Source organism: Gilliamella sp. A7, from assembly GCF_002142015.1.
GTDB lineage: Bacteria > Pseudomonadota > Gammaproteobacteria > Enterobacterales > Orbaceae > Gilliamella > Gilliamella apis_A.
On sequence record NZ_NASN01000017.1, the window covers coordinates 1 to 47,965 of the forward strand.

General features: G+C 32.7%; 47 protein-coding genes, 1 tRNA gene and 1 pseudogene. 12 read left to right on the forward strand and 37 right to left on the reverse strand.

Annotated elements, in window-relative coordinates; genetic code table 11:
- From B6D18_RS06115 to B6D18_RS06135, 5 genes are all read right to left on the reverse strand, one after another.
- Window positions 1–346 (reverse strand): IS3 family transposase (locus B6D18_RS06115; protein WP_144063957.1); only part of this gene is annotated, 346 nt, incomplete at its 3' end.
- A gap of 98 nt (window positions 347–444) precedes the next feature.
- A complete protein-coding gene (locus B6D18_RS06120) occupies window positions 445–951 on the reverse strand; it encodes a helix-turn-helix domain-containing protein (protein WP_086363674.1) in 507 nt (168 codons plus the stop codon).
- Window positions 952–1,041: 90 nt separating this feature from the next.
- A complete protein-coding gene (locus B6D18_RS06125) occupies window positions 1,042–2,502 on the reverse strand; it encodes a DASS family sodium-coupled anion symporter (RefSeq protein WP_086363634.1) in 1,461 nt (486 codons plus the stop codon).
- A gap of 87 nt (window positions 2,503–2,589) precedes the next feature.
- Window positions 2,590–3,552 carry an FAD:protein FMN transferase gene (locus B6D18_RS06130; protein WP_086363635.1) on the reverse strand — a complete coding sequence of 321 codons (963 nt, stop codon included), beginning with the start codon at window positions 3,550–3,552 and terminating at the stop codon, window positions 2,590–2,592.
- 19 nt (window positions 3,553–3,571) lie between these two features.
- Window positions 3,572–6,340: a flavocytochrome c gene (locus tag B6D18_RS06135; RefSeq protein WP_086363636.1), complete on the reverse strand. Its 2,769-nt coding sequence runs from the start codon at window positions 6,338–6,340 to the stop codon at window positions 3,572–3,574.
- A gap of 524 nt (window positions 6,341–6,864) precedes the next feature.
- Between B6D18_RS06135 and B6D18_RS06140 the strand changes: the two genes are divergently transcribed.
- Window positions 6,865–7,917, forward strand: coding sequence for a dihydroorotate oxidase (locus B6D18_RS06140; RefSeq protein WP_086363637.1), 1,053 nt, complete (start codon window positions 6,865–6,867; stop codon window positions 7,915–7,917).
- 84 nt (window positions 7,918–8,001) lie between these two features.
- Here the strand turns inward: B6D18_RS06140 and B6D18_RS06145 are convergent, their stop codons facing one another.
- The 4 genes from B6D18_RS06145 to dnaQ all read right to left on the reverse strand — a co-directional run bounded on the left by B6D18_RS06145 (window position 8,002) and on the right by dnaQ (window position 10,848).
- Entirely contained in the window at window positions 8,002–8,367 is a 366-nt protein-coding gene (locus tag B6D18_RS06145) for a YbaN family protein (RefSeq protein WP_086363638.1), read from the reverse strand.
- A gap of 806 nt (window positions 8,368–9,173) precedes the next feature.
- Window positions 9,174–9,692, reverse strand: a complete 519-nt coding sequence (locus B6D18_RS06150) for a hypothetical protein (protein ID WP_086363639.1) — start codon at window positions 9,690–9,692, stop codon at window positions 9,174–9,176.
- 230 nt (window positions 9,693–9,922) lie between these two features.
- Window positions 9,923–9,999 (reverse strand) — tRNA-Asp (locus B6D18_RS06155).
- Window positions 10,000–10,113: 114 nt separating this feature from the next.
- Window positions 10,114–10,848 (reverse strand): DNA polymerase III subunit epsilon, encoded by a 735-nt coding sequence (gene dnaQ / locus B6D18_RS06160; protein ID WP_086363640.1) that lies wholly within the window; start codon window positions 10,846–10,848, stop codon window positions 10,114–10,116.
- Between the two features lie 196 nt (window positions 10,849–11,044).
- Here dnaQ and rnhA point away from each other — a divergent pair, with 196 nt between their 5' ends.
- Genes rnhA through B6D18_RS06175 form a run of 3 tightly spaced genes read left to right on the forward strand, consistent with a single transcriptional unit; the run spans window position 11,045 to window position 13,566 of the window.
- Entirely contained in the window at window positions 11,045–11,518 is a 474-nt protein-coding gene (gene rnhA / locus B6D18_RS06165; protein WP_086363641.1) for a ribonuclease HI, read from the forward strand.
- A gap of 26 nt (window positions 11,519–11,544) precedes the next feature.
- Window positions 11,545–12,273, forward strand: coding sequence for a hydroxyacylglutathione hydrolase (gloB, locus tag B6D18_RS06170; RefSeq protein ID WP_086363642.1), 729 nt, complete (start codon window positions 11,545–11,547; stop codon window positions 12,271–12,273).
- 42 nt (window positions 12,274–12,315) lie between these two features.
- A complete protein-coding gene (locus B6D18_RS06175; RefSeq protein ID WP_086363643.1) occupies window positions 12,316–13,566 on the forward strand; it encodes a transglycosylase SLT domain-containing protein in 1,251 nt (416 codons plus the stop codon).
- On the opposite strand, the gene B6D18_RS06180 is transcribed toward B6D18_RS06175, so the two are convergent.
- The 5 genes from B6D18_RS06180 to rlmC all read right to left on the reverse strand — a co-directional run bounded on the left by B6D18_RS06180 (window position 13,553) and on the right by rlmC (window position 18,368).
- Complete coding sequence (locus tag B6D18_RS06180; RefSeq protein ID WP_086363644.1) at window positions 13,553–14,326, reverse strand: endonuclease/exonuclease/phosphatase family protein; 774 nt, start codon at window positions 14,324–14,326, stop codon at window positions 13,553–13,555. The two genes, B6D18_RS06175 and B6D18_RS06180, sit on opposite strands and share 14 nt — an antisense overlap.
- A 1-nt stretch (window position 14,327) precedes the next feature.
- Window positions 14,328–15,890 (reverse strand): glutamate--cysteine ligase, encoded by a 1,563-nt coding sequence (gshA, locus tag B6D18_RS06185; RefSeq protein WP_086363645.1) that lies wholly within the window; start codon window positions 15,888–15,890, stop codon window positions 14,328–14,330.
- Window positions 15,891–16,119: 229 nt separating this feature from the next.
- Window positions 16,120–16,644 carry a HugZ family protein gene (locus tag B6D18_RS06190; RefSeq protein WP_086363646.1) on the reverse strand — a complete coding sequence of 175 codons (525 nt, stop codon included), beginning with the start codon at window positions 16,642–16,644 and terminating at the stop codon, window positions 16,120–16,122.
- Window positions 16,645–16,695: 51 nt separating this feature from the next.
- Window positions 16,696–17,265 carry an ATP-binding cassette domain-containing protein gene (locus B6D18_RS06195; protein WP_086363647.1) on the reverse strand — a complete coding sequence of 190 codons (570 nt, stop codon included), beginning with the start codon at window positions 17,263–17,265 and terminating at the stop codon, window positions 16,696–16,698.
- Entirely contained in the window at window positions 17,211–18,368 is a 1,158-nt protein-coding gene (gene rlmC / locus B6D18_RS06200; RefSeq protein WP_086363648.1) for a 23S rRNA (uracil(747)-C(5))-methyltransferase RlmC, read from the reverse strand. The genes B6D18_RS06195 and rlmC overlap by 55 nt, the downstream gene beginning before the upstream one ends.
- Before the next feature lie 214 nt (window positions 18,369–18,582).
- Here rlmC and map point away from each other — a divergent pair, with 214 nt between their 5' ends.
- Entirely contained in the window at window positions 18,583–19,371 is a 789-nt protein-coding gene (map, locus tag B6D18_RS06205) for a type I methionyl aminopeptidase (protein WP_065578734.1), read from the forward strand.
- A 199-nt stretch (window positions 19,372–19,570) separates the two neighbouring features.
- Here the strand turns inward: map and B6D18_RS06210 are convergent, their stop codons facing one another.
- Complete coding sequence (locus tag B6D18_RS06210) at window positions 19,571–20,440, reverse strand: co-chaperone YbbN (protein ID WP_086363649.1); 870 nt, start codon at window positions 20,438–20,440, stop codon at window positions 19,571–19,573.
- A 28-nt stretch (window positions 20,441–20,468) separates the two neighbouring features.
- Window positions 20,469–21,239: an SDR family oxidoreductase gene (locus B6D18_RS06215; protein ID WP_086363650.1), complete on the reverse strand. Its 771-nt coding sequence runs from the start codon at window positions 21,237–21,239 to the stop codon at window positions 20,469–20,471.
- Window positions 21,240–21,338: 99 nt separating this feature from the next.
- On the opposite strand from B6D18_RS06215, the gene B6D18_RS06220 reads away from it, so the two are divergent.
- Window positions 21,339–22,031, forward strand: coding sequence for a 5'-methylthioadenosine/adenosylhomocysteine nucleosidase (locus B6D18_RS06220; RefSeq protein WP_086363651.1), 693 nt, complete (start codon window positions 21,339–21,341; stop codon window positions 22,029–22,031).
- A 71-nt stretch (window positions 22,032–22,102) separates the two neighbouring features.
- Here B6D18_RS06220 and rnd read toward each other — a convergent pair whose 3' ends face one another.
- Together rnd and B6D18_RS06230 are read right to left on the reverse strand one after the other, a co-directional pair.
- Complete coding sequence (rnd, locus tag B6D18_RS06225) at window positions 22,103–23,191, reverse strand: ribonuclease D (RefSeq protein ID WP_086363652.1); 1,089 nt, start codon at window positions 23,189–23,191, stop codon at window positions 22,103–22,105.
- Between the two features lie 24 nt (window positions 23,192–23,215).
- Entirely contained in the window at window positions 23,216–24,370 is a 1,155-nt protein-coding gene (locus tag B6D18_RS06230) for a metallophosphoesterase (RefSeq protein WP_086363653.1), read from the reverse strand.
- Between the two features lie 32 nt (window positions 24,371–24,402).
- On the opposite strand from B6D18_RS06230, the gene cmoA reads away from it, so the two are divergent.
- Both cmoA and cmoB read left to right on the forward strand, forming a co-directional pair.
- Window positions 24,403–25,173, forward strand: coding sequence for a carboxy-S-adenosyl-L-methionine synthase CmoA (cmoA, locus tag B6D18_RS06235; RefSeq protein WP_086363654.1), 771 nt, complete (start codon window positions 24,403–24,405; stop codon window positions 25,171–25,173).
- 35 nt (window positions 25,174–25,208) lie between these two features.
- Window positions 25,209–26,177 carry a tRNA 5-methoxyuridine(34)/uridine 5-oxyacetic acid(34) synthase CmoB gene (cmoB, locus tag B6D18_RS06240; RefSeq protein WP_086363655.1) on the forward strand — a complete coding sequence of 323 codons (969 nt, stop codon included), beginning with the start codon at window positions 25,209–25,211 and terminating at the stop codon, window positions 26,175–26,177.
- A 131-nt stretch (window positions 26,178–26,308) separates the two neighbouring features.
- On the opposite strand, the gene B6D18_RS06245 is transcribed toward cmoB, so the two are convergent.
- The 5 genes from B6D18_RS06245 to dsdC all read right to left on the reverse strand — a co-directional run bounded on the left by B6D18_RS06245 (window position 26,309) and on the right by dsdC (window position 31,669).
- A complete protein-coding gene (locus B6D18_RS06245) occupies window positions 26,309–27,208 on the reverse strand; it encodes an endonuclease/exonuclease/phosphatase family protein (protein ID WP_086363656.1) in 900 nt (299 codons plus the stop codon).
- 241 nt (window positions 27,209–27,449) lie between these two features.
- A complete protein-coding gene (locus B6D18_RS06250; RefSeq protein ID WP_086363657.1) occupies window positions 27,450–28,376 on the reverse strand; it encodes a hypothetical protein in 927 nt (308 codons plus the stop codon).
- A 160-nt stretch (window positions 28,377–28,536) separates the two neighbouring features.
- On the reverse strand, window positions 28,537–29,472 hold the full coding sequence (locus B6D18_RS06255; protein ID WP_086363658.1) for a hypothetical protein: 936 nt from the start codon (window positions 29,470–29,472) through the stop codon (window positions 28,537–28,539).
- A 247-nt stretch (window positions 29,473–29,719) separates the two neighbouring features.
- Window positions 29,720–30,544 carry a MetQ/NlpA family ABC transporter substrate-binding protein gene (locus B6D18_RS06260; RefSeq protein ID WP_086363659.1) on the reverse strand — a complete coding sequence of 275 codons (825 nt, stop codon included), beginning with the start codon at window positions 30,542–30,544 and terminating at the stop codon, window positions 29,720–29,722.
- A gap of 162 nt (window positions 30,545–30,706) precedes the next feature.
- Window positions 30,707–31,669 (reverse strand): DNA-binding transcriptional regulator DsdC, encoded by a 963-nt coding sequence (gene dsdC / locus B6D18_RS06265; RefSeq protein WP_086363660.1) that lies wholly within the window; start codon window positions 31,667–31,669, stop codon window positions 30,707–30,709.
- Between the two features lie 214 nt (window positions 31,670–31,883).
- Here dsdC and dsdX point away from each other — a divergent pair, with 214 nt between their 5' ends.
- Both dsdX and B6D18_RS06275 read left to right on the forward strand, forming a co-directional pair.
- A complete protein-coding gene (dsdX, locus tag B6D18_RS06270; protein WP_086363661.1) occupies window positions 31,884–33,221 on the forward strand; it encodes a D-serine transporter DsdX in 1,338 nt (445 codons plus the stop codon).
- 19 nt (window positions 33,222–33,240) lie between these two features.
- Window positions 33,241–34,572, forward strand: coding sequence for a D-serine ammonia-lyase (locus B6D18_RS06275; protein ID WP_086363662.1), 1,332 nt, complete (start codon window positions 33,241–33,243; stop codon window positions 34,570–34,572).
- Between the two features lie 66 nt (window positions 34,573–34,638).
- Here B6D18_RS06275 and B6D18_RS06280 read toward each other — a convergent pair whose 3' ends face one another.
- Window positions 34,639–35,601 carry an aldo/keto reductase gene (locus B6D18_RS06280; RefSeq protein WP_086363663.1) on the reverse strand — a complete coding sequence of 321 codons (963 nt, stop codon included), beginning with the start codon at window positions 35,599–35,601 and terminating at the stop codon, window positions 34,639–34,641.
- A 161-nt stretch (window positions 35,602–35,762) separates the two neighbouring features.
- Between B6D18_RS06280 and B6D18_RS06285 the strand changes: the two genes are divergently transcribed.
- Window positions 35,763–36,644 (forward strand): LysR family transcriptional regulator, encoded by an 882-nt coding sequence (locus tag B6D18_RS06285; protein WP_086363664.1) that lies wholly within the window; start codon window positions 35,763–35,765, stop codon window positions 36,642–36,644.
- A gap of 365 nt (window positions 36,645–37,009) precedes the next feature.
- Here B6D18_RS06285 and B6D18_RS06290 read toward each other — a convergent pair whose 3' ends face one another.
- The 6 genes and pseudogenes from B6D18_RS06290 to B6D18_RS12490 all read right to left on the reverse strand — a co-directional run bounded on the left by B6D18_RS06290 (window position 37,010) and on the right by B6D18_RS12490 (window position 43,181).
- A complete protein-coding gene (locus tag B6D18_RS06290) occupies window positions 37,010–37,801 on the reverse strand; it encodes a phosphatase PAP2 family protein (RefSeq protein WP_086363665.1) in 792 nt (263 codons plus the stop codon).
- Between the two features lie 590 nt (window positions 37,802–38,391).
- Window positions 38,392–39,627, reverse strand: a complete 1,236-nt coding sequence (locus B6D18_RS06295) for a M20 family metallo-hydrolase (protein ID WP_086363666.1) — start codon at window positions 39,625–39,627, stop codon at window positions 38,392–38,394.
- Complete coding sequence (locus tag B6D18_RS06300) at window positions 39,620–40,105, reverse strand: L-2-amino-thiazoline-4-carboxylic acid hydrolase (protein ID WP_086363667.1); 486 nt, start codon at window positions 40,103–40,105, stop codon at window positions 39,620–39,622. Before B6D18_RS06300 ends, B6D18_RS06295 begins: the two co-directional genes overlap by 8 nt.
- A 53-nt stretch (window positions 40,106–40,158) precedes the next feature.
- Window positions 40,159–41,673, reverse strand: a complete 1,515-nt coding sequence (locus B6D18_RS12990; protein WP_371328876.1) for an amino acid ABC transporter permease/ATP-binding protein — start codon at window positions 41,671–41,673, stop codon at window positions 40,159–40,161.
- A gap of 90 nt (window positions 41,674–41,763) precedes the next feature.
- Window positions 41,764–42,540: pseudogene (locus B6D18_RS12995) on the reverse strand (transporter substrate-binding domain-containing protein); the annotation flags it as partial.
- A 440-nt stretch (window positions 42,541–42,980) separates the two neighbouring features.
- Window positions 42,981–43,181 carry a hypothetical protein gene (locus B6D18_RS12490; RefSeq protein WP_144063958.1) on the reverse strand — a complete coding sequence of 67 codons (201 nt, stop codon included), beginning with the start codon at window positions 43,179–43,181 and terminating at the stop codon, window positions 42,981–42,983.
- Window positions 43,182–43,580: 399 nt separating this feature from the next.
- Here B6D18_RS12490 and B6D18_RS06310 point away from each other — a divergent pair, with 399 nt between their 5' ends.
- Window positions 43,581–43,745, forward strand: coding sequence for a SymE family type I addiction module toxin (locus tag B6D18_RS06310; RefSeq protein ID WP_086363669.1), 165 nt, complete (start codon window positions 43,581–43,583; stop codon window positions 43,743–43,745).
- A gap of 94 nt (window positions 43,746–43,839) precedes the next feature.
- On the opposite strand, the gene B6D18_RS06315 is transcribed toward B6D18_RS06310, so the two are convergent.
- The 7 genes from B6D18_RS06315 to B6D18_RS06335 all read right to left on the reverse strand — a co-directional run bounded on the left by B6D18_RS06315 (window position 43,840) and on the right by B6D18_RS06335 (window position 46,983).
- Complete coding sequence (locus B6D18_RS06315; protein WP_086363670.1) at window positions 43,840–44,250, reverse strand: barstar family protein; 411 nt, start codon at window positions 44,248–44,250, stop codon at window positions 43,840–43,842.
- A 12-nt stretch (window positions 44,251–44,262) separates the two neighbouring features.
- On the reverse strand, window positions 44,263–44,454 hold the full coding sequence (locus tag B6D18_RS13000; RefSeq protein WP_086363675.1) for a ribonuclease domain-containing protein: 192 nt from the start codon (window positions 44,452–44,454) through the stop codon (window positions 44,263–44,265).
- Window positions 44,455–44,744: 290 nt separating this feature from the next.
- Entirely contained in the window at window positions 44,745–45,002 is a 258-nt protein-coding gene (locus B6D18_RS12585) for a VENN motif pre-toxin domain-containing protein (protein ID WP_158092531.1), read from the reverse strand.
- Window positions 45,003–45,553: 551 nt separating this feature from the next.
- Window positions 45,554–45,700, reverse strand: coding sequence for a hypothetical protein (locus B6D18_RS12590; protein ID WP_158092532.1), 147 nt, complete (start codon window positions 45,698–45,700; stop codon window positions 45,554–45,556).
- Between the two features lie 61 nt (window positions 45,701–45,761).
- Window positions 45,762–46,259, reverse strand: a complete 498-nt coding sequence (locus B6D18_RS06330; RefSeq protein ID WP_086363672.1) for a contact-dependent growth inhibition system immunity protein — start codon at window positions 46,257–46,259, stop codon at window positions 45,762–45,764.
- Window positions 46,259–46,360 carry a hypothetical protein gene (locus B6D18_RS13005; RefSeq protein WP_371328877.1) on the reverse strand — a complete coding sequence of 34 codons (102 nt, stop codon included), beginning with the start codon at window positions 46,358–46,360 and terminating at the stop codon, window positions 46,259–46,261. The genes B6D18_RS06330 and B6D18_RS13005 overlap by 1 nt, the downstream gene beginning before the upstream one ends.
- A gap of 275 nt (window positions 46,361–46,635) precedes the next feature.
- A complete protein-coding gene (locus tag B6D18_RS06335) occupies window positions 46,636–46,983 on the reverse strand; it encodes a hypothetical protein (RefSeq protein WP_086363673.1) in 348 nt (115 codons plus the stop codon).
- Window positions 46,984–47,965: the final 982 nt, after the last annotated feature.

Below are 47,965 nucleotides of genomic sequence, written 5' to 3' on the forward strand. Positions count from 1 at the left end.
CTTGATTATATAAATCGATAATGGGCGATAGGTAAATTTTCTCTTCATTTACCTTAAATTCTGTGACATCCGTTACCCATTTTTCATTCGGTCTCGATGATTCAAAATCTCTTTTAAGATAATTAGCGGCTGTTTTACCGGTCTCTCCACGATAAGAACGATATTTTTTAGGTCTTACTGTCGATTTGAGATTAAGCTGACCCATTAAGCGTTGTACCGTTTTATGATTGAGTTTAATGCCTTCATTTATCAACGCTAAATGAATTCGGCGATAACCATAACGCCCTTTATGTTCATGGTAAATCGATTCTATACGTTTTAACTCATTTTCATAAACAGACGGCATTTTCAACCTATTAACATGATAATAAAAAACACTTTTTGCCAGTTTTGTTGCTGATAACAAATGTTTTAAAGAATACTGATATTTAAGAGCTAAAACAACTAACGTTTTTTCTTTGTTTGTTGTCGTTTTGCTTGCTTCAGCTCTTCTAACTTTTTTAGAACAGCATTTTCTGCTCGTAAATAAGCAATTTCCTCTTTTAATTCTTCAATTGTTTTTTCGTCATCACTGTGAGTGGGTTCAATACGGGGGGGCTTCATACAGGGTCTTCCTCTGGAACGATATTCAAGCCCTCGGAAACCTTTTTTATGATATCTATCAAGCCAAACAAATAGAAGCCCGGGGGAACTTAAATTAAGCATAGCACTAGTGTGCCCGAGAGACCAATTATTTGTCCACATTAATTTTAGTGCTTGTAATCTTGCTTCGGCATGACGTAAATGAGGTGTTGGTTGAAAGGCGTTACCCCCATGAATCGCAACCACTTGGGACCAATATCGAATCTGACGAGAAGATATCGCATATTTTTTTGAAAGAATTTCCGATGATTCTCCTGATAAGAATTCATTAGCTATGATAATTTTTAAATCTCGACTATATTTTGACATAAAAAGACCCCCAGTAATTGGTTGTCCAACTATTGGGGGCACTTCAAAATGGCGGTTTTTATTTGTCAATAACTATAGATTATAGATGTTTTAACCTAATCCAATAATTTTCCACCATAAAATACCGATGGTGAAAACAATAATTAGATTAACTACACTACAAATAAAGCCTACTTTCCACCAAGTTTTTACCGGTACGAAGCCTTCAGCAAATAATAATGGATTTCGAGCATTAGCAAATTGGGTAAGAGAACCAAAGAAATTGGTACAAATGACTAAGGCAAAAATAGCAATTAATTGCGGTACCCCTAAGGCAATAGCAACGGATAAGAACACTGGGAACAGAGCCGCAATATGTGCATTACCACTAGCAAAGAAATAGTGTAAATAAACATAAGCAACGCATAAAATAATGATAACAAAAATCCAACTGCTATCCCCTAAATGACCTTTCACTGCAGAGCCAATGGTATCACCTAACCATTTAGTAACACCAAGTTTGTTGACTTGACCTGCCATCATTAATAAAGCAGCAAACCAAATTAATGTATCCCAAGCAGCTTTTTCGCCTTTGATATCATCCCAACTTAATACACCAGTTAAAATTAAAATAGTTAAACCAATAAATGCGGTTGTAGTTGAATCGATACCTATATTTTTACCAAAAATCCAAAGCGCTAATAATAAAATAACTGTAGAACCCATAATGATTTCTTTTAAGGTAATTGAACCCATTTTCTTAAGCTCTTCAGCAGCTAATTTTGGTGCTTCAGGTGTTTTTTTCAATTCTGGATTAGTTAAGAAATAAATAACTAAAGGAATCACAATAAATGACACTAAACAAGGAACAATTGCCGCAATAAACCATTGTCCCCACCCCAAAGTGATACCAAGAGATGAAGTCACTAATTTTGCTGCTAATAAATTACCAGTAAAAGCTGTTAAAAACATTGCCGAAGTAATGTCGTTAACGTGACTTATGGTTAGCATTAAAAAAGTACCAATACGATTTCTTGACTCATCTTTAGGATTTGAATTAAAGTTGATTGCTAATGCTTCAGCAATTGGATAAATTACACCACCTGCTCGAGCCGTAGTACTTGGAATAGCTGGTGCTAAAGCAACATCGGTTACTGATAATCCATAGGCTAAACCTAAGGTATTTTTACCTAAAATTTTAACTAAAAAATAAGCAATACGTTTACTTAAACCGGTTTTTATAAACCCACGAGCTATCATAAACGCGATAACAATCAACCAAATTAAGCTACTGTTTAATTCACTTAATGATATTTTGACTGACTCGGCTGCGGTTGTTGCTCCTGATGGTCTTAGAACAGCAAATACCGTAATAGCTAATAATCCAATTGCGCCTATAGGCATGATTTCTGCCACGATACAGGCGATGGTTGCTACAAATATAATACTTGTTCGCCAACCTTCTACACTAATACCTTCTGGTGGAGATATAAAAAGCCATAATATTGCCGATATCCCTGCAATAATAATAAGAGGAAGCCATTTAACTGGCGGTTTTTTTACTGTACTCATAATATTTCCTTTTAAATTAAATATCAATTTAATCAAATTGATAATGAAATGATATAATTTGTAAAATCTTTATTTTATTCGTAATATTTAGATTACTTCATATTCTTTATTGAGCAGTTCAAAAACAAAATTATCTGGATTGACTATCTTTATTGTTTTATCCTTCAATAAAAATATAGCAGATAAATTTTGCTGATTTTTCAATAATTGTTTAGTCTTTTCAGTACCAAATCCATATAAGATTGTTGAATAAATATCACCCTCAAGGGATGTATCCGAAATAACGGTAATACTATCTAACTCATTATTTAAGGGATAACCCGTTTTAGAATCCAGAATGTGATGATAAACATGTTGGTTTTCAATAAAGTAACGTTCGTAAATTCCCGATGTAACAACAGATTTATTTTTTACTTTAATAAGACCGAATAACTCATTTTCGACTGAGGAAAAGGGTTTTTTTAACCCTATATGCCAATAACCTTCAGCGTCAATGGGTGAGTCGCCTATAGTTAGCACATTACCTCCTAAGTTTATTATTGCCTGATAAACTTGATGCTGTTGCAAAACAAGTTTAATCACATCGGCAATATAACCTTTGGCTATTGCACCTAAATCAATCTCCATATCTGCTTTTTTTAAAAATACCGAACAAGATTTAGGATCTAATTCAATATCATTAGGATCAATCAAAGATCTTTTTTCAACAATTTGCTCGGGATCGGGGACCTGATGTCCAGAAAAACCAATCTTCCAAAGTTTAACTAATGGGCCAATTGCAACATTAAAGCAACTATCTGGCATTAAACTGACTTTCCAAGCTTGCTCAATAAGCGAATAAACGGCATGACTAACTCTTATCGGATGCTTTCCTGCCGCATTGTTTATTGACATAACTTCCGATACGGGTCTATTAACCGTTAATTTATTTTCAAGCTGATTAATGGTATTAAAAACATGTTGTACAACGGTTTCATTAGGCTCAAAAAGCATTAATGATACCGTTGTTCCCATCATAGCTTGAGTATATTCATAGCGTGAATGATACATTCAAAAAATTGCTATTCAGTTATTGATGAATATAATCTGTAGCTTGTTTACCTGCTTGCATACCAAAAATGATAATATCAGCTACGGCGTTACCACCGATACGATTGGCGCCATGTACACCACCAACAACTTCACCAGCCGCAAATACCCCACTGATAACATTTTTCTCGGTATCAAGAACTTGGGTTTCAGTATTAATCGTTACCCCACCCATAGTATGATGAATACCTGGAGCAATTTTGATCGCATAAAAAGGTGCTTTATCAATTGGATGACGTAAACCAGTAGTTCGGCCAAAATCTTCATCTTGTTTGTTATTAACAAAATGATTATATCGTTCAATGGTTTTATGTAAGATATTCGCATCAATTGACAGTTTTTGTGCTAACTCATTAATTGAATCAGCTTGTACAGTTAGATCTTGCGATACATATTCCTCAACAGATTTATTTTCATCGCGAATTTGTTGATCAAATAAAATATACGAATAATGTTCAGGCAACTTAATGATTTCGGCAGAAACTTTATCACGTGTATTTAATTCATTAACAAAACGTTCACCTTTTTGTGATACTAAAATCGCACCACCACCACGAATTGATTCAGAAATTAAGTAAGATGTAGTCTGCTCAACAGTCGGATGAATTTGAATTTCTTTCATATCCACTGTTCCGGCACCTAATTTTTCTAAAATCATAATACCAGAGCCAGTTGCTCCTTTGTGATTGGTGGTGACAAATCCTTTAAGATCTGGACGATATTTTTCAACCATTTCATGATTGGCACTAAAACCACCGGTAGCAATTATAACTGCTTTAGCTTTTATGGTTTGTATTGAACCATCTTCCTCAGTCACTTTAACACCAACAACTTTATGATTTTCAGTAATAATTTCAGTAACATTACAATCAAGCATTACTTCAATGCCACGTCGGTTAATGTTTTTAACTAAACCACTAATTAAAAAACCGCCGACAGCAGCACCACTCGCTGGACGATGAGTACGATCAATACTCATACCACCAGTAGTTGTAATACCGCTGAGTTCAATACCGTTATTATCTAACCAATCAATAGCATCAGGGGCATTTTCAACAAAATAGCGTAATAGTTCTGGATTATTTTTATTTTTACCACCAATCATGGTTTCTTGATAAAACAGATCTTTACTATCGACAATACCTTTAAGTTTTTGGAATTTGGTTTCCGCAGCATTCATACCTGCTGAAGCTTTATTGGTATTACCGCCAATAACTGACATTTTTTCAATCACAGCTACACTAGCACCAAGATCATGGGCTTGAATCGCTGCAGCAAGACCGGCACCACCACTACCGACAACAACGACATCATAGGCTTTAGCATTTGGATCACCACCTTCAGCAATAATCGCTTCTTTGTTTGATTGAGCCATCGCCTTAGTAACTGCTTTTTTGAAGGCTTCACTTTGTGATGTAGCACCAGAAATCGCATCTACATGAGGACTATTTGACTCAATAATGCGATGCTTAATTTCTGAAAAATTATTTAATACCTCATTATCAAAATTATTGGCATTAACTAATTGCATATCTTTGATAAAATCTTTACCAAGCTCAACATTAATCACAAATTCATAAGACTCATCATTAACTTTTTCTTGATAATTACCAGGTTTAAACTTTTTAACATTTAAATTCACATCACGAATTAAACTTTCGACAAGTGAAAAATGCCACAAAGGTTCGGGAATATTAAGTTCTTCTCGTTTATCACTATTGATGAATAGTTCTAATTTTTCACCTTTCATGATGCGATCAGTCCAATCTGGATAAGCAATACACGCTCGACCAACGGCAACAAAGTCAAATCCATTATCTAATGCAGCTCTAACATCGCTTTCATTAACAACGTTGCCCACCCCAACAACTGGGATTTTAGCTAAAGTTTCTGAACGCATTGCTATATATTTATTAATTAATGGTGTTGGATCTTGAGTATCAACTATAGAAGGTCTTAAAATTGCCCCCATTGAAAAGTGAATGTAATCTAAGCCCTTCTCAGCAAGCTTTTCAAGTAAATACATTGAATCATCAAAACGAATTCCCGGCTCTTCTATTTCTTCTGGTGAAAAACGATAACCAACAATAAAGTCTGAGTTTGCATGCTGTTTGACCATATTATAGGTAATATCTAAAACCGCTAATGGAAATTGAGCTCGATTGTCACGACTGCCACCCCATTTATCATTTCGTTGATTGGAATTTGGTGAATAAAATTGTTGAATCAAATAAGTATTCGCACCATGAATTTCCACGCCATCAAAACCAGCTTGGATAGCTCGACGTACTGCTTGACCAAACTTATCAACCATTTGATCAACTTCATCTGCAGTTAATTCAATCGGTGTAGCTGCTCCCGGTCTTGGGGCGGCAATAGCACTTGGACCAACAGGTGTTTGACCACCAATGAGTTTTGGTTCAACCATTCTACCGCCATGATAAACTTGAATAACTGCTTTTGAACCTTTTTCTTTAATAGCTTGAGCTATTTTAGCAAGACCTTCAATTTTATCATCGCTATCTAGACCGATTGCACCAGGGAAGGCTAATCCTTTATTGTCAACAAAGCCACATTCAACGATAATTGTGCCTATTTCTCCGGCTCTTGCTCGATAATATTCGATTAAATCATTGGTGACTGATCCTTCATAAAACCCTGAGCAAGTGGTCATAGGTGCCATCATAATGCGATTTTTTAGTGCCACTCCATTGGGTAAAGTTACTGATTTGAAAATATCTTTTTTCATCTTTAATACCTAATCATTAATATTCAAATTAAAATTTTGGCGAGCATAATACCATTTCAAGTTACTATTCTCCACTTACATAAGTTTCATTAGTCAAAAAATATCATTTTTTCGACAGAAAAATATCAAATATTTTTAGAGAGTTAATGGCAAAAATTGTCAAATCTCAAAAAATGAATGTTCATTTTTTGCGGTATTTGTTGACTTATAAAACGATTTCAAGCCTAACAGTCTAAAAAAAAACACTGTAACTATTTCATTTACTTATATATTTTTATCAATATAGCACTTGAACTTTATTTATATTCGGCTAGAATGCTTAGCAATTTTAGAAAAGAGAATTTGATTATGATTGGGGTTCAAACACACAGACCAATAGCAAAAATAAAATTGAATTATCTTTTTCTTTTGAATATTGATCCTCCTTTATGGAGGATTTTTTATGTCTGCAACTTTAACTTTTCGAATTTATATCAAATTTTAAACCAAAATCACATCAAAAATAGCCATAGACAGGAGATAGCATGAAACCTTTGATCCCTTTTTATAATCCAAGCATAAGTTACGAAGATAATTATGCTCAAGGCCCTTTTGGACTTTTTGCTGAATTAGATAAGGCTGAGCAGGTCGCAACTAAACCAACAAAATTTTTAAATGTCGATGTTAATCTTCCATTTGGTCAACCTGCAGGTCCGTTACTAAATGCTAATTATATCAAAGCTGCTTTTGCTTATGGATTTGACTTATGTGTTTATAAAACGGTTAGAACCAAGTTTCACAAATGTCATCCATTACCGAATGTTTTATCTGTTCATCCTAACGGTAAGTTATCACCTAACCTAGATACTGTGTTAGCAGATAGAAACTATGATCAACCTTTATCAATTACTAACTCCTTTGGTGTGCCATCGTTTGCACCTGATATTTGGCAACCTGATATGGCTGATGCGGTAAATGCGGCTGGCGTTGGACAATGTGTGATTGGTAGTTTTCAAGGTACTCAAGGTAATGGTGAGATAGAAAAAGATTATGCTTTAGCGGCTAAATTAGTAAGAGAAACTAATGCACCTATATTAGAAGCTAATTTGAGTTGTCCAAATGAAGGGGCAAGTAAACTACTGTGTTTTGATGTCGATAAAGTAGAACGAATTGTGAATGAAATTAAGAATGCGGTACCAGATCGCCCTCTTATTTTAAAATTAGCCTATTTTCCTGATGATGAACGCATTATATCTCTATTAACTCGTGTCGGAAAAATTATTGACGGATTGAGTACTATTAATACCCTTTCGGCGAAACCGGTAGATGCAAGTGGACATCCAGCACTAGGCGAAAACCGCAAAGAAGGTGGTATATGTGGTGATGCAATCCGTTGGGCTGGACTTGATATGGTGAGTCGTTTGGCAAAATATCGTCAACAACTAGATTTAAATTTTGCCATTATTGGCGTTGGTGGTGTCAGCAATAGTGAACATTATCATCAGTTTATTCAAAATGGCGCTGATGCGGTAATGAGTGCTACAGGTGCAATGTGGAACCCATTATTAGCTATTGAGATTAAAAAAAGTCTTAAATAGTTATCAGTTATCTCACTATATTACTAAGTAATTGTTACAGGGTAACTTATTTGCCCTGTAATTTTATTCCTACCAACAACTATATTATCTCTTCTTGAGAAAATAATACCCACCAAAAATAACATGTGCAAAGAAGACTATTGCTAAAATAATTCTGACATGCAAAGAATCAAATAAAATAAATGGAATAAATAAAATGATGAAAACCATGGTTAACATTTTTATCAATCCTTTTTTTGATACTTTTTTCTCGATAAGCATTTTCTGCACATAGGTCTGATAATAACGAGTTTGGGTAAAATAGTTATATAGGCGATCAGAACTGTTTAACCATAGATATGCAGTAAGCAAATAAAAAGGTACAGTAGGTAAAATAGGAACAAAAATGCCTACTGTTCCTAATACAAAGGAAAGCCCTCCTAGAAAAATAAATAGCGATTTCTTTAACATATTTAAATCAATTCGAATAACTTTAATTTGCGTAAATAATTGTTGAAGATAACATAAATAGATAGAGAAAGTTACCACTAAATATCAAATGACAGAACTATTAAGCTCTAACCATATTCTTTAGAGAAAGACTAGATATAAGTAGCTATAGAAAATTTAAATCGAAATATTATGGCTAAGCTAGTTTCTTAACGTGATATTGCCCTTATTTAGAATCTAAATCACCTTTGCAGAACATTTTTTGTGCTTTGATAATCTTTACTTGGTCTTTAGTTATTAATGCTTGTTCTAGTTTATGTGGAATTATGTGGTCTAACGACTGTGGCTAGTTCATATTTGAGCTGAGTTCTACACATGACTCAGAATGGATTACGTTTTAGCTAAGTGTGCAAGCTTTAAGCTCGCTAGGCTTGTTGTATATGCTCATAAAGTGCTTGATGACTTTTCAAAAGACAGTGAAATAATCTCCTAATTTTAGTATCAGGGATTAGGTGGAATGGTTTATTGCTAATGATGTTTGTTTTGGGTTAAAGCATAGTAATCCAATCAAAGTAATTAAATCAACTAATGACCCTAACTTTAAGTTATAATCATTAAAGCAAAAGATGAGGAACAAGAAGACTATTAACTGTATCTAAAAAAGTCAAAGCCATTTTACGAGCTTAGACAGAATTCCGCCTTCGGTCAAGAAATAACCTCTATCATAGATAGTATCAATTAAGACACTAAATCAATACATTAGCAATAATGCAAATTTGAGTTATCTTAAAAACTAATATATTAGCTGAATAGTCACTTATTTCCATCTATTTGTTTATTTGTGGCAAATTCAAATTTCTTTGATAAGTATTAATTATTCCCCTGATATCAGAATATATACATTTAAAATGATTAAGATCCGTTATATCTATCATCATGTTACAGTTTTTGTCTTCGCGATATTTATTTCTTGAATTAAAAATTCTATTTCTTATTTCGCTTACAATTTTTTCTTTATCAGAAATTAGTTTTTTATAATCTTTATGGAGCTTAAGATTTGCCAATACGGCGTGCTCTTTTTTATAAATAAAATATGATAAATAGCTATCCAGTAATCTTGTTTTAAGCATAAACTTGTTATAATTATCTGTTCCAATACCGGCTTCACATATTTTGATTGAATCACTAATAAACTCTACATACTTTTTCATATCCTCATTAAGGATTTTTATGTAATCATATGCTAAAATTACTCTATCTTGATTTGCTTTAAGAAAAGTAAGATAAGACAATATAACTCCAATAATACTTACAATTCCTCCAATAACGCTTGCTACAACAGACATAGAATAAAACCTTATAGTTAAATAGATTTGTATAATTAATTGGTATCATTTTCATAAATTGACATCAATTTTTTATGTAACTTCACGACACAACTGTTCACTATCATCTTTAGACATAATAACCGTCAGTTCAATTATTACTTTATAAATATCGAAAGGTTGACGAAAGACTATCGAAATAAAAAATTAACACTTATGAGGTGTTTGATTGCTTGAAATTCTTTAGAAATTGGCGGAACGGACGGGGCTCGAACCCGCGACCCCCTGCGTGACAGGCAGGTATTCTAACCAACTGAACTACCGCTCCGCTTTTTAGACTCTTTAATGCAGAAGATTAAAGTAGGCGTGATATTAAAGATTATTATTATTTTCGTCAATATAAATTTTAAAAATTATGTTCAATTGAATAGAAAACAATCATTTAATGCACTTTCCAAAGCGCTCCACCACTTTTTTTATCAATTTTTTCTAAAATTGAATCATGCGCAGCTAATTCTGCTTCATTAGCTTTAATTACTGTTAGCGGTATTCCACTACGTTCAATTTTTTTCACGGCATTATTCGTCATTGATGAAGATAAATTATCGTCCGAACTAAATGCCAAAGTGGTTTGTCCTCCGGTCATTGCTAAATAAACTTCAGCAAGTATTTCAGCATCCAGTAAGGCTCCATGTAAGGTACGATGTGAATTATCAATTTGATAACGCTCGCACAATGCATCCAAATTATTACGTTTACCAGGGAAAAGACGGCGAGCCATAGCTAATGTATCGGTAACAATACAGTGATCAGCTGTTTTATAGTCTAACCCACAAAGACGAAACTCATAGTCCATAAAGCCAACGTCAAACGAGGCGTTATGAATAACTAATTCAGCACCATCTATAAATTTAATAAAATCATGTGCAATATTTTTAAAAATCGGTTTGTCTTTAACAAATTCATCACTGATACCATGAACTTTAAAGGCTTCTTCATCAATTAAGCGTTCTGGATTGATGTAAACATGGAAATGATTTCCTGTTAATCGTCGATTTAATACCTCAACTGCACCAATCTCAATAATCTTATGACCTTCATAATGATTATTACCGTCTTGATTCATACCTGTAGTTTCTGTATCTAATACAATTTGGCGGGTTGAATGTGTTATCACAATATACTCTTCTTTATCTATAATTGGGAATTTAACAAATTAGTGGTATAGTCTAACACCAAAACGCTCTGATGTTGATACCTACACTGTTTTAGTCAATGATTGATAAAATTATTAATAATGTTTTCTTAATATTTATATTAAGTCAAAATTTCTTGAAAAGAATCACGATAAATGTTTATAAATTAGGTCAAATATGCAAAAAAATATTGAAATATTCACTGATGGATCTTGTTTGGGTAATCCAGGACCCGGTGGATATGCAGCTATTTTAAAATACAAACAAAATGAAAAAATACTTGCTCAAGGTTATTTTAACACCACTAATAATCGTATGGAACTACTTGCTGCAATTGTAGCGTTAGAATTGGTCAAAGAACCCTGTCAAATTAAGCTTTATTCTGACAGCCAATATTTACGCAATGGTATTTCGAATTGGATTCATGGGTGGAAAAAAAACGGCTGGAGAACCGCCAAAAAACAACCCGTGAAAAACGTTGATTTATGGCAACGTTTAGATGAACTAGCCAAGCTACATACTATCGAATGGATTTGGGTAAAAGGTCATGCAGGCCATATTGAGAACGAACGCTGTGATGTTATTGCTAAAACGCAAGCTGAATCACCAACCTTACACGATACTATTTTTGAAGCATCATTAACTGATTAACCCGATAAAATAAAGGTATAATAACAATGTATCAGCTACATACTATTCCTGCTTTAAAAGATAACTATATTTGGTTACTTGAAAATGCTAATAAACAGGTAGTTATTATAGATCCGGGTGAAGCTGCTCCAGTACTAAGTTTTCTAAAAAAATCTCACTTATCCCCCCTTGCGATTTTACTCACTCATCACCATATCGATCACACAGGTGGGGTAACTGAACTAAAAGTGTCTTATCCCGATATTGAAGCTTATGGGCCAAGTGAAATTAATTTGCAGATTAACCATCTTGAAAAGATCAATAAATTATTGATTGGTGATTTTCAATTTGAGATTATTTCAGTGCCGGGACATACATTAGGACATTTAGCTTATTATTGTCAGCCATACTTATTTTGTGGTGATACTTTATTTTCTGCTGGTTGTGGTAGGATTTTTGAAGGTGATTATAAACAAATGCTAAATTCGCTGAATAAATTAAAGCAGTTACCTGATGATACCCTTATTTGTGCAGGACATGAATATACCTTAACTAATTTAGATTTTGCTCAAATGCTGGTTCCAGAGGATCAAGTAATCCATGAGTATCATGATTTTATTTGCAAAAAGAAAATAACTTTGCCTTCTATGTTAACCAAAGAAAAACAGATTAACTTATTTTTACGTTGTGAGGAAAAACCCTTACAAAATAAATTTAATTGTAACAGTGAGTTAGAGCTGTTTGCTTTTTTTAGGAGCCAAAAGGTCATTTTTTAGGTATAATAGCCAGCTTAAATTAATGTCCTAACTTATAATCTAATGAAAAAATTATTAATATTTATAGTGTTATGTGCTTTTTTAGCGGCGTGTCAAAATCATGATTCACGATACAACGCTAGCTCAAAAAAATATAATACTAAATCAATAGTTAATTCTAGCGTTAAAAGTGGTGGTGTTAATTACGCTTCAGTTACGCAAAATCCTTGGCATTATATGTTAACGCAAATTAATGTTAACGTTCCGAATAATAGCCGAGTTGTTGCCGAACGCGAACGTTTATTACGTAATCCGAAAGGATTTGAAAATATTGCGTTACGATCTGAGCCTTATGTATATTACATCATTAATCAGTTACGAAAAAACAAATTACCGGTTGAACTAGCTTTAATTCCATTAATAGAAAGTGCTTACGACCCTTTAGCTACCTCGCCTGCTAAAGCTGCTGGTCTATGGCAATTTGTACCTATTACTGCTAAAGAATATGGCTTAAAAAACAACAGTAATTTTGATGGCCGTCGAGATCTAATTGCATCAACTGGTTCAGCAATCTCTTTATTACAAAATCTTAATAATCGATTTAAAGGCGATTGGTTATTAGCACTAGCTGCATATAATGCAGGTGAAGGTCGAATTCAAAGAGCTATTGATAAAAATAAAGCTAAAGGATTATCAACTGATTATTGGTCGTTAGAACTACCAGTAGAAACAATGCATTATGTACCGAAAATATTAGCTATTATTGATATTGTTAAAAACAATAAACAGTATGGTATTAAATTACCTGATTGTAATTATGAAAATTCATTAGTTAGAATCGATATGTCCAAAAACGTTTCGTTGGCTAAAATAGCGCAATATTCAGAATTATCACTTAATGATTTAATGACTTACAATGCCGGTTATGTACAACAAACAGTGAATGGTCCTTTCCATCTACTGGTACCTTATTCCCATGCAGATAAACTATTTAAAAAGTTAAAACGTGAAAATTTAGTTGTTAATCAAGTAACTGAACTTTTAGAAGACGTTCCGCATAACAATATGCCGTTTGAGATTAAATCTACCACTATTCAATATACAGGTACCAATGCCAAAGATACTAAATCAATGTTGAACGGTGGCAAAAAGCAGATTACTTATCAAGTTAAAGCGGGCGATAACCTTTATACTATCGCTAAAAATTACCGAGTTAAAATCACCGATCTTTTACAATGGAACAAATTAAAAAATATGCGAGTTAAAGAAGGTGATATATTAACGATCAATTTGGTCAATTCTAATCCAATTTAAATTTCACAAATAATGGATTATGATCTGATGTGGCTGTACTGAGTATATTAGCCGCATCAAGCTTCAAACCCCGATAAAAAACAAAATCCAGTGGCCTACCTAAAAACGTTTTTCTTATATCAATTGGGAAATTAACTGGTTTAAGATTTATAGAACGAATCAAATGATAAAGTAAGCTCAATCGTTGCCGACTCCAGGCATTAAAGTCGCCCGCCAAAATTACTGGCCCATGATGTTGCTTGATGTAATTCAATAATATATAAATTTGTTGGCGGTAAACTTTCACGCCTAAACTAAAATTAATAGCATGAATATTAGCAACCAATAGTTGTTGCGTTGAATTTTTAATTGGATAAAGAGTAATTAGTGCTGATTTTGATACACGAATGAATGGTTCTCTTTCTCTAAAAGATAAAATTTGCGTTGGTGTTGTATCGGTTATGGTCATTACTCCAGCATGAATATCATTTAAACTATAGGCTGGAACATGATCAGCAATTTTATTATATTGAGCAATAAAGTTTAATAATTGTGGCGTGGTTTGAGCTTCTTGTAATAATATTAACTTAGTTTGATCAGCATATTGCTCAAGGATATTAATACAATCCGCTCTTTTTTGTTTAAAAATATTCCAAACCAAAACCGAAAAAGATTTTTGGTCGATTAACGGTTTGTCATGCATAATTTTATGGTTTGGTAATATTAATTCAACATCACTTTTTCCTTGATATCGTAATGTATAATCGCGATGCTTAAACATTTTAGCTGTTCATTTTTTCTTTTAGATATTCATCAAATGACATAGTGTCATTTTGTTCTATTTTCTGTTGTTTTTCAATCGATAACATTCGTTGCTGATTAAAATCATGGTCTGTCAGAACAGATAAAGGCTCTGAGCTAAGTTGTTTTTTATATTGAGTAGCTAATGCTAAGCCAAATTTGGCTGTTCCCAAATCACTAATCGCGGCTAACGTTCTCGCCGATAGTGTCAATTCAGGTTGATCAAACATAAGATCAAGCCGTTCACAAACTTTTCGATATTGTTGTTTGTTGTCTTGATGATCGAGTACATCGGCGACTCGAAGTAAATCTTTGAAAAGTTCATGTCCAACTTTAGCTAACGGTTGTCGATAGGTATCACAACCTAATCCTATTTCTAATCCTGGTTTACGGCCTTCAATAATCACTCTATTCCAATTTAATTTTGCACATTCTAGCTCTGCACTACTCATTTCAGGAGCAGGCGCTAAAGCACACCAGATTAAAAATAGGTCGATAAATCGAATTTGTTCCTCAGTAATACCAATTGGTGAAAATGGATTAACATCCAGAGCTCGAACTTCTATATATTCTATGCCACCACGTAGTAAAGCATCGGATGGCGATTCACCAGATCTTGGAACTCGTTTCGGTCGAATTGGCGCATAAAACTCATTCTCAATTTGTAATACATTATCATTCAATTGTCGATAATGGCCATCAACCTTAATGCCTAATTTGCCAAAATCGGCTGATTTTGTCTTGGTAGCCCGCTTTAAACCTTCAACATAAGTATCTAGATGATTAAAGGTGATCCCTAATTGTTTCTGGGCATTATTGGTATAACCAATATCACTCAATCGTAATGATGTGGCATAAGGTAAATAGCAGTTACCATTAGTTTGTTCGATGAAAGCTTTTGCTTTTTCTGGATCTTGAATAAATGACGAGCACATTGATGGCGATGCACCAAATAGATAAGGGATAACCCAACCAAAACGGTAGTAATTGCGAATTAGAGTGAAATAACCTTCCGAAATAACCGCTTTACCCTCTTCACTGTTTTTAACACCATCTCTTGCTTGCCAAAATGCCATCGGTAATGAAAAGTTATAGTGAACCCCTGAAATAGTTTGCATCATAGCGCCATAACGATTTTTTAAACCTTCACGATAGACCGTTTTAAGACGTCCTTCATTAGATTTTCCATATTGAGCTAAGATAATGTCATCTTCTTTGGCAACGAAACAAGGCATGCTCAGTGGCCACATTAACTCATCACCAATATTTACACTAGCATAACGGTGTAAATCTTGTAAAAAAGTTAACATATAATCGATATTGGTGTTAACTGGAGTAATAAACTCTAATAAAGATTCAGCAAAGTCAGTCGTTATCCATGGATGAGTTAATGCTGCGCCAATTTTTTCAGGAAACGGCGTTTTTGATAAAGATCCATCAGGCAAAATCCGTAATGTCTCACGTTCAAGGCCTCTTTGAATGCCTTGTAAAATAGTATAATGTTTTTCTAACCAACTAAGTGCTTTCGAAACATCAGGAACCATAATATTAACTATCCTAAATTTAGTTTGTGTTGGCTTAATTTTAACATAGTTTACTGCTTTATATAGGCTGTTTTCTTGATTGAGTGAAGCTATTTTAAGAATATGAATCCTCAATCGAAAATAAAAAAACTATTATTTAAAACATTCAAGCAAAAAGTGGCGTGATGAAAAAGCCATTACTGAGTTAATAAATAATGGCAATAAAATAAACTATACTTAGATAATGATCTTAATTAGTAGATTGTTGTTTTTGCTTAGCGACATAATCTTCATCTACTGGTGTTACCGTTTTATTTTGTGGATCGATAATATAGGTTTTACCAAAACCAACTACTAATCTACCCTCTTTCGGGGTTAATTTGAATAAATTAAAATCATTCATTTCAGCTAACATATAAACCATTTTGCTCACTTTTTTAGCTAGCAGATCGACAACAGAATCAAACTGTTCAGATCCTCTTTCGACAATAGTTGCCGAAGCATGGAAAGACAATCTTCTACGAGCATAAATATTCTTAGTATTAGATTCATCATCGATAATTAAAAAAGATATGTTTGAATTAGCTTTGATATTTTTACTATGTGGTGCTAAGTCTGAAATTAAGATGTAATAGTCATTACCGTCAAAGAAATAAGGTGAATAACTTGTATCAACCTCTCCTATTTCGGTGATTGTTGACAGTATGATAGTTTGCATTGTTTCATGTAAATCATCTATGGTTTTTTGCACCACATCATTTTTAGACTCAGCCATGATTACTCCTTGATTTGTTTTAATTTTTAGTTAAATAATCTGTTTTTAACATCACGATAAATTTAATTGATAACACTTATTAAAGTAGTCCGATATATCACTATGAGAAATTATAATAAAACTACTTCTCGGTAAGTTAGTTTGTAACAATTTTAACAATTGCTTTTCGGCTACTTTATCTAAAGCATTGGTGGTTTCATCCATAAAAATCCAATCCGGTTTATGCATTAAAATTCTCGCAATAACTAAACGTTGTTTTTCGCCACCAGAAAGTGTATTTAAATTATCATTAAGTAAATTTTTATCAATATTTTCAGAAGAAAAACCCACATCAAACAGTAGTTGTTTAATAACAGTAAGATCCTTCTCAAACAATGGTTCTGGATAACTTACTGCATGAGCCAATCCTCCCATAGGAAAGTAAGCATTTTGTGATAAAAAAAGTTTCTTAAATTTAGGAACCTTGACCACTCCATCATAATATGGATAAAGACCAGATATTATTTTAAAAAGTGTTGATTTACCTATACCCGATTTGCCTGATAAAACAACTGATTCTCCTTTTATTAGTAATGATTTATCTGATTTTTTTCTAATAAAACTAATACTTCCATATGAGATGTATGAGGGAACATATCAAACAATTGTACTTTGGTCATTTGGTAATTAGTCAACAATTGTAGATCTTGTGCTAATGATGACAAATTACAACTTGAATATAAAATATAGTTAGGTTGTATATTTTCCAAGTATTCGACCAGTTCTCTACCTGCCCCTCGTCTTGGTGGATTAAGTAAAACTAAATCAGGTGTCTGGTCTTGATGCGTTGCATATTTAGTGGCATCTAATGATTGAAAATTAAGTTTGTCATAACCTAGTTGTTTAGCAGATTTCGATGCGCATTCAATAGCATCAGAACTAATTTCAATTCCTGTTAATTGAATATTATCCTTATTGGCATGACGAACACAATGCAAACCAAATCCACCCACACCACAAAAGAGATCCCATATAGAATTTACATCTAAATTAGCCAGCCAATCACTTGCCGTTTTATATAGTTTTTCAGCAATATAGCTATTTGTTTGAAAGAAGCTTTTTGATTTTATATAAAGTGGTATGCTATTTAACCTAAATTCTAGAAAAGGATTATCTGTTAAAATTAACTCTTCATTACCTTCTAATATAGCGGCATGATTAGGTTGAATATTAATCGATACGACTTGTAGATTATTTATCTTATCAAGTAAATTTTGCAAACTATTGCTTATCTTGTCGACAAATTTATGAGATTTTAACACAAATCGCAGCATAAAGTGGCTTTTATCATCGATAACACTTTCGGTAATAATGACAAATTTTAGCTCCCCTTTCCGCTTATTAATATTATAAGGAACCAATCCTTGTTTACGGATATAGGTGCGAACCATTTTTAGAATACTTTGCATATTTACGCTATAAAGCGGACAATCACACAGATCAATGATCTGGTTATCATTTTGAATACCTAATATAGGTTTTTCAACCGTACCTAACACCGCCATTTTAGCTTTATTGCGAAAACCTAGCTCAGGACTAGCAGAAGGATCTTTAACTTCTTTAGGATTAAACTTTGCTAAAGTTTTAATTAATTGGTTTTGCTTTTCATTTAGTTGAGACTTATATGGTTGATTTATTTTGTGACAAGACAAACATTTATTTTCTTGATAATAGCTACATTGCATTTTATGAAAACCTTTTTTTATAATGCATTATTATATAATTAAATGGTTTTAAGCTGTATTAGTTTTCTTTTTTTATGTCCAAAAACCCCTTTCCTCAAAATTTTTTAACAAAAATTTAAAATTTAATCGTTATACTTGATTTATCAATAGCTATGATTTGACGAAATAGCGGTATATGATAGGATATTGCCATGCAAATTATAGGAACCCATTAATGTCTATTAAGTTAAAAACCCCCGCTGAAATCGAAAAAATGCGTATTGCTGGTAAATTAGCAGCAGAAGTTTTAGAAATGATTGAACCTTATGTAAAACCTGGTATTAGCACTGGTGAACTAGATCAGATCTGTTATGAACACATTGTTAATGTGCAAAAGGCTATTCCTGCCAACATTGGTTATCATGGTTTTCAGCATACCAGCTGCATTTCAATTAACGATGTCGTATGTCATGGTATTCCAAGTTTTGATAAAAAGTTAAAAGATGGTGATATTCTTAATATTGATGTGACGGTAATTAAAGATGGTTTTCATGGTGATACCTCAAAAATGTACATTGCAGGAAAACCAACTGTTGCCGGAGAAAAACTATGTCAAGTCACACAAGAGAGTTTATACGAAGCCATTAAAATCATTAAACCGGGGATCAGATTAAAAGAAATCGGTAAAGCGATTCAAAAATATGTTGATAAATTTGGATTTTCTTCTGTTCGTGAATATTGCGGTCATGGTATAGGTGAAGTATATCATGATGAGCCACAAGTTTTACATTATGATGCTGATGATGGCGGTGTGATCCTGAAACCAGGTATGACCTTTACTATTGAACCAATGGTAAATACTGGGGATTGGCGTACTCGTACTATGAAAGATGGTTGGACAGTTAAAACCAAAGATCATGGATTGTCAGCCCAATATGAGCACACGATCTTAGTTACAGATAATGGTGTGGAAGTTCTAACCCTTCGTAGTAATGAAAACTTTCCTCGCGTTATCGAACATTAAATAAAAAAGATTCAACAATGCTCTATTGTTGAATCTCTTAATTCAATATAGCTTAACCTAACTATCTAGAATTCAATTTTGTCGCGATTTTTTTAATTCATTAACTTTACTGCGAAATATGTTTTTAGGTTGTTATACCCGTTCATCCAGTGAATCATAAAAAGCGTCCAAAATTCTTCAAGTTTTGGTTTTAGCAATTTTAATATAATAACGTATAAAGCTTACGGCGATAGCTACCCGCAAGTGCATTATTGGTTCCTAAAGCTGCTAACAGATCTAGTAAAGTTTTCTTCACCTGCCCTTCGCCAGCATTCAGATCTTTTGTTAAAGGTTTAAACAACAGTTCTAATGCTTCTTCGTGCCGACCAACCTGCATTAATTGCGATGAAAGTTGAATCATTAACTCAACATTATCTGGCTGTTTAGCTAATTCAGCTTGTAATTGTTGTAATTCAGGTGAATTCGCTGCTTGTTCGAGTAACTCAATTTCGGCTTGTAAACCGTGATAGGCTGAATCCTGATCTTGTAATGGAATAGTTGCCAAAACCTCTTTGGCTTCAGCTAGTTGTTTTTGTTCAATTTGGCTTTTCGCTAACATTAACGCAATATCTGATCTTGGTTTACCTAAATGATCTTTAAGTACAGTCCAAGTTTGTTTTAATAAAGGTAATGCTTGCGCATATTGGCCTTCATTAAATAATTGCTCCGCTTCAATAAGTTTCAATTCGTCTTCATTGGGTAAAATTTTATCTAAAAAAGTTTTGATAGTTTCTTCATTTTGTGGACCTTGAAAACCATCAACAGGTTGACCATTTTGAAACATATAAACGGTGGGAATTGCTCTAAGCCCAAATTGAGCAGCTAACATTTGTTGTTCATCACAATTTACGCTAGCAAGAATGAATTGTCCGTGATGTTGTGTTGCTAATTTGGTTAACGTATCTGTCATTTCTTGATAATTAGGACTTCTTGGTGACCAAAAATAGAATAACACTGGATTACTAGTTGATTTTTCAATAATTTCTTGAATATTCTGTTCATTAACATCAAAAATAAATTGATTTGACATAATCTATCCTATAAATATGTTTAACTGATTATTTATTTTGTAAAATTTTATCCATTAATCTATCTGGAAGCAAACGTTTAGCTATTGCCGCCAATTTAGTTACTTTTGTTACCCTGTAACGTATTTTCGGTTTGTTATGCTCTAATGCATGATACAGATAGGGTAATATCGCTTCAGGAGCTAACGTAAAGCGCTTGGCAATAGGTGGATTTTTTACTATGTTTTCTTTTTCGGTCTGATTTACATTATTTGAAAAATAGGTTTTCAATGGACCTGGTTCGATTAAACAAACTTTAATATTGGTGTTAGCTAACTCTAAACGCAGTACATCAGACCATGCTTCTAAAGCGTATTTGCTGGCAGAATATGCACCTCTACCTGGTGTTGCGACTATGCCAACAATCGAGCTAGTTTGTATTATTCGACCTTCATTTTGTTCAATCATTGCCGGTAATAATAATTGGGTCAATTGATGAACACCAAAAAAGTTAGTAGAAAACTGTGATTCTAATTGTGATCGACTAATAGTATTTAAACGGCCATAAACGCCAAATCCAGCATTGTTAAATAATGCATATAATTTACCTTCACACAAGGTTAATACTTGTTGTGCAGCTTGATTAATTGAATTGGCATCGTCTAAGTCTAACAAAACGGTTTCAAAACCTTGCTCAATTAATTTTTGTTGGTCTGCTATTTTGCGACATGAAGCAATGACACGATAACCTCGTTTTTTCAACGCGATAGCTGAAATCAATCCAATACCGCTTGAACAACCTGTTATAAAAATTGTACGCAAATTTTATCTCCGTTATATTCATTTATTGTCAAGTTAACTTACAGCAATTATGATAGCACATTTAAAATAAATATACGGTTAATAAGCCAAGAGGACCATATGAAAATTGCTATTATCGCTGCTATGGAAGAAGAAGTAGCCATACTAAAGAGTAAAATTACCGATTATCAATTAGAGCGTCATTTAGGATGTGATTTTCATATTGGTAAAATAGCCAATTGTGAAATTGTATTATTACAATCAGGCATAGGTAAAGTTGCTGCTGCTTCAGGAACAACATTATTATTAAATAATTATCAAGTTGATGCAGTTATTAATACCGGTTCAGCGGGTGGGCTGTCTACGAAACTGAATATCGGTGATATTATTGTATCAAAAGATGTATTTTATCATGATGTTGATTTAACCGCCTTTGGATATAAACCAGGTCAAATGTCAGGTTGCCCTGTTTCGTTTGCTGCTGATGTTAATTATCAATCATTAGCTAAACAATGTATAAAAAAACATGGGGTCAATGCTGTTGATGGCTCAATTGGCAGTGGTGATGCCTTTATCAATGGTAAAAACAATTTAGAACGGATTAAAGAAACTTTTCCTAATGCTATCGCCGTTGAAATGGAAGCTGCCGCTATTGGCCATGTTTGTTGGTTATTTAAAGTACCTTTTGTGGTGGTGAGAGCAATTTCTGATAATGGAGATAATGAATCGGCAGTTGATTTCCAATCATTTTTAAAACTTGCTGCAGCCCAATCATCAAAAATTGTTGAATCGATGCTAAGTGAACTAGCTTAATATAGAGATTGGTGTCAGTGTAATTTGACACCATTTAACTAAAATTTTGTCATTCTTCCATTATGATTTAATCAATTAGGTAAGTCATATTGTTCAAATAATGGTTTACGCCATCCTGACAGAATTTCTGGAATTTCACCTTTTCTATCATTATGCCATTTTACATACTGATTGATTAATCGTCTTGAAAGTATTAATTCGCTGTTAAGTCCTGTTTGTGATGCTATTTTTTCAGCGATTTGTTTCAATAAATCAACAATGTTTTTATAATTTGGATAACTATTAATACGTTGAATTGTCGGAATAATAGGTATAGGTTGAAGCAATATATCCAAAATTGTTTGACCATATGAACGGATATCTTTACCTTTCATACCCAATTTATCAAGTTCTGCTAAGGAGGTTGGTTGATAACGGGCAATTTTCCATAAAATCTCTTCGTGCACCACAAAATTCAACGCGATATCGTGAGTTTTGGCAAATTGATAGCGCCAGCAAGCAAGTTTAGCTAATTGCCCTAAACTATCCCCTTTCAATTGCCAGCTATTTTTAATATTTAAGTACGCCTTTTGAGGATCAAATGCTCCACCTTTACGTGCAATTGCACTTTGACACTCTTGATAAGCAGCCGCTAAATAATCAATCGATATAAGCTGGGATTTTAAACTATCCATTAATGGAAACAGATATAAAACATCATTAATAGCATAATCACACTGTTTTTCTGTCAAAGGACGTTTCAACCAATCAGTTCGTGTTTCGCTTTTATCTAACTCAACGCCAAGATATTTATTAACTAAACTGGCATAACCACTGCTAATGGGATTATCCAAAAAAGAAGCTAAAATTTGGCTATCTATTACTGGAGAAGGAACGCAATTAAATGCATGAAGAAACACTTCAATATCTTCGCTGCAGGAGTGAAAATATTTTTCAATATTCGGATTGGTTAAAATCGCTAAGAATTCCTGCCAATCGTTAATATTAAGGGGATCAATTAAGGCGGCATGTTTACCATCAAAAACCTGTAATAGCCCTAAATGAGGATAAAATGTTCTAGTTCGTACAAATTCAGTATCCAATGCTATAGCACTACTATTCTTAATCTTTTGACAGTAATTGGATAATTCTTCATTACTAATAATAAATTGATAATTCAAAATACGCTTCCTATTTAAGATAATTTATTGAATGGTAGTTTTGTTGACAAAAGATACATCGATTACAACAATTTCAGAGCGAGTCATCAATCGAATTGGCGGGCCACCAAATCCGTAACCACTATTGACTATACTAGTGAAATGATGATCAGCATCGTGATAAATACCATTGGCATTTTTGTACATCATCGCCACCAATATATTGATAGGAAAGATTTGACCACCATGAGTATGTCCAGATAACATTAAATCTACTTGTTGTTCTGCAACGTCTTTAATATCTCGTGGTTGGTGATCTAGTAAAATTATTGGTTTATCAGTATCAGAAAACATAATTAAATCGGATAGTGAGGCACGCTTAACATCATATTTATATGATGAAAAGTCATCACGTCCTATCAATGTTATACCAACCTCATCAAGATAAACAATATCATCTCTTAATACTTTTAAATGCGCCTGTTTGAATGCATTAATGATATCTTCTTCACGATTATCATCATCATGGGTACCTAAATATTCATGATTGCCAAAAATAATATAATTACCGTATTTCGACTTTAATTGCTGAAACTGCTCAATAAATCCTTTTTCGACGAAAGGTTTTAGTCGTTTATCTAGTGTATCACCAGTTATCACAATAAAATCAGGCTTTAAGCTATTCACCTTGTCAATCATGTTTTGAATCATTCTTGCAGAGGTATGTTCATTAATATGAATATCAGAAAGTTGCACGATTCTTAGATGATTAACGTTGGCTGATTTATTAATTACAACCTGATAATCAACTATTTTAGGATTTATCGCCATTTCATGGCCAAAACAAAACAAAGCCACAACCGCAATAATAAAACTGATTTTATGCCAATGATTGGGTTTAATTTGCTTTTTGCAAAACCGATAAACAATTTCAAAAATGAGTGTTATAAAAACACTACAGATCATCAAACCAGCAATCGTTAACAGGAACAGATGTAATCCCGAGGTTAAAATATCATTTAATACTCTAGCAAGAATTAACGATGCACTGGTCAAGCTGACAATCAGCCAATAAATAATTCGACCATAACCGCTTAACTCAAGGTTTAACCAAAACTGCCAGCGTTTTCCTAATAAAAATGTGACCGAAATAGTGATAATAATCGTTGCAAAAATGGCTATAAAATCGACAAAAGTCATAATTACTCGAACAATCGAACGCAAAAAATGGTATGATAACAGAATTAGATTCTATAGTACCAATAACTTTTATGGATACCAAAAAAGACCAGCTATTTGCAACCCCGATCGATAAATTAGGTGATTGGACGTTTGATGAAAAAGTTGCCGAAGTTTTCCCAGATATGGTGCAACGCTCAGTACCCGGTTATTCGAATATAATATCAATGATTGGTATGCTAGCTGACCGATTTGTACAACCTAACTCTATGATTTATGATTTAGGCTGCTCGTTAGGTGCTGCCACTCTCGCCATTCGTCGTAATATCAAACACGAAAACTGTCACATTATCGCTATTGATAACTCATTACCTATGGTAGAACGATGCAAAAAACATATTGATGCCTATAAATCAAATACGCCTGTCGATGTTATATGTGAAGATATTTGTAATGTAAATATGCAAAATGCATCAATGGTAGTTCTTAATTTTACCTTGCAATTTTTAACCCCCGAAAATCGACAACGGGTTTTAAATAATATTTATCAAGCTTTGCGACCAAATGGCATATTAGTCTTATCGGAAAAGTTTAGTTTTAGTGATGTAACTGTCGACGAATTATTATTTAACATGCATCATGATTTCAAAAGAGCCAATGGCTATAGTGAACTGGAAATAAGCCAAAAACGTAATATGCTAGAAAATGTTATGCTTACAGACACCGTTGCAACCCATAAACAACGACTGATAACAGCAGGATTTGAGCATGTTGACACCTGGTTTCAATGCTTTAATTTTGGCTCAATTATTGCTATCAAATAACCTCTAGATTTTATTCAATTATAAAGGAAAAAAGAATGATTGATTTTGGTGATTTTTACCAAATTATCGCAAAAAATAAGCTTAAAAATTGGCTTGAAGTATTACCTGCGCAATTGTCTAATTGGCAAAAACAAAATTTAGATAACCGTTTTAGTCAATGGATAAATAGTATTAAACACTTGCCAGCAATCACCCCTTTTCAAGTTGATCTATTACGTAGCGTAACCGCAAAAACAGCGCAACCATTATCTTGTGGCGAACAGCAACGTATCACACAATTATTAAAAACTATGATGCCATGGCGTAAAGGCCCTTTTCATCTTTATGGCGTTGATATTGATACTGAATGGCGTTCCGATTGGAAATGGCAAAGATTGATTAATCACATCGATAATTTAGAAGGTAAAACAGTTCTCGATGTTGGTTGTAATAGTGGTTATCATTTATGGCGAATGATTGGTGCAGGAGCCAAACTTGCTGTTGGTATTGACCCAATGGCTCTTTATCTATGTCAATTTGAAGCAATAAGAAAACTATTAGGCAATGATCAGCGAGCTCACTTACTTCCATTAGGCATTGAGGAATTACCAAAATTAAACGCATTTGATACGGTTTTTTCAATGGGAGTATTATATCATCGTCGCTCACCGCTTGATCATCTTTATCAATTGAAAGATCAATTAGTTGATGGTGGCGAATTAGTACTCGAAACATTGGTTATTGAGGGAACCGAACATCAAGCATTAATGCCTGGTGAACGTTATGCTCAAATGCGAAATGTCTATTTTATTCCATCAGTACCAACCATGATAAATTGGTTACATAAATGTGGTTTTAAAGATATAAAAATGGTTGATATATCCAAAACCAGTTTGGATGAACAACGCAAAACACAATGGATGGAATCAGATTCATTAGCGGAATTTTTAGATCCGAACGATTTATCCAAAACAGTAGAAGGTTACCCTGCGCCAATGCGAGCAGTGTTTGTTGCAAGAAAATAATTTTTTAATATTGTTTTGATTGAAAATAACGGTTATTTTCTAGTCTTTTAAAATAGATAAACACAATAAAAAAACGGGCTTTTGCCCGTTTAATCTATCAATATATTTTATATAAATAAGTTCGATTAATATTAATTATTTTTTATGATCATCTGAACAGGATAATGATCGGAGTATTTATCCGTAAAATCATCTTTTATAACTTGAACATCAATGACATTATTTTTAAGTGGTGGTGAAACATAGATATAATCATAACGTAATGGAACTGATGCTTGATCATAAAATACTTTAGTTGGTGCAGTTGCAATAAATTCTTTATGTTTAATTTTTAATGCATCAATAAAACCAGCATTCAGAAGATTTTGTTGTACAGTATAACTTAGTTTACCATCAACCAGATTTTCTAAAATTGGTCTTTTCTTTTGCTTTTCTTTAATATCCTCTAAAAGGGTACTTTTATCATAGTCAGATTTATCTGCTGGTGAAAACGAGTTCAAATCCCCGGCAATTATCCATTTCCCTTTAGGATCACGACTATATTTGATTGAATCGATAATTAAATTAATCTCATCAATTCGTTTAGCCGTCCAAAATGGATTCATATGCGTAACGACAAAATGATAATTTCCAATGTCTGCATAAAGTGCCCCATGCCACAAATTATCAACTACTTTATTAACATTAATTATTGGATACTTCGAAGTAATAGCTACAGGGAAAAAAGCAGCATCTTCTGGCGATTCTTTTAGAAGAATCGCATATTTATGGCCATAACTAGCTGCAAATTTTTCAAGTTTTTCACGAGTAAAAAAATTCATTTCTTGCCAAGCAATGATATCGGCATCTTGTGCTTTCGCCCACTCAATATATTTCTGTTTACCTTCACTCTCATCTAACTTCATACCATTATAAACATTATAACTAATGATTTTTAATTGTTTAGCATCCTCAAGTGAGGCAAAGGCGCTAGAGGTACTAAGGATAATCCCACTAATCAATGCGACAATTTTTAACTTAGTTTTATTCATAAGATATTCCTTTCTATTATTAATATCACATTAATACTATATCGATTTAAACTTAACCAAAGTTTTTTTTCTAATTTATGTGAGATATATCAATAAAATCATTTGAAAACTATACTAATTAGTCTCTGTCAACTCGGAAAATTTTTATCTAAGAATTTTTTTTACTCATCAAAAAAAAGCACCTAATTGTTCAATTAGGTGCCTCATATAATATATTATTTACCAATTAATATATGGTCAATTATTCAGTAATAAAAAAGTTTATTTGATCTGTATCTGTTAATGCTGACTCTATCTCTCTTGTAGCATACATATATGTGTGTTTTGGATCTATGTCTCCAACACATCTTTTCATAATATCGTGTTTTGTTCTGAAAGTTTTATCGGATTTTATTTGAGTATATAATTTAGTCAAATCATCTCCCTTCAAGACTGAAAGGTTGTTCCAATCAGCTAAATGTTGTTTTACAAATTCTCGTCCCTCATCACATTTAATTTTATCTAAATTAATATTGGGAACAATATATTTAGTTAAATCAGCATATTTCTTCGGTTGGTTTGGAAATTGCATTGTCTTAAGATCTTCTTCAGATTCAGCTAGATAATCAATAAAATCAGCTTCACGATACAATTTATCCTTCTTAGTAATACCTTTACTTCTTATTTCATCTGGTAACTTATCATTTATTCCATAATCCCATGCACTATCATATTTACGATCATTTCTTTCAATAAATACATCATTAATAATTTTAATTGGAAGTTCTATCTCATGAGGTTCACCATTGATAGTCACTTCGAATGTTTTAAGATGCGCTTTGATTCTACTTTCGTAATTTTCTTGGCTATTGGTATAATATGTTCGATACAGATAATAGTTAGATTGGGTTGGATTGATAAATCCAGTATTATTAACTATTGCGGGTTTAGCTAAAAAATTTAATGATTGACCATTATAGGTTAATTGATGTTTACCATATTCAAATTCATATTTAACGCTTGATTTGGCAGGAATAACTAATTCATTACCATCAATTGCTATTTTAATTTCTTTGTCTGTTGGATTATCTATCAAACGATTTATAGAGTTTCCTGTAGTGCTTGATTCAAAGCAACCAACCAAAGAGATACTACATACTAATAGCAGAGAATATTTAAATCTTTTCATAACATCCATTCATTTATTTATTTAATTTATATCGAAAGAGTTCAAATTTTAACATAAAAAAAATGATGTTGTTAATAGAAAAATTAAAAGGCACTAAACCTAATTATAAGATTTAGTGCCTTTTATTTTTTATAATTTGATCTTTAAAAGATTTTCAGATTTATTTGATTACAAAAAAGTATATATCACGTCCTTTAGTTAATGCTTCATCTAAAGGCCTAATAGCTTTGGAATAAGTTTGTTCAGGATCTTTTTCGTTAGGACAAAGTTTTTTAGAATCAAGTAAGGCATGCATGCCATCATATCCCCCTAATCCTTCATACTTACTTGCAAAATCACTTCCTGTTAAATTAAAAAGTTGTTGCCATTTATCTAATGTATCCTGCAAATATTTTTTACCTTCATTACATGTAATACTTTCTAAATCAAGTTTCGGGAATACATACTGATTAATTTCAGACAATTTTTTAGGTTTATTAGGAAAACTAACTTCATCTTCCTCTTCTAACCAATCTTCTTTTAAAAACTTCAAATATTCACTTTCACGATACATTTTAATTTTACGAGATTGATAGGATTGATTTTTATTAAGTTTTTCAGTGATTTCGTCTGGAATATTTTCATCGATAGAGTAATCCCATCTATTATCTCGATCTTCAATAAAAAAATCGTTAACCACTTTCACAGGAAGAGCAATCTCTACTTGCTCACCATCTAAGATAACATCAACTTTATTAAGTGATTTCTGAAATAATTTGTTATACGTTTCATCATTTGTGTTGTCAGTTGCATAGATAAAAGTATGTAACATATAGTTGCTTTGGGTTGGATTAATAATGCCTGTACCATCAAATTTTACAGGTTTTACCACAATGTCAAACGACTCATTATTATAAGCTAAATTATGTTTACCATATTCAAAAGTATAGTTAATATTTGAGTTAGCGGGAATGACAACATCTTTACCGTCAATTACTAACTTAATTTCATTGGCAGTAGGATTATCAATTAAACGAACTTGAGAGGTTGGACCATTAAAACAGCTACAAAGCGTTATGCTACAAGCTAATATAAGAGAATATTTTATTTTTTTCATCACATTTAACTACTTTTTTATATAAATTTCACATCAAAGTGCATAAATATTAACACAACGAATTTTAGAGTAAATCATCAAAATCTAAAACTCTTTATTAAGAAATACTAAAATCAAATCAAACCTTTGATGCTATAATAACCTACACAATAAATTTATTTTAATTATTTATAAATATGCAATGTTATGTACAACAACATAAACTATCCTAATTTATTACTAGAATAGTTTATAGATAATTGTTTGCTTATTGTTGTGGCCAGATAAAACGACCTTTCGCATCAGAATCTTCACTAATAAATTTTTTAAGTGCATCTGATTGGTAAAGTTGTTTTATCTCTTGAGCCCATTTACTGTTCAAATTTTCTTTTTTTACAACCACCATTAATTCTAGATTAGGTGTTAACTTTTCTTGCACTAAAACATTATCAGCTGGAACTTTACTTAACCAAGCAACCCCTCCTGGCATGATTGCATAATCAACCTCATTAAGAATTCTTGGAATTAATTCCGATAATACTGATTTGAATTTCAAATTATATCTATTGTCAGCAATATCATTTAAATCTAATGTTCCTGATTTACTCTCAGGTTTTAAAGTAATCCAATTTAAGCTTTGCAAGAATAATAATGATCTTGCCTTATTTGAAGGGTCATTAGGAATGACAATTGTTTGGCCATTAGCAATTTCATCTATAGAATCATGCAATTGAGAAAAAAGCGCAGCAGAAATAGAAGGAATATGGACTAAAGAAACAAGATCACTTTTAGTTTCTTTATTATATACATCAAGATAAGCTTGATGCTGGGCTGCATTTAGATCAATACTGCCTTCAACTATAGCGGTATTTGAGTCTCTTAGCGAACTAAAATTGACCAGTTTGACTTTATACCCCTTTTGCTCTAAAGCTGGCTTAATGACTTTTTCCATCATTATATTGTGCATACTTGGCGGTAAACCAACAACGATCTCTTTTTTGTCTTGCTGACTTTCTTTGGCTGATTCTGACTTATTGTCACAGCCAATCAGAGTCAAACCCAACAGCAGAATTAAGTAAATATATTTTTTCATTATCACTCCCTATTTCAATCAGTAAGTTAATCTAATTGAACAACTAATTCTATTATTTAGAGATAACATTATAGATAGTGATTAACTATTGGGATAATACGAAAAAATTATATCTATATTCATAATAGATATATACAATTACTCTTTATTTTTCACTAATTTTTAGATAACATTTTCAACCGGCTGCTCAACCAGATTTTCTTTTAACCATCTAACAAAAGCCTTCACTTTTGGATTGCGATGCCTAGTAGCAGAGACTACATAGTAACGCTGTTTGCATGTTAAAGCCATATTTGGAAATGGTGTGATTAACTCACCTGACGCAATATATTTGTTAATTATGTTTTTTCTTCCCATTGCGATACCCGAATGATTAATTGCCGCGACGATAGCTAAATCGGATCGATCAAATAACATCGTCGGCAAATCTTCAAAATCAATATCTAGATTAAAGTGCTTGCCCCAAGATTGCCATTCATCGAAGTTAGAATCATATCGCCACGCTTGATTGTCGTGTAATATTAGACAATGTTTTAGATTTTCAACACATTCATTAAGTTGATACTGTTCAGCATATGAGGGACTACATATCGGCACAATTGTTTCACTCATTATATGAGAAACATCCAAATCTTCATGTTGCAAATCATCATAATAAATTGCTAAATCAACACAGTGCCGATTAAAATTAACTACCCCATTGCCGGTTAAAATATTCAAGGTAATATAAGGATGTTTTTTGTTAAATTCAGATATTCTCGGTACAAGCCATTCTTTTGCAAAGGAAGGACGCGAATAAATGGTTAGTTGTCCCATCAATTCTTGACTCTTTATTTCAAATATTTCTCTATTTAGTATCGCCAAAGATTTTTTTAAAATATTAAATAAATTCTTACCATTTTGAGTTAACTCAATCCGGCGATGAAACCGGTTAAATAACTTAAAATTTAATTCTTCTTCAAGTTTATTAATTTGATGACTAACGGCACTTGGGGTAATACATAACTCTTCGGCTGCACGCATAAAAGAACAATAACGTGCAGCAGCTTCAAAAGTGTGAAATTTTGCTAATTGATATCCTGATACCAATCGATTAGTGGTAATAAAACGATCATCATCCAACATTGCACATCCTTACTTACCTAATTTTTTTAACATTTAACTAAAAATGACAACTCAAATACAATTAATTAAATTAATAACTACTACTTTCTTACAGCATAATGCTTATTCAACCGAGTATTACTCATGTGAAGATGATTAATTATCATTTGTCAGTTATCTCCCCATAAAATCTAATACGCGCTCATTTTTACTTTCATTGAAATAGGAAAACATTATGGATTCACAGATTTGGGAGTTAGGTGTTTTAATTTCAAGTATTTTATTAATTGTAATAAGTATAATCAAATTTAAACTTCATCCATTTTTAGCTTTATTATTATCCAGCTTTTATGTTGGTGTATTGATGAAAATGAAGCCATTAAATATGATTGCTTCTATTGAAGATGGTATTGGTGGTACACTCGGTTTTTTAGCTGCAGTAATTGGTTTAGGTACTATTCTAGGAAAAATGATAGAAATATCAGGTGCAGCTGAACGCATCGGTATTACTTTACAAAAATGCCGCTGGTTATCACCTGATGTTATTATGGTATTGATTGGCATGATTTGCGGTATAACGTTATTTGTTGAGGTCGGTGTTGTACTCTTGATACCATTAGTCTTTTCAATTGCTAAAAAAACCAAAATGTCATTGTTAATGTTAGCGATTCCATTGTGTACTGCACTTATGACGGTTCATTGTATTGTTCCACCTCACCCAGCTGCACTGTATGTGACTAATGCTTTAGGCGTTGATATTGGTAGTGTAATTTTATATGGATTAATTATTGGAATAATTGCATCAATAGCTGGAGGTCCTATTTTTTTAAGAATGATTAAAAAAAGAATTCCATTTAAAGCAGTACCGGACCAATTTTTCGATTTAAAAATAAGAACTGAAGAAGAATTGCCTTCATTAGCTGCGACATTGTTTACCGTATTATTACCCGTTTTTCTCATGTTGATAAAAACAACTGCTGAGTTAAACATGGATAAAAACACGTCAATTTATACTGTTTTAGAATTTATCGGCAATCCTATTACTGCTATGTTTATAGCGGCATTTGTTGCCTATTATATGCTAGGTCTAAGACGTGACATGAAAATAAATGACCTACTCAATAAAACTGAAGATTGCTTTTCATCAATTGGCAATATTTTATTAATTATCGGCGCTGGCGGTGCATTTAATGGTATTTTAAAAGCAAGTGGCTTGAGCAATAGTTTAGCAAGTATTTTATCTCATTTAGATATGCATCCAATTTTATTGGCATGGCTAATAGCAATAATTTTGCATGCAGCCATAGGTTCAGCAACAGTTGCAATGATGGGTGCCACAGCAATCGTATCACCGATGCTGGTCCTTTATCCTGATATCAGTCCGGAAATCATTACATTAGCTATAGGTTCAGGAGCTATTGGTTGTACCATAGTTACTGATTCATTATTTTGGCTTGTTAAGCAATATTGTGGTGCAACTATGAGCGAAATTTTAAAATACTACACCACTGCAACATTCATTGCCTCAGTAGTGGCATTAATGGTTACTTTTTTATTATCTAATTTTATTTAGATATCTTTCAAGGAGCGATATGAATCAAACAGAGATACAAACACTTATAGCCGATAAACCATTAATAGAAAAATTAATTCAGCTTCAACCATGCAGTTGGTTTAATCCTAATATAACTACTTTAGCAATAGGTCTTCCTTACGTTGGGCTTGATCAAACGGATATAAAAAAAGCAAGCGAACGTTTAAAACGTTTTGCACCTTATTTAGCATTAGCTTTCCCTGAAACTGCGACAACCAAGGGCATTATTGAATCACAGTTAGTTGAAATTACTAATATGAAAACAGCTCTTGAAGCTAGATATAATGTTGATATCGCAGGTCAGCTTTATTTAAAAAAAGATAGTCATTTACCAATTTCTGGTTCAATTAAAGCTCGAGGCGGTATTTATGAAGTCTTAACTCACGCTGAAAAACTAGCCATTGAAAATGAACTATTATCAGAACAAGATGATTACGGCAAATTATATTCTGATAAATTTAAACAGTTTTTTAGTCAATATCGTATTGTGGTAGGATCAACTGGTAACCTTGGTTTATCAATTGGCATAATGAGCGCTAAACTCGGGTTTCAAGTTAGCGTACATATGTCGGCAGATGCCCGAGAATGGAAAAAAAAGAAATTACGAGATCATGGTGTTAATGTTATTGAATATGAACAAGACTATGGTGTTGCCGTTGAACAAGGCCGTAAAGCAGCAGAATCTGATCCAAAATGTTTCTTCATCGACGATGAAAATTCTACTACCCTATTTTTAGGCTATTCAGTCGCAGGTGAACGCACGAAACAACAACTCAATGAGTTGGGAATTAAAGTTGATAAAGATCATCCTCTTTTTGTCTATTTACCATGTGGTGTAGGTGGTGGCCCTGGCGGTGTTGCTTTTGGTTTAAAAATGGCATTCGGTGATAATGTACATTGTATTTTTGCTGAACCGACCCATTCACCGTGTATGTTACTAGGGGTTTATACTGGTTTACATGACAAAATTTCGGTACAAGAGATCGGCATTGATAATATTACCGCCGCAGATGGTTTAGCTGTTGGTCGGCCTTCTGGATTTGTTGGACGAGCGATGCAACGTCTGTTAGATGGATATTATACCTTGTCGGATCAGGATATGTATGATTTGTTAGCGTTACTGGATAAAACCGAAAACATGCAACTTGAACCTTCTGCCCTAGCTGGTATGCAAGGTCCCGTCATTGTTACTAATAATTCTAAATATTTAGAACGTATGCAATTTACGCCTCAGCAATTACAAAATGCGACTCATTTAGTCTGGGCAACTGGCGGCGGAATGGTACCGAAAGAAGAGATGCAAAAATATTTAAATTTAGGAAAAATTTAGTGACTGTTACTGACAAATATGCCAAGGATATTTGTCAGTAAATTTAATCTTGTTGATTGCAACAAATCAAAGTGCACCGACAATACGATGAGGCAAGTAAAGTTCTTCAAGATAAGCAATATCATCCTTATTTAATGAAACCTTTAATGCCCCTACCGAATCATCCAAATATTGAATTTTAGTTGCCCCAATGATTGGTGAAGCAACGCCTTTAGCAAATTGCCATGCAAGAGCAACTTGAGTCATGGTTACAGCATATTTTTGCGCAATTTCATTAACTCTTTTTACTATATTCATGTCGATTTGTTGGGTACTATCGTATTTAGCAACAGCAGTCTTATCAGTCTTACTACGTAGTGTATTGGTTTGCCATTCTAATCGAGAGAGTCTACCTGCTGCTAAAGGACTATAAGGGGTTAATGAAACATTGAATTGCTTACAAACGGGAATTAATTCTCTTTCATCTTCACGATATAATAAATTATAGTGATTCTGCATCGAAACAAACGGCGTCCAACCATTTTGTTTAGCGGCTAATTGCATATTATAAAATTGGTAACCATACATCGCAGAAGCACCTAATGCTCGTACTTTGCCACTCTGTACTAAACGATGTAAAGCAGCCATAGTTTCCTCAATTGGTGTACTGTAATCAAAACGATGGATAATATATAAATCAACATAATCGGTACCTAATCGTCTCAGGGACCCGTCAATTTCTCGTTCAATTGCTGTTTTAGATAAATGCCCTTCATTAAAATAGACTTTAGTAGCCAATATTACTTTGTCTCGAGCTATATTTCGTTTAATCGCTCTTCCTACATATTCTTCGCTGGTACCACTAGAGTATGTATTTGCTGTATCAATAAAATTAATTCCTAGATCTAAGGCATGTTTAATAATTGTTTCGCTTTGTTCTGGATTAAGTGTCCAATCATGCATTTTACTAGCTGGATCGCCAAAACTCATACATCCTAAACAAAATCGTGAGACTTCAATATCTGAATTACCTAATTTTATATAATCCATACTCTCTCTCCTAAATAGCTAATAATAGATTGAATAATTTAATAAATTGTTAAAAATTCAATTTTAATTATGATTATTTTATCGTTAACTTTTATTGAGATAAACGTATTATTCATTTATAGTATCATGAATTAAATTCATTAATTTTCTATTTATATCCGATGTATAACTATAATGAACTAAACTATTTTATTACTATAGCTAAAGCAAAAAGCTTTGTTGGTGCAGCTAAATCTTTAGGTGTTTCGTCATCAGCACTCAGTCATAGCATGCGAAACTTAGAAACACGTTTGAGTTTACGGCTATTTAATCGCACGACTCGAAGCCTATCATTGACAGAGGCTGGTGAACAACTTTATAAACAAATAGCTCCTTTATATCGACAAATCAATGAAGAAGTAGCCGCTCTTGGGGATTACCTTGATACTCCATCGGGTACCATTAGAATTAATGCATCGAATATTGCTATTGAAAATTTTATATACCCTAAATTAAGTCAATTCTCACTACGCTATCCACAAATTAAAATTGAAATTCAATGTGACAATAACTTAGTCGATATTGTCAAACAAGGTTTCGATATGGGCTGCCGAATCGGCAATGATTTGGCAAAAGAGATGATAGCCCTAAAAATATCAGATCCTTTGCGAATGACTTTAGTAGCTAGTCCTGATTATTTGCGTCAGAGAACAAAACCAAAACAGATAAATGATTTAGATCAACATTTATTAATTGGCAAAAAAGTTTCAACCCAATATGGAATGGAATCGATATGGGAGTTTTTCGATAAAGGTAATATTATTCAATATCACCCTATTTCTCACTTCACAATCAATAATCATTTAAGAAAACAAGCTACTCTTGATGGTTTAGGTATTAGTTGGATTGGTTATCCGGATGTAAAAAATGAATTAGCATCAGGACAACTTATAGAATTATTACCTGAATATTCAATCACATATGAACCTTTTTATATTTATTATCCAAGTCGCAAGGGGCACTCAAATGTATTTAGATTAGTATTAGAAGCACTAAAAAACTAATTTATTATCAATTAATTGGTAAACGAAGATGACACAAAATATTAATATTAAAATCTGCAAACAATTTTATACTTAGTATTCGTAGAGTAATATTCTAAGATAAACCCCGGTTATACTATAAAACTAAAATCTTTTTAATGTTAAGAAAATATTATCTTTGCTGATATTACCTAATGTTATCTTACTTTTACTATTTTATTGAATGGTTTTGATATGGTAGCACTTTAATAACATATTAATAAATTCATTGTGCGGTTCTAAACGAGCATTAAGTGTAAATTAGATAGCATTTAAAAATCATAATAGCTCTCCCCTAAGCCCTTTATAAACTAAGTTATTTATAAACTAAGGGGAGATAGAACCAATTATTTTAATAGACTATATTGCTGATTAACTTCTTCTGTAGCTTTGCGCAGATCTTCTTGAAATTTTGGAATAGATTGCAACTTTGAGTATTCTACAGCACCAACTATTCGACCAGCGTTGACATCTGTTTGCCAATTAGCACCGCAAATTACTCTACTTTGACCAAAATCATAACCTCGTTTTATTATCGCTTCTGCATGAGAAGGAACAATTTGAGCTAAAACTAATGCTAGTGTCCAACCATATGCGGCATGACCAGATGGGAAAGATCCATTTTGTCGTAATCGATCTTCTTCATCAGTAGGTTGACAAGAATAATTACCAAAATAGACAAACGGACGTTTTCTCATATAAAACTCTTTGGCCGTTTTAGTGGCATTATCCGCTGAATCAACTAATAGATCGCCAAGCATTTTATACAAAGTAGGCGTAGTTTCCGGTGAAATCGTAATACCGAGCGGTTGGGAAAAAATTTTAGCCACATTAGCAATATGTAAATCAGCATCCTGTATTGCTTGTTGCCAATGCTCGGTATCTTTAAGGTTATAACCATATAAATAAGGAATTTTATCTGCTTCAAATTCAGGTGTCCCGTCATCAGGATAAATAGGTAAATATTCTTTACTACTTACTGCTTGTTCGTTTGTGTGATAAGTAATCCCTACTTCATGGCCTAAAAAATCCTCTATTGAATCTTTTTGGAAAGCAAATAACGATGAAGAAAAAAACAAAGAGCAATATAGCGTTGAAATAAAGATAGTTAGTTTTCTGTTCTTAACATTTTTAACCATTATTTACTCCTATTACTCGGTTGATTGATTTAAAAACAACTAATTAAATTAATGGAGCGAAGAAAAAACTTTGTAGATAAAAAGTGACTATCCTAAAGAAATGTGAAACGATAAATCTTTCAAGAATATAGAACAATAGATAACTGTAGATTAGAGAGTAATCTTACCATCAATAATGATGGTAAGTTTTTTATCTTAATTTCAAATAATTTTAAGTGATTTTTAATATTTTTCAATTGCCGATTGAATCAATTTTCTTAAACCTCATATTCCATATTTATAATACTCAGCTAACACAAAATACATTATTTAAAAGTCTTAGCGCTGTTAAATTGACTAGAGCTTAATATTAAATTTAAATGCTTTACAATTATATTTATTGCTCAAGATTTAACGAAATAACTTATAAAAGTTGCTACTCGAAATCATTTAAACAAATATTGATTAGTTTTGCATACGCATTAGGACAAAATAAACTAATCAATAATAAATGAATAACTTTTCCAGTTTTTTATTTTATAACTATTGATAATGCACCGCTTTAATTTAAATAACCAAATTATTTTCATGTTGGTTGGAAGTAATATCATTTATTGCGATAATTCTAATAAAGTATCCAATAAAACATCTGCTCCGGCTTTGCACCAGGAAGTAGTTATCGATTCAGCTTCATTATGACTTATCCCTTTGATACAAGGAATAAATATCATTGAAGTCGGCGCAATGCTACTCAAATGACAAGCATCATGACCTGCACCAGAAACCATTTCAATTGCCAAATAATTATTTTTTATTGCCGCCTTTCTAACTGACGTTATGCAGTTTAGATCAAAATGGATAGATGGCATGCTAAGCACTTTTTTTATGTCCAGTTTTAAATTCAATTTTTCAGCTATTTCAGATAATTGAGCATAGATAAGCGTTTCAAAGTTTGCCAATAATTCAGAATCATAATGTCGTAGATCTATAGTAAAAAAACAATGATCCGCAACTACATTACGAGAATTTGGGCTGACAGTTATCATACCCACGGTTAACCTAATATCTTTGCTGTCTGGATGTAATGCCAGTCGGTTTAAAGCAGTCACAGATTCAGATAATCCCACCACCGCATCTTGGCGCATATTGACTGGCGTTGTTCCTGCATGGGCAGCTAAACCCGTCAATGTGACTTCATACCAACGCTGGGCAAACGCACCTTTAACAATACCAATTGTTTGATTTTGTTGTTCAAGTATAGGACCTTGTTCAATATGAGCCTCAATAATGGCTTTAATTGATTGATTGGCTATTTTAGCATTACCCAAATAACCAATATCTTCTAATGCTTGTTTAACCGTAATACCATCTTGATCTTTTATCGCATAAGCTTGATCAAGATCCAGCTTGCCAGTAAAAACAGCTGATCCCATCATGGCTGGCGCAAAACGTGAACCTTCTTCATTAGTCCACATCACTAATTCTATAGGGTGATTAGTTTGAATATTATAATCATTTAACGTTAGTAAAACTTCTAAACCAGCTAATACGCCATAGATCCCATCATACCGGCCACCCTTTGGTTGACTATCACCATGTGAACCGGTCATCACTACTGGTAAATCTTTAAGGCCTTCTCGACGTATAAAAATATTACCTATCGCATCGACTTGAACTTTAAAACCAGCAGATTGACTAATTTGAATAAGTAAATCACGGGCTTGTTTATCTAAACTCGTTAATGTTAAACGTGTCACACCGCCATTTTTAGTCTTGCCTATTTGAGCAAAATCATCAAGCAATTTTTCAAGGCGTGTAATATTAATTTTGGGTTGTAAACTACTCATTATTTTTGCCCCTTAGGCAGTAACGAAAATCACAAATACCATCACCCATCATAATAGTATGAGGACGATCTAATTTAACTTGCGGAGCATAGCCTTCGATAAATTTACTATCGCGATTACAGGATAATAAAAAACCAATTTCAGCTAATCCCATTTGCTGATACATTTCTGCGTATCGACATCGATGGACATTATAGTCATATCGCTCATGACTGTTTTCAACGACAGTAATTATTAAAGCATCATCTTGTTCCCACAGATGTTGTAAGGCTACAAAACTTTCAACGCTAGTACCATTGGGCTCCTTTGCAGCAAACTCTTTTCCAGATTCAACTGCTGCTTGGGCAACCGCTTCGCCAATAACCGCCTTAGCGACCTCTTTACCATAATCGCGTGTTAATATTTCATATATAGGTTTTATTATTTCTGCTTCAATTTTACGACGATGTAAAATACCTATTTCGGGAAATTCTTGCATCACTTATACCTCAATCATTCTAACTATTATTTTTTAAGTTTAAATTTTTATTATCAACGTTCATTCTGATTAAGAAATTGTTGTAAACGTTTATCATCACTATTTTTTAAAACATTAGGCGCATCATCATGAATAATCTGTCCTTCTTCCATAAAGAGAATACGATTAGAAACTTTAAATGCAAAAGACATTTCATGAGTAACAATTAACATAGTCATACCTTCGGCTGCTAGTTGCGCAATAACTTGCAAAACCTCATTAACCAACTCTGGATCGAGGGCTGATGTAGGTTCATCAAACAAAATAATACTTGGTTCCATAACCAATGCCCTAGCAATTGCAACCCTTTGCTGCTGTCCACCAGATAACTGATGCGGATATTTATAAGCATGGTCTAACATCCCAACTTTATCTAATAAAGCTAAAGCTAATTGTTTCGTTATCGCTAAATCCTTACCATGATATTCAGGCGCTAACAGTAGGTTTTCTAAAACAGTCTTATGGGGAAATAAGTTATAATTTTGAAATACCATCCCTAAATGCACAATTCGATTATAGAATTGTTCATCATGTATTTGTCCGCCATTAATAAAGGGAATTCCTTCAAATTTAATCGTTCCTTCATCTAAGTCGGATAAACCATTAATGGTTCGAATAAGGGTTGTTTTGCCAGAACCTGATGGACCTATAATCGATATAACATCCCCCCAATTGACATCTAAATTAATGTCTTTTAGAACTTTTGTATTACCATAATTTTTATACAAATGTTGCAACTCTAACACATACTCACTTGGTTTACTTGTTGATAAAAGATTATTCTCTTTATTTGAAATTAACTTAAATTCATTTGCTTCAATTGTCTCAATGTTGGAACGTTTTGTAACATCCAAAGAGACTTCAAAACGCTTGATTAGCCAAGTAACTATAGTCACTATAGCTACATAATAAATCGCAACAACAGTGAGCGTTTCAATAACTAAAAAATTACGGGTATAAAGCTGTTGACCAACTAATAAAATTTCAGTTAATGAAATAACCGATACTAACGATGTTAATTTTATAATGGTAACAAATTGATTTGTTAGTGGTGGTAAGGCTATTCTCAGTGCTTGAGGAAAAACGATTTTAGCTTGAATTGCCCAGTACCTTAGTCCTAAGGCTCTACCTGCATCAATTTGATCTTTGGAAATTGCTTGTAACGCCCCACGATGAATTTCAGCCATATAGGCACTTTCACTGAGAATTAATGCAATCAACCCTGCCCAAAAAGGATTAGATAATACAACACTACTTGCTTGCCAAAATCTAGGTAAACTATAGATATAAATTAGCAAAACTAATAATGGTAAACTTCTAAATAACCAGATATAAAATGCGGTTATTTTAACCAACACTAAGCGCTTTGAGCGATTACCTAACGCTAATAATAGTCCAAAAACTAAAGCACTTAGCCACGCCAAACCACTTAAAGAAATAACAGTACAACTAGCTTTTGCAAAATTAGGATTAATCAACTCATTAAAAAAATAACTCCAATTAAAGCCTTTCTGTTCAACATTCTGAATTTGTTTTAAATTGCCTACCAAATCGGTAGCAATAAACTCAATATTATCTTGTAGTAATGATTGATTGGGATAAGCTAAATTATATTTTTTTAACAATAGATCGTATTCGCCAGATTGTCGTACCGATTTAATAAGATCGAGCAAATATTGCTTGAACTCCGTATCATTCTTGCGCACAGCCAAACCAATAAGAACAGGATTTATCATATTTTTGCTAGTGATTTTCAAACTGTTATTTAGTTGTTTGATCACCATATTTGCCACTGCAGCATCTTCATATTGCACATCAACACCATGTGAAAGGAGCGCTTGAGAAGCTTCTGGCGCACTTGGGTACTCTTTTACCATAATGGCCTGAAGATGGTGAGATTTACAATATGTCTCACTGATCTGATTCATGGTTTCAATCCACGCTGCCCCTTTCATTGACGATACACTCTTACCACATAAATCTTCTAAGGTTTGTGGATTAAATTTATCATCTTGCCGAACTAATAGCACACCACCAGTCTGTAAATAAGGAATAAAATCAACTTGTTTAGCTCGTGTACCATTAACATATAAAGCACTAGCTACAACATCATAATGGCCTGATTCCAGTCCAATAATAATATTTTCAATTCGAGTATCATTAAATTCAGCTATCTTATGAGACTTTTGTGCTAACAAACGCATAAAATCAGGGTCAAAACCTTCAGCTTGATTATTTTCTAGATAAGCAAAAGGCGCATAGGTCAAATCAATGCCAACTCTTAATACACTGGAATTCTCATCAGTTTTTGCTACCGATAAAGGGGTTATTAAAAGAAAAACAACGCCAATAATCACGGCAAAAATGTTTTTATAAAAAGACAGGAAAGAGCACATAATTTTTCCATCCTTGTGTAAGTTTCTATTTAAATAAAGATATTAAGAAATATCATTAGGATGTACTTGATTATAGTAATAAAGAACTATTTGAATAATAATAAATAGTTATATTGTTATAGCATTTAAATATAAGCCATCATAACCTAAACACTTAATTGCGGGATTTCTATAAGCTATATAGAGACAATATTGATCAGAATATAATTATGGTTCATCAACTATAAGGTAAAACATCAACGACTAAAAGTTCTAATTTTTGATTTGATTAAACTCCTATTTCGTGCCTGTTTCCCAATTGCCCTTTCCATAAACGTTAATGGGAAATTAAAATCAGTAATAATATCTATCCTATCTTTTTCTTAAAATTTTGAGGAAAAGAGGGATTAGAGGTAAGATAAAAGTAATTACGTTGTGGTTTTAGGAATTTTGCCAGTCCACTAAATTGGTTTCTCGTCCGATTGTAAATTATCGAAAACAGATAAAGGGATCTTACTGTAGCTTATAGAATAAGGAATGGTAGAAATTGCTACCATTACAGGTTCGTAGTTATAATTAGGACGCGATTTGAACGCTTCATAACTTACTATAGCACATTCAATACACTCATAAAATGCTTTAAAATCTGCGTCAAATATCACTGTCTGTACCTAATTCAACTATGCGGATGTCACCTGTAAAACCAATTTTTATTGACATCATTTCTTTACCTTATCATTTTTAAGAAAATGATACATTCTATTAAATATTAAGCAAAGTATTTGTTGTTGCCGATAATTTACAAGATAATAATTGATTTGTATAAGAAGTTTTACCTGTTTTGTTATAAATTTCTATTTATTATTCTTGCTTCATTGTTATAGTCATAAAAAATTGGTTGCGCACTGGCCGGTCGAAAAAATATCTGATTATATTAAGATATGTAACCATACTTTAAATTCATTGGCTAAAGGCTGAATTGATATTTAGCTTCATCCTTACCGGTTGCGCCCCGTAAAAATGTCTAATCACAATAACTTAAGCTCCAAGGAGTAGTTATCATGACTAACACCCATTCTATGGCAAAAACTGCCAAAACTAAAACCACCACTAAAACCCTACGAGAGACTGCGCTACACTTAAAAGGCAATTGGTTAGAAGCGGTAGGATTTACTACCGAACAACCTGTAACCATTACCTCTAAAAAAGATAAATTAATTGCCTAACTTGCGAAATAGATTGTGTATTTAGTAAAAATTATCTCAATTCTGCAATAGAGATCGCAGAACTGAAAATAACTATATAAAACTAATAAAAATATTAATCAACAAGTAATACAAAAAAACCTTTTGCTTTTCCATCTACAACCGTATGTAAAACTTCATCTTTCCAAAAAGGACAAATAGTCTCCCGAAACTCATCCATTATAATACCTTTTTCTTTTGGATAAGAACTCATCATTTGTTCAAAATTTTCAATAATTAATATATATCCATCATATTGATCTATCCATGTTAGATCTCTCATCCAATCATTGTATGCATCAATACTGTTGGTGTTTATAAACATATTTTTAGGAAACTGGAAAGCTATAATTATTGCATTCATATAGTCACTAAATGTATGAATATTTGAACCATCCAGTTTGGCAATATAATAATTTTTTAAATTGTATTTTTTAATAATTTGTTTTTCTTGTCCTTTAGCAATATAAATAGTTTGGTTATTCATATTAGTTGTTCTCTATTTAGTTAATTTTATGAATGTTTGGTAATGATTGTTTGTATAATAAACTGAGTTATCACTTCCTCTAATCAAACGCTCAGCATCTCTAGATTGACCTGCTATTTTATTATTGACATCAAATTCCCTGTAAGTAATTGAGTTACCCTTACTATCAACTGTAGATAATTGATTATCACTATTTTTGAATATTCTACCAGCATTGGTTCCTGGTGTCTGACCATTAAAATTGCCATTTCAACCATTTTTTTCATGTTTAGAATATGTATTTTGAACATTATCAGGAAGGTTATTTAATTTTTCTTTTTTTCTTTTCTTCTTTTATTTTATCGATTGGTTTGTTTTTATCATTATCAGACGGTAAGCTTGCCTCTCAGTAGCTGATCCAGCTTGGGTTCCTGCTAATTGACTATCTCCAACAGGATCGACTAAAGCTAACCTAATTAAGCTTTGTTGCGCAAATAATAAATCATCTAAAAGGCTTATACCTCCTTGTCACTTAAATTTTTCCCAATCAGCACATCTGCGGCTGTAATTGTAACAGGCTGACCTAATACACTCGGCCGAAGAACTCGCCAAATAATAACGGCATCTTGAGCCAAAGAATTATTCTCAACTAGGTTTTTACTGCTACTAAATGCTGTGCCAACATCATCAACACGAACACTGCCAGCAGCTAACTGTGATAGTGCACTGATGTTTTCTTTTTCTGCTTCGGTTAAATTTTCTTTGCCATACAATTGTTTTCGGATGATATCTACTGCAACTTTACTTGCAAATATGCTAATTGAACGATGGTGTTTTTTTAGATAATGGTTATTCAGAGTTAGTTTATTGAGTTTATTTTTGTAAAAATAATTGAGAAGTCTATACCATCTTAATGATATTCGAATATGAATGAAGTGGTCATAATTTGGGAGAATTATGCGTAAAAGAGTTAACTATAACAAAGGATGTTACTTTTTCACTGTTTATCTTTAAAATCCTTTAGTTGGGTAAATTCTGATTCAATATAGACCATTCGTCATTACCACTAAAAAAGGCGAGTTAATTGTTCAATTTGTGAACTAGAACGCTGAGTATATAAATAGTCAGTTCAGTTCTGCGACTAGTGTCGCAGAACTTGACGACAGATGCATAAACTAAAGATCATCTGTAGAAATGACATTAATTGCACACAAGCTCTAAATAACCATTTAAATGCACCTGATGCAAAAGGATCATCTAGTGCTGTAACCTCAATTAAAAAATTTATATTTTCAATTTCACCATCAAATTTATGATTATTCCACTAAAACCACTCTTTGGTCTCTGGTTTAAACCACACAAGCCAGTTTTCTAAACTCCATTTTTTATTTTTCTCTAGACTTACTTGTTTTTCCCAAGGAAGACTTCTTCTATAATCAATTTCTTCTTCACTTTCACTATTTATTACCATCTTTACCACTTCTTGGGACAATAGAATTTATTAATTCATCAAATTGATATAGTTTTATCAACTAGCGACAACGACTAAATGCCAATCTTAGCCCTGCACCAATTTCTTCTGGTGAACTATTAATAGGTAAAATGACTTTATCACTTTCGGTAAACCCCTCACCCCCCCAACCTTCTAGCTTTTCATGAATAGAAGGAGAAATAGTTAAAACACCATTTCTAATTTCAATTGAACATCGCATCATCTTTTTAAATAACGCCCGTTTAGTTTTATAACCATACTTGTCCATTAAATTAGCAACCCAATTATTATAACGTTGATTGACGTTATCTCTATCAAAAAAAGTAGCTATCTCGCTTTGTGCTATTTTTCGGCTTTTAGACAAAGCTAATAGTGCCGCCTGACCTAATTCTTCGTTAGACGCATCTTTTGATAATAATAGATTTGCACCATCAGGATCTCTGGCTTTAATTCGGAATCCAGAAAAAGTGCTAATATTGATAAAATCTTGATTTTCATACGCTCCAGCAGAAAACCACTCTTGTTTTGTAAAATCCATTATTTCACCTCTGTTATAATAAGTTTAACACCTCGGCTTTTGCCATAATCAATAGCGTTGGATATATGTTGCCATTGAGCCTTAGTAGTTGCTGCCGGCACAGCTGCAAATGATTTATTGGTTGATGAGTTAATATAAAATAGTTGGTTTAGGCATAGTTTAGCCAACTATCTAGTTATTGTTCACTACTTATGGTTAAGTTACAACCAATATCAGTAATGACTTGTTCACCATATAGCTTAACTTAGTTTAAGTTAAAATAATATTATGGCAACTCTGGATTTAAGCTTATTACTTACTGTAATCGTGCTATATTAGTAACTTAAATCCTGTAATTTCTCTTCATTTAACTTATATTGTTGCTCTGATATTTTTTTTAAACACAGGCTAATGTCAGTTCATTTAGACAATTACGAACATCATTCTTAGAATAAGACACACTTAGTGAATCAAGATATTGTTTTAATCGCCATTCATCCAATACATCCGGCTCTGAAAAATAGTTATGCATATCAACAATGAGTTCAGGTAAAGGTTTTTTTCTTTTAAATTTCAGTCCTTTACCATGCTTTTTAAATAACCATTCTTGTCCATGAACATCTAATTCTCCAATGCGGAGGCAATCTAATAATAAATTGTGATGCTTAACTGTAGGGTAATTCCTTTTAAAAAGAGACAGTAAATTATTTTGTAATTGGAGCATTTCGTTAATATATTCTTTCATATCGAGTATCTCGAAGGCGCCTCCTCTACTTTATAATAATCTTTTTCCATTAATGATAGCTACATCTATAGATTGAGAAGCTTAAAATCCATTAGCTGTCATATGCTTTACTGCTCTTTTAATATCTGAACCTGACAACTCATTTAAATTTTGTCGACTAATTAAATTTCTAGTGTTCATAGCCAATAAGTCTTGCTAATTAAGCTTAATATCATTTTTTGTTATATTATAGATCATAATTATTACCTATTATTTTTTGCTCTCTGATTAGGCTTTCCATTAATGATCCCATCGGGAATAAATCTTTGATGAGTAACAGTTCCTTTAGTATCTATAATGTACACATAATTTCCACTCCGGCCATCTTTTTATTCTAGTTTATTTATCTTCTTTGACATAAGAATCGAATAGAATTGGCTCTTCATCATTTTCAATTAATAACCTATGGCAGACATGACATGTCTCAACATCAAGTCTACCAATTTCTTCATCCCACAAATATTGTGTTTTAATATTAGGTTTATTAACTTCATTTTTTTAAATATTACATCGAAGCGAAGGTTCAGAAAGTTTATTACCTGCTCTGATTTCATCAGCATTCGGTATGGCACCCTTTCGTAACTTATTTTACCTTATTCAACAACAGATAAATTTCCAGTTTCAAGATATTCTGTAGATTGGAAACAAAAAACATCCTTTAGAAAACCTACTCGGTAAAAAACTGTCATTACTAGTAACAGTTCTAATTGTGATTACATTTTTTAGATAATGGTTATTCAGAGTTAGTTTATTGAGTTTATTTTTGTAAAAATAATTGAGAAGTCTATACCGTATTGATAATGCTTAGGCAACAAATTTAATTATTTTTTGTTAATTAATTATATCAGTGTGTCAGAGAATTCATCTAAATTTAGCTAATTTTAAAAAAAGGTTGCAAAATACGTTAAGCACGGTATTTTATATACTACTTAGCGTATTTTTA

What these genes read in the sequence shown, in the direction of transcription:
- gshA (WP_086363645.1), bottom strand. Translation starts at nt 15,890, where the DNA reads ATGGTTCCTGATGTTTCGAAAGCACTTAGTTGGTTAGAAAAACATTAT.
- B6D18_RS06140 (WP_086363637.1), top strand. Translation starts at nt 6,865, where the DNA reads ATGAAACCTTTGATCCCTTTTTATAATCCAAGCATAAGTTACGAAGAT.
- rlmC (WP_086363648.1), bottom strand. Translation starts at nt 18,368, where the DNA reads ATGCAATGTAGCTATTATCAAGAAAATAAATGTTTGTCTTGTCACAAA.
- B6D18_RS06285 (WP_086363664.1), top strand. Translation starts at nt 35,763, where the DNA reads ATGTATAACTATAATGAACTAAACTATTTTATTACTATAGCTAAAGCA.
- B6D18_RS06180 (WP_086363644.1), bottom strand. Translation starts at nt 14,326, where the DNA reads ATGTTTAAGCATCGCGATTATACATTACGATATCAAGGAAAAAGTGAT.
- rnhA (WP_086363641.1), top strand. Translation starts at nt 11,045, where the DNA reads ATGCAAAAAAATATTGAAATATTCACTGATGGATCTTGTTTGGGTAAT.
- gloB (WP_086363642.1), top strand. Translation starts at nt 11,545, where the DNA reads ATGTATCAGCTACATACTATTCCTGCTTTAAAAGATAACTATATTTGG.
- dsdC (WP_086363660.1), bottom strand. Translation starts at nt 31,669, where the DNA reads ATGTTGGATGATGATCGTTTTATTACCACTAATCGATTGGTATCAGGA.
- B6D18_RS06245 (WP_086363656.1), bottom strand. Translation starts at nt 27,208, where the DNA reads ATGAATAAAACTAAGTTAAAAATTGTCGCATTGATTAGTGGGATTATC.
- B6D18_RS06290 (WP_086363665.1), bottom strand. Translation starts at nt 37,801, where the DNA reads ATGGTTAAAAATGTTAAGAACAGAAAACTAACTATCTTTATTTCAACG.
- B6D18_RS06230 (WP_086363653.1), bottom strand. Translation starts at nt 24,370, where the DNA reads ATGACTTTTGTCGATTTTATAGCCATTTTTGCAACGATTATTATCACT.
- B6D18_RS06150 (WP_086363639.1), bottom strand. Translation starts at nt 9,692, where the DNA reads ATGTCTGTTGTAGCAAGCGTTATTGGAGGAATTGTAAGTATTATTGGA.
- cmoA (WP_086363654.1), top strand. Translation starts at nt 24,403, where the DNA reads ATGATAACAGAATTAGATTCTATAGTACCAATAACTTTTATGGATACC.
- B6D18_RS06220 (WP_086363651.1), top strand. Translation starts at nt 21,339, where the DNA reads ATGAAAATTGCTATTATCGCTGCTATGGAAGAAGAAGTAGCCATACTA.
- B6D18_RS06335 (WP_086363673.1), bottom strand. Translation starts at nt 46,983, where the DNA reads ATGAAAGAATATATTAACGAAATGCTCCAATTACAAAATAATTTACTG.
- B6D18_RS12590 (WP_158092532.1), bottom strand. Translation starts at nt 45,700, where the DNA reads ATGGTAATAAATAGTGAAAGTGAAGAAGAAATTGATTATAGAAGAAGT.
- dsdX (WP_086363661.1), top strand. Translation starts at nt 31,884, where the DNA reads ATGGATTCACAGATTTGGGAGTTAGGTGTTTTAATTTCAAGTATTTTA.
- B6D18_RS06125 (WP_086363634.1), bottom strand. Translation starts at nt 2,502, where the DNA reads ATGAGTACAGTAAAAAAACCGCCAGTTAAATGGCTTCCTCTTATTATT.
- B6D18_RS06135 (WP_086363636.1), bottom strand. Translation starts at nt 6,340, where the DNA reads ATGAAAAAAGATATTTTCAAATCAGTAACTTTACCCAATGGAGTGGCA.
- B6D18_RS06295 (WP_086363666.1), bottom strand. Translation starts at nt 39,627, where the DNA reads ATGAGTAGTTTACAACCCAAAATTAATATTACACGCCTTGAAAAATTG.
- B6D18_RS06310 (WP_086363669.1), top strand. Translation starts at nt 43,581, where the DNA reads ATGACTAACACCCATTCTATGGCAAAAACTGCCAAAACTAAAACCACC.
- B6D18_RS06280 (WP_086363663.1), bottom strand. Translation starts at nt 35,601, where the DNA reads ATGGATTATATAAAATTAGGTAATTCAGATATTGAAGTCTCACGATTT.
- B6D18_RS06255 (WP_086363658.1), bottom strand. Translation starts at nt 29,472, where the DNA reads ATGAAAAAAATAAAATATTCTCTTATATTAGCTTGTAGCATAACGCTT.
- B6D18_RS06260 (WP_086363659.1), bottom strand. Translation starts at nt 30,544, where the DNA reads ATGAAAAAATATATTTACTTAATTCTGCTGTTGGGTTTGACTCTGATT.
- B6D18_RS06330 (WP_086363672.1), bottom strand. Translation starts at nt 46,259, where the DNA reads ATGGATTTTACAAAACAAGAGTGGTTTTCTGCTGGAGCGTATGAAAAT.
- B6D18_RS06130 (WP_086363635.1), bottom strand. Translation starts at nt 3,552, where the DNA reads ATGTATCATTCACGCTATGAATATACTCAAGCTATGATGGGAACAACG.
- B6D18_RS06300 (WP_086363667.1), bottom strand. Translation starts at nt 40,105, where the DNA reads ATGCAAGAATTTCCCGAAATAGGTATTTTACATCGTCGTAAAATTGAA.
- B6D18_RS06210 (WP_086363649.1), bottom strand. Translation starts at nt 20,440, where the DNA reads ATGTCAAATCAATTTATTTTTGATGTTAATGAACAGAATATTCAAGAA.
- B6D18_RS06315 (WP_086363670.1), bottom strand. Translation starts at nt 44,250, where the DNA reads ATGAATAACCAAACTATTTATATTGCTAAAGGACAAGAAAAACAAATT.
- B6D18_RS06175 (WP_086363643.1), top strand. Translation starts at nt 12,316, where the DNA reads ATGAAAAAATTATTAATATTTATAGTGTTATGTGCTTTTTTAGCGGCG.
- map (WP_065578734.1), top strand. Translation starts at nt 18,583, where the DNA reads ATGTCTATTAAGTTAAAAACCCCCGCTGAAATCGAAAAAATGCGTATT.
- B6D18_RS06190 (WP_086363646.1), bottom strand. Translation starts at nt 16,644, where the DNA reads ATGGCTGAGTCTAAAAATGATGTGGTGCAAAAAACCATAGATGATTTA.
- cmoB (WP_086363655.1), top strand. Translation starts at nt 25,209, where the DNA reads ATGATTGATTTTGGTGATTTTTACCAAATTATCGCAAAAAATAAGCTT.
- B6D18_RS06120 (WP_086363674.1), bottom strand. Translation starts at nt 951, where the DNA reads ATGTCAAAATATAGTCGAGATTTAAAAATTATCATAGCTAATGAATTC.
- B6D18_RS06145 (WP_086363638.1), bottom strand. Translation starts at nt 8,367, where the DNA reads ATGTTAAAGAAATCGCTATTTATTTTTCTAGGAGGGCTTTCCTTTGTA.
- B6D18_RS06275 (WP_086363662.1), top strand. Translation starts at nt 33,241, where the DNA reads ATGAATCAAACAGAGATACAAACACTTATAGCCGATAAACCATTAATA.
- B6D18_RS06250 (WP_086363657.1), bottom strand. Translation starts at nt 28,376, where the DNA reads ATGAAAAGATTTAAATATTCTCTGCTATTAGTATGTAGTATCTCTTTG.